Here is a 57,486-nt window from a genome sequence, read left to right as displayed (position 1 = left end):
GCGTCTCAGGTATAATCCGGATAAGTTTTTTTGGCTATAAATTGGTAATGATGAAACGTGAACGAAAGTTTCTGTAACATTGCTTTTCTTCTTTAAGTGTATGAATCCCTACTTTTGCAATTGAGAAACAGCTATTAAAATGGAGCGGAAAGAATGATGAAAATAAAACGCAAAAAGATACTATGGATAAGGTTGCTTGTGTATTCGTTGGCTATGGGAGCCGGAACTTTTCTGGTTCATCAAAAATGGGATGAACAAGCACGCGCCACATTTAAAACAGCATTATTGCAGGAGTTACAAAAAAGAGATACTCTCTCAATTCCCTATATAAGCAATTGGACAGCTATATCTGCTTTAGAGGAGGTAAATCCCGGGGTGGTAGAGATTGCATTGGATTCAGGCAAAAGAAAATATGAAATCCCATGTTTTAAATTTGAGAATAGCCTTGTGAAAGGGGGTATACAGCGCGGACTTCTTACTGCACTTTTGGATGAATCTCCCTTAGATGCGGACTCATTATATGGAACCTGGAACAAGTTGTTGAAAGAATCTGATATATTTCTGAAAACCCATACTCGTATTACTGTTTGGGATTTTCAGGAGCAGCCCTCTTCTGCTTTTTCCAAAAACGTGCAGAAGTTCTCCCAGACTGACAGCCTTCTTTCTTATTATATGGGATTTCGTTGTGAGGTGGAAGCTACCGGTTATGCTTCTTGCGAGTGGTGGTGGCTGCTTAGTGACTGGCGTTTGCTTGCCATAGGAGGCGTTTGTGCAGGTATTGAATTGTTATTTTTCATTTTTGGAAAAATGTATTGCTATAGAAAGAAAAGGCAGCCTGAGGAGGTCGAACAAGAAGGTCTCCCCGTTATAGTGGTGACTGCAGAACAATCACCTGTTTATCAGTTGGGGGAGCATACTTTTTTTGATGCGGAGCGAATGGAATTGATAAAAGAGGAGCAAGTAGTAAAGCTTACTCCCCAAACGGCTGTCTTATTGGAAAAGTTTCTTCAGGCAGAAGGACACACGCTTTCTACGTCACTAATTAGTGAGACTTTATGGCCGAATGGTAGCGGAAGTCAGGAAAGAATACATACGCTTATTCGTCGTTTACGAAAATCACTCGGTGAGTTAACAGCTCTTCAAATAAAGTTCAAAAATGATTCCTATCATCTGATAATCCCCCATTTCATCGAGAAAAATGCTTTGACTAATGCCTAAAAACATGGATAGTATGTGGCTGACAAATTCTGACAGGGACTGACAAATTCTGATAAATGAAGCTTGGTCAGTGTTTGTCAGTCAGATTTGTTGGAGCGGATTTCCTTGATTGCTACCTTCGCTTCCGAGACAGATATGATCTAAATATCTAATACTAAATTTAATATTGTATGAAAAGAAAATCTTGGATGCTTGGTGTGCTGTTTGTGTTAATTGCTTTGGTTTCCTATATGGCTAAGCCGGAGAAGGAGCAAAATGATTTATTCTTAATGAATATAGAGGCTTTAGCTGCTGGTGAGGATTATGTGCCAATACAATGTATAGGTACAGGAACGGTGGATTGCCCTTTAGGCGGAAAGACAAAGTTTGTCATGATCGGTTACAGCCTTGAAGTACCTTATTGACATATTGTTTCTGTTTTCCTTTCTTGCATGTACTTCTGTATCTGTGCATAAGGGAATACCGTATACGGATTTTCCGGAAACGAAAAATCTGACTGCATGTATTTTGCCTATGGATACAGCCGTATTTCGTTTTCCTTTCCGGATAAAGATGCAAGGGGATACTGTAGCAATAATGGATTTGCATGGTATGGATCATTTTATTCATTTGTTCCACTATCCGAACTTCTCTTATATCATTTCTTTAGGTAAGCGTGGAGACTCACCGGAGGAGATGCTTTCTGTTGAAAATATCCGATGGAATGGAAATTCGTTGTGGGCATTGGATGCAAATAGTTCAAAATTAACTCGGTTTGGTTTGTCTTTATCCAATGACTCATTACTCCGTGAAGAGGCAGTGAGCTTGGATAAGGAGATACTTCGAGGGCTGGATTTTGTGATTTATAATGACTCTACTTTTATCATTCCTGATTATTCAGGAGAAAGTCGTTTTTGCTGGGTGGATCGAACGGGTAAGTTATTACATAAAATGGGGATTATTCCCACTACGAATGAGGAGGCTTTAAAACATGCTCGTCCGGCATTGGCGCAGGCATGGCGCAGTTTCATTGATTATAATCCTCGTAATGGGATTCTGGCTACCGTTACTCAATTAGGAGAAGTACTCGAAATCTATAATCTGAAAGATAGTACCCATATAGTTCGTGTTGGTTTGCATGGTGAACCTGAATTTCAAATAGCAGAAGGTTATGGTGTGCCTACTGGAATTATGGGATTTAGTGATGTACAGGTGACGGATACTGTTATTTATGCCGTTTTTCAAGGGGATACTTTTGAAGAGATTTCGCGGAAAATGCAGAAAGGTGATATGACGGATGGTGGGAGGTATATATATGTATTTAGTCTGAGCGGTGAACCTATAAGGAAATATGTGCTGGATCATAATGTTTACGGTATATCGGTAGATGAACTAAATGGTGAGATTGTTGCTACGGATGTGAATAGTGATGAACCGGTGGTGAAATATGCGGTGGATTGATTATTTCATAAAAAATAAAATAAAAAAGGACAGGTTGCGAATGTTTAATTGGTTAGTTGTGGGCAGTCTGTTCTATTCTAAAAGAAGGGAGGTTGTGGTAGAAATGTAATTTTAAATTAGATAATAGAAGATGTTTTCGATCTTTACGATAGTATGGAAAGAAAAGTTATTACAATATATTTGTGTCTTGGCTTATGATGTACACATTAAATGTGTTTAATATAATGATTGAAACAAATAGTATTGAGCAATAAAAAAATATTATTTTGATTATTAAAGATAAAAGAAAAATGAAAACATTAATAAAAGTAGTATTCTCTGTAGTATTTGCTGTGGTGGTTGGTTATAGCCTTTATACTTCTCAAAGTACAAACGCATTGCCAAATTTAGTTTTAGTTAATGCCGAAGCATTGGCACTGGATGAGGGTGGAAGTACTTATATGGGGACTGCAGCTAAATGCGAAAGCACTGAAGTTGTAGAAACATATGAAGCTACAGGAGGTTATACATGGAGTGTCGAATTAAAAGCGTGGCTTGTTAATGGTAAAGTAACTAAAACACCACCTCCATCCTATGAGAAAAAAACAACAACTAAAAAATCTACATGGGATGGCTGTAAAAATTTCGGGAATCAGGCTTGCGATGCGCCTCCTTGCTAAATTGCAAATTATCTAAATCTACTTAAATCTTTTGCATAATAGATTTAAGTAGGTTTAGTTGTATTAAAAATTATATACTATGAAGAAATATATATATATTTATTTATTTGTTTATGGAGCTTTACTTGTCAGTTGCAATCTGCAAAATAGCACCTCTATAGTAGATGTTAAATATGAAGTGAATATAAACCCCGATGAAAGCAAAACATTGAACTTTTCAAAAACGGCGGACTTTATTAAATACGTACCGTTGGAGACGACAAAAGAGGCATTGATAAAACATGTGGAGAAGATGTTTATAACGGATTCCTTGATTATCATTTTTGATGATATGTTGAGTGATATTTTTTTGTTTGATCAAGAGGGGAAATATATAAATAAGTGTGGGAGAAAAGGAGAGGGGCCTGGAGAACATATCTTGTTTAATGATGTGTCTTTTGATAAAAGCACAAACTTAGTTTTTGCTCACGAAGCAATAAAACGTGTGATGTATATTTATAATATGTCGGGGGATTTAATTCGGGAGATACCAACAGATCATATTTGGTTTAGATCATTTTGTAAGGTGGATAACGGGTATTGGATTTACACTGGTTATAATAATGATGATACAGATAATAGTCTATTGAAAGTCGATGATGATTTCGCCATTATTAGAGGGCAATTTCCTCAAAAGGTATTTTTTCGCACAATAATTCACTCTACTTTTATACAAAAAGAAAATGAGAAGTACTTTATCTCTCCATATGATAATATTATTTATCGAATTTATAATGATTCATTAGCTCCTTATATCAGGATTGATTTTGGAGATAAAACTCTCCCCTATGAAAAGATAGCAACTTTTTCAGATGAGAAAGAATACAATAAACTCATTGAAAAAAATAATTATTTAGGGTATTTAGGCGATTTCTTATTTTATAGGGATCAACTCTATTTTACGTTTTCTAGTATTTCAGAGAATTCTTTGCAATATATAGCATGCTATGATATAGAATTAAATAAAGTGAATATTTATGATGGGTACTCTCTGTATCGTAAGAAAAATTTTAAGTTCAATGATATGACATTTATGCAGCCTAAAGCAACATTTGAAAATGATTTGGTATTTCTTATTCATCCATATGAATTACAAGAAAAAGATATGCAAATTTTGCAAGAGGATGTTAGGTTTCATGTAGATTTAGACTCTAATCCAATTCTTTTTTTTATGAGATATTAATATGAAAAATTCTTTTTTATTGATGCTTCTGCTTTTTTTATCTTTAATTTTCTCTTGTCAGGATGGCAAGAGAAGTCAGATTATATCTTTGCTGCAGGAGTGGGAAGGAAAGGAGATCATTTTTCCTGAAAAATCAATTATTAGTATTCAATATTCTGATACATTAAGCCAATTATTAATAGATTCTGAATATAAAATATTGACATATATAGACTCTGCTGGTTGTACTGACTGTAAACTGAAATTGTTTCTGTGGAATAAGTTGATACATGCTGTGGATTCTTTAAATGGAATGAATGTCTCTTTCATATTTTATTCAAATATGAGAAATAAGGATGAATTGGAGCGGTTAATCCGTAGAGATAATTTTGCATATCCAATATTCTTGGATGTACAGAATCAGTTTTATCAATTAAATAATTTATCAGCAAATATAACTTATCAAACATTTCTGTTAGATAGGAGTAATAGAGTTATTGCTATAGGTAATCCTATCCATAATCCTCAAATAAAGGAGTTATATTTAAATATCATTCAAGAAAAATGTCCTGTTTCTAATAAGGAAGTAAGGACAGAAGTTGATATAAAGGATAAAAGTATATTTCTTGGTAAGTTTGATTGGCAGCAAGAGCAGAAGGCTGTGTTTACATTAAAGAATACAGGTACTAATCCTTTGGTAGTTGACAACGTAAGTACTTCCTGCGGTTGTACTTCCGTTGATTATTCCAAAGAACCCGTTCGTCCGGGAAATTCTATATTACTGAATGTGACATATAAGGCAGACGATCCCGAACATTTTGATAAAACTATAACAGTATATTGCAATGCGGAATCTTCTCCTGTTGTTTTGAGAATAACCGGTGATGCAGAATAAGATGACATAAATGAAATACTTATGAAGAAACATGGTATCCTATTAATAGTCTGTATTTTTTTGATATTGGCTTCTTGTACTAAAAATACGGTTGGTCCTTCCTTAGAAGATATTTTATCAGCCAATCCCAAGTTGCAGGTTGTTCTTGACAAATACCAAGATGATTCCTTGAAGCATAAATCTGCCGTTTTTCTTATCGAAAATCTGCCTTTTCACTATAGCTATGAAGGTGAAGCTCTAAATGATTACCTAAAGCTTTTTGAACTTCACGGCAAAGGTACTATGTATCCGGATAAAGTGTTGGACTCCATTAAACGTGCTTGCGGCCCTTTTCATTTGGATAGACTGGAAGCGAAGAGCGATATCTATATTGATCCGGTCTATTTGATTGAGAATATTGAATGGGCTTTCAAAGTATGGCGTGAACAGCCTTGGGGGAAAAACGTCTCTTTTGAAGACTTTTGTGAATTCATTCTCCCTTACCGTGTGGGTGATGAAAGGCTGGAACCCTGGCGCGAAAGAATCTATAATAAATATAACCCATTGCTGGACAGCATTCGAGGACTTCCGGAAGCCGAAGATCCGAAGTACGTTTCTCAAGTACTGATGGATACCTTACATAAGGCTCCGGTCTATTTTACCGAACTTTTTTCATTTGGTCCTCATTACGGTCCCAAAGTAGTGGACTGGCGTTCGGGAAGTTGTGTAAATTTCACTGATTTGCAACTGTATGTCTTCAGGGCTTTGGGCCTGCCTTGCAGCGAGGAAATCATGTTGATGCGGGGAAATAAAAATGTTCCCCATTACTGGAATGCCGCCTTTGACAAAGATGGCAACTCTTATCGTTGCTCCATTTTGGATCCTACTTCCGAACTGAATAGCCCTGATAATTATTGGGATCCTAAAGGAAAGGTTTATCGTCGTACATTCAGCGTTAACCGGGAAATGATCAGGGCTATGGGAAAGAAAGCGGAAGAAAGACATCCCTCTTTCCGTTATCCCTGTTTTCGTGATGTTACTGCTATATATGCGGGGAGCAAGAACCGCACATTAACGATTGGTCCTGAAAATCTCTACAACCCTTTAAAGAAAGGTGAACCGGTCTATCTCTGTTCCGCCAGCTTTATGGACTGGGCTCCCATCGGGTGGTGTCTTTACGACAAGCGTCTGGGCGCTGTCTTTGAAAATGTGGAGGGGCAGGTTGTCTTCCGTTTGGGAACTTATGAAAACGGCAGTATATGCCCGCAAAGCGATCCTTTCTTGCTTGATAGGGAGAGCGGTGAAGTACGGTTTTTCCCTTCGGGCGGTAGGGAGGTCGAAGTTACGCTGCTCCATAAATATGAACTTTACTTTGAACCTTTTGTCCGGCGAATGGTAGATGGTGTGTTTGAAGGTAGCAATGACTCTCATTTCAACAGGAAAGATACACTGTTTATCATCAAGGAATTCCCCGAGCGGCTTTGGAATGTTGCACGGGTAAATAGTGCCCGATCTTACCGTTATGTTCGCTATTATGGCCCTAAAGACAGCTATTGTAATATTTCGGAGGTTGCTTTCTATACATCTTTTGCTGACAGTGTCCCTTTGAAAGGGAAGATTATCGGTACACCGGGGTGTAACGGATTGGACGGTTCACATGAGTACACAAATGTGTTTGACGGCGACCCTTATACTTCCTTTGACTATGTCCAGCCTACGGGTGGTTGGTCGGGGCTTGATTTGGGTACTCCTCGACGTATTGAGAAGATTGTGTTCACTTCCCGCAACCGTGATAATTTTATTCGTACGGACGATGAGTATGAACTTTTCTATTATAATGATGGGGAATGGGCATCGGCAGGTAGGGTCCGTCCTCATTCCGATTCTTTGCTTTATAAGGTTCCTGAAGGTGCATTGCTCTATTTGAAAGATCATACCCGTGGAAAGGATGAACGTATATTTGAATATAAAGATGGAAAACAACAGTTCTGGTAAGAAAAAGAAAGGGGTGTCTTGGGTTGTTGACAAGTTCCTCAACCTGTTCCTGATAGCTTGTGGAGTAGTGGTGATATGGATACTGCTTCAGGTGACTAGTATCGCTACTTTCAAGATTCCTTCCGACTCAATGGAACCTGCCCTGCTTGCCGGAGATAATATCTTGGTGAATAAATGGGTGATGGGTGGACGCATTTTTAATATTTGGGATGCTCTTGAAGGGAAAGAAGTCAAGATTTCCCGTTTGCCGGGATTGGGAAAGATACGGCGGAATGATGTGTTGGTTTTTAATTTTCCCTATCCCGCACAATGGGACAGTATAGGCCTGAACGTGATGTCTTACTATGTAAAACGATGTGTGGCTTTGCCGGGGGATACGTTTGAGATCAGGAAGGCTCACTACTGGGTGCGTAGTTGTGAAACGTCGTTGGGAAATGTGGACTCACAGGATGCACTGATGCGTATAGTAGCAAATGGCAGAGAAAAAGATTATGGAATAGTGATGAGTGGGTATCCTTATAATGGATTGGTGGACTGGAATATCGTGAACTTCGGCCCCCTCTATCTTCCTGCAAAAGGAGATGAGATAGAGATGAACCCTAAACATGCTGTCCTATATCGGAATGTGATAGAATGGGAACAAAGAAAGAAACTTTTCCTGCATGGTGATACGGTTTTACTGAATGATAGCGCGATTCATGCTTACCGTTTTAAAGAGAACTATTATTTTGTTGCAGGCGATAAGGTGATGAATTCCCAGGATTCCCGTTATTGGGGCTTGCTTCCGGAACCTTTTATTGTGGGTAAGGCTGTTAGGATATGGAAGTCGGTGGATAGGGGAACGGATGAAATTCGGTGGAAGCGTATGTTGAAGCAAATTAAATGAGGTTGAAGTAAATAAGAAATTAAAAACACCATATGGAAGAGAAGCTGAAAAGTGTGGAGGAGGTTATTTGTAATCTACTTTTGTTATATCATCAATGTTACTAATAATACATTATATATGCCTACAAAAATATTACTTTTACTTTTGATAATTTGCTTTTTGGAAGGATGTTCTTCCGAAAGGAGGAAATATATTTCTGATAGAGAAATAAAAGAGATTATAATAAATCCAGAAAAGACAGAAGATTATTTAGATATATCAGAGGTACTTTCTGATTCAATAGATATTATACCTTTGGAAGTGACAGAAAACTGTTTGATATCGGATATTAAGAAACTTGAATTTTATAAAAATAGAATATTCATTTCAGATAGAATAAATGCAAAAATTTTTGTATTCGATTCTGAAGGAAATTTTTTGAGGGCTATAGGAAAGCAAGGTCGGGGCCCCGGAGAATATTCTTATATGGGAGATTTTAGCTTTAAAGGTGATTCTGTGATTATTCAAGACCTTTCGCGAAAGAAATATATTGTTTATGATTTGTATAGTAGTGGATATAGAGAGATATTGTATGATCCGCACCATTTGGAGGTTGTGGTATTTGATAGTATAGCATATTTCATTTCTAATTACGAACAATCTAAATATGGTGCCTTTAATTTGGCTAAGTTTGACCTTGATAAATCTGAAATAGTGTCGTTAGGAATTCCATTTGATAAAGGTGGTTTAGATAAATCGGGTTATGGATTAAAGAGATATGCCAGTAAATGTGGTGATGACGCTATGCTTATTTATCCATTGAATGATACTGTTTATTCAGTAAATAGAGATGAAGTTTTTCCCTCTTACGTGATACGTTTTACATCAAGAAACCTTCCTGATAATCTGGATATAGATAGAGATGCGCTTTATGGATATGTTCATAAGAATAATTATTTGAAAGGATTGGAATATATGCAGAATTCTCATGATTATTTGTTAGGATATTATGCAGACAACTATTATTTCAGATATTGTATATACAACAAAAGTGAATCTGATATAAGAGTCGGGAATCGGTTGATAGTCAAATCTCTTGGGGGAATATGGATTCATGAGTTTTGCATAATGAATAATAATGATTTTGTCTTCTTTCAATATGCTGATATATTATCTTCCAATTGGAATTATGTAAGAGATAAGAGTGATAATATTCGTTATAAAAAAGAGTTGGATTCAATTATTTCCAATATGAATGAAGACTCAAATCCTGTTGTATTTAAATGTCATTTCAAAAATGCAAGAAGATGAAGAAAAAGGATTATTTATTAGTGCATTTATGAAATAATAAGATGCTAAAGATGAAAAAACATATAGCTAAAAATGCCATAATAGCATTGCTTCTGTTTGCTGGTATAAGTTCTTTATTGAGCCTTGTTTGTGCAACGACTCCCGAGCTTCCTTCAGGAGAAACAGTCGGACAATGGGTTTGGTTAGGGAAGGCTGCATTGTTTTCTTCCGGATGCCTTCTTATTGCTTCTTTCCTGCAGTTGTTTGGAAAGGCTTGTAAGGAAGATGCGTTGGGGTTCCCGTATTTTTATGCTTATGTAGCGTGGAGTTTAGTTTTTATAGGGGCTGTTGAGGCAGTGTGGGGATTGTGCCAGCTTTATGGATTTTCTGTTTCCGGTCATTCACGTTATGCACTTACAGGTTCTTTTTTTTAATCCCGGTCCGTATGCGGGCTATCTGTCAATGGTTTTGCCTGTGTGTCTTCATTTGTATTTGCGCATTTGTGGCTGGAAAGGAATGCCTGTTCGTTATAAAATAGAAAAAGGTGCGGCTGCTGTGGCGGGTATGCTTATTCTTTGCGTATTGCCTTCCACTATGAGCCGCTCCGCCTGGATAGCTGCGGCAATAAGCTGTATCTGGGTGGCATATATGCATCGTGACAAACGGAAGTGGAATATATTGTGGCGTCGCTATAAAAAGCGTTATATATTGTGGGGAACCGGGATATTTTTAATTCTGTTGTTGGCTGCTGCGGGAATGTTCTTTTTAAAACCCGATTCAGCATTGGGGCGTCTGTTTATGTGGAAGATGACTTGCCGGGCCATCGCTGCTCATCCGTGGGGATGTCATACCGGATTCGCTTGTGCTTATGGTGGGGCTCAGAGTTTATATTTTGCCTCAGGGAACTATGCTGCTTGGGAAGAACGTGTGGCAGGAAGTCCTGAATATGCATTTAATGAGTATCTGGAGTTTGCCCTGACGTATGGTATTGTTATGTGTATATTGGCGCTGTTTGTAATCTTTGCTTGTCTTTGGATAGGAGTGAGACTCCGTCGCTATGGTGTCTGTGGTGCCCTTATCTCCTTGCTTGTATTTTCTTTTTCTTCCTATCCGCTGCATCTTCCGGCTTTCATTGTCGCTGGTATATGTTTGCTTCTTGCCTGTGGGATAGGTGATGTAATTGGTAAGTATCTTATTCTGTGTGTTTGTCTGGTGGTGTGGCTCGGAGGCTATACGGAAAAATGGACGCAAGAAAAAGACGCTTGCCGGGACTGGATGAATGCGAGAATACTCTATCATTCGGGGGCTTACGAAGCTGCCAACAGGGCTTATGAAAAGCTTTATCCGTCTTTGAGGAATAAAGGAACATTCTTGTTTGAATATGGACATAGCTTGCACAAATCCGGTCGTTATGACGAATCTTTTGAGTGTTTGGATCGGGCACGGTTGTATAGTAATGATCCGATGATATTGAATATTATGGGTAAAAATTGCCAGGCGTTGCATGAATATAAATGTGCCGAGGCTTTTTTTCTTATTTCTGTCAGTCGCCTGCCGGGCAGAATCTATCCTTACTATCTACTGGCTAAACTCTATTCTGAACCGAATTATCGGGATAAAGACAAGTTTGAGGATATGAAATGGAATGTGCTGAACCGGACGCCCAAGGTTCATTCCACGGCCATTGAGGAGATGCGTCAAGAAGTGGAGGAGATGGCGAAAAATTGGAATACGGATTATATGGAACATTAAAAGAACGAGAAATAGAATATGGAAACTTATCATGATAACTGGAATGCTTGTTTGTTATTCCGCAATAAGCAACTGACTAAACAACTGAAAGAGTACCAGAATGCTTCGGTACTGGCTGAATGTTCTTCTTCCTTACTTGTGTCTCTGGGACAGTTGCTTCGCCTTCATCAGAACCCCTCCTATGGCATAATCCGGGAGGAAACTGAATGGACGAATCTGTTCACTGTTATTGATATGTTTTATGGCGGTTGCCTGTCAGAGCAGTTATCTTCATACGGGCTGAGTATGCAAGAGTTAAAGGTATGCTATCTGATTCGTGCACGGTTAGGAAATAAGGCTATTGCAGTTCTTTTTAATATTACTCCCTGTTCAGTGTTGAAGGCAAAGCAACGTATAAAAGGGAAATTGACTTTATCGGCTGCGGATTGTTTGGATAAGTATATTCAAATTGGGTAGTCGGAATGCTTTATTACAGATTTTCATCTGTAATTTCCGAAAAAGGAATAAATTTGCCCCGGATTAATTTTTCTTATCTTATGCTATGATGAATACAAAAGTAAAATTATTACTGACCATAATATGGTGTCATCTGCTTCCTGTACTGTCTGCACAAGAGATGATCAACGTACGACATTATTCAATAGAAGATGGCTTGTCACAAAATATTGTGCAGGATATGCTTCAGGATAATGATGGGTACATTTGGTTGGCTACATGGAATGGACTGGAAAAGTTTGACGGATATACTTTTAAGAATTATAAATCGTATCCTACAGATGATACTAAACTAAAATACAATAGACTAGTAAGCATTGTCAAAGGAGCCGATGATGCTTTGTGGTGTCATACATACGATGATAAGGTCTATCTATTTGATGTGCGCCAGGAAAAATTCAATGATATTTTTGTCTATCATCCACAGATAGAGGAATGCAAGTTGGTAGAGAAAATGATTCCATTGACAAATGGGATCATATGGATAATAGCTTCTGACGGTAATTTGTGGCGTATTGATGAAGCCCTGTATAAAAAAGATAAAGGGGTTATGTTCCTTCCTTCCGGTTCTGTTCCGCAACATGGTAACCGTGTTTATTCAGTTGTACGTGATGCTCATGATAATGAATGGGTATTGACTGATAAGGGATGCTTTGTCTATGGAAAACGGGAATTATCGGACAGCCGGAATTTTAATAATGCAATATGTATCGATCATATCCTTTATATGTCTTCTCCGGATGGAGAACTGGTGACGTATACACCGGAAGAAGGAATAAAAGAGGTATCTATAAAAGAAACTGATTACGGTATCATAGACTTGTTGGAACTACCCAATGCGAAAATGGGTATTATGACTAATCGGGGTATAATCATCTACGATACTCAAAACAACCATGCAGAAAGCATTTTGGTGAATGAGAATCATCCTGATATACAACCATCTTATCATTTACTTTCAAACAATGGCATACTGTGGATGATTAACGGAAAGGAAAATGTTATCCGGTGTGATTTAAAGCAGAAAAGCATTAGCTTTATAAATTATCCTTTGAGCCAAAAGGAAAAAGCGAATATTTTTATCCATGAGGATAATTACGGACGTATATGGATATTGGCTCCAAATGGCGAATTTTCATTTTATAATCCTATAACAAATGTTTTTGAGCAAGGCTATACGTACATAAATGGAGAACATACATATTATCATGCAACCGGGAGGAAATTTCTGATAGATAATCAGCAAAATATATGGTTAAGCTGTGATTCCGGTGTCGATCAGCTGACCTTCTTAAATGAAAGTTACAGCTATTTCTCTACAGGGCACAATGATAAGATACGCGGGCTGTTTGTTGATTCCAAACAGAGAATATGGGTGGCTGATAAAAGTGAAAGAATAGAAATCTACAATGATAATCATGATTATTGCGGTAATCTTAGCCGGGACGGGCATTTGGTAAAAGACAAGCAACTTGTTTTTGGTGCGGATATCTATTGCTTTTTTGAGGATGAGCAGCACAGGATATGGATGGGGAGCAGGACAGGAGGAATCTATGTAGCAGTTCCGGAAGCGGGAAAGTTCCGGATTTATCATTTCAAGCATAATGAGAAAGATAAAAATTCATTGAGTTCTGATGCTATTTTCTCTATTTGTCAGGATACAAAAGGAAATATTTGGGTTGGAACGTATGGGGGAGGACTGAATGTAGTGGAGGGGAGCTTTCCCAATCTGAAATTTACGCATTACCAAAATGGGCTGGAACTCTATCCCAAGAACAAATATCTAAGGGTGCGAAGTCTGCTTTGTACTTCAGCAGGAATTATGCTGGCAGGAACCACTGATGGGCTGCTGACTTTTTCAACAAATGCGGATCAATGGGAAAAAATACAGTTTAATCTGAATCAATGCGAAACAAAACGTGCCAATAGTCTTAGTAATAATGATGTAGTATATGTATTTGAAAGTCGCAAAGGAGATATTTATGTGGTTACTCATAGCAGTGGACTAAATCTGGTTAGCTCTAAAGATCTTCTATGTGATCATATAGAATTTATTCATTTGAATAAATTAAACGGCTTGCCTTCCGATCTGGCTTATGCAATTTTAGAAGGAAAGGATAATGAGTTGTGGATTAATTTTGAGAATCATATCTGTAAATATAATCCGGTTGAGAATACTATAGATACTTATGATCGCTTTTATTTCCATTCTCACCTGGCCGTGTCCGAAATACCATTCATCAGGGATAAAAACAATGGTATGTATGTAGCCTTGAATAGGGAAGTTTTATACTTGAATTTGGATAAACTTAAAAAAAGCCAGTTTGCTCCACATATTGTTTTCACAGATGTGAGAACCCGAAAGAATTATAAACAGGAAAAATCTTCTCCTGTTACCAATCGGGAATTAACGCTGGAAAAGGATGAGCGTAATGTCTCAATTACTTTTGCTGCTTTGGATTTTACAGGTTCGGGGCATTTGCAATATGCTTATCGGCTGAAAAATATAGATGAAGAATGGAACTATATAGGAAATAGCCGTACGGCAAGTTTGGTGAATCTGCCGGCGGGAGACTTTATTTTAGAAGTGAAATCAACGAATGGAGATGGGCTTTGGGTGGAAAATACGGCACAGCTGGCTATTCATGTGAAACCTATCTTCTGGGAGACAGGCTGGGCATGGCTGTTATATATAGTGTTAATAGTAGTGGTAATTCTGGCTATCTCGGCTACTTTTGCTTACATATTTAATTTGAGACGGAAAGTGGACTTTGAACAGCAACTTACCAACTTGAAACTTCGTTTCTTTACTGACATATCTCATGAATTACGCACTCCTCTAACTTTAATTGCAAGCCCTATAGAAGAGATTATTAATCGGGAGGAATTAAGTGAGGAGGGACAGGAAAACATACAGCTTGCAAAGAAGAACACTGATCGTATGTTGCGTCTTATTAATCAATTGCTTGATTTCAGGAAGATACAGAACAACAAAATGAAGTTGTATATTGAGCAGGCGGACGTCGTAACACTGTCTAAAAAAATCTATGATAACTTTACGGGCTTGGCTCATCAGCGGAATATCGGTTTCCATTTTGTTTGTTCTTATGATAATTATACTCTTTACACAGATATAGATAAACTGGAAAAAATATTGTTTAATCTACTGTCAAATGCCTTTAAATATACTCCGGATGGGAAGAATATTGATTTAATTCTTGAATTTAAAGAAAAGAACCTGCTCATTAAGGTTAAAGATGAGGGAAATGGAATTGAATTGCATAAAATAGATATGTTATTTAAACGTTTCGAGACCTTGGGACAGACAGACGCTAACTTATCAAGCGGTATCGGGCTTTCTTTGGTAAAAGAATGGGTTGATATGCTGCATGGGACGATTACGGTAGATAGTAAACTGGGGTATGGAAGTACTTTCTCTATTTCCCTGCCGGGAGAACATGAGATTTTTGAGTCCGATAAAAATGTCGAGTTCATTTTAAGTGATTCCGAATCTTCAATGCCGATGGATTCCGGCATAACGCAAAATAATGAAGAAGCAGAAGGGATATCGGTTTTAGTAGTGGAAGATAATGAGGAACTGAGACATTTTATGGTGAATATACTTCGGAAAGATTATCATGTGATTGAAGCAGAAAATGGGAAAACAGGGCTGGAGAAAATCAAGTTGAAAATTCCGGATTTGGTTATCAGTGATATTATGATGCCTTGTCTGGATGGTATAGAATTACTGGAAGAAGTAAAGAAGGACTATAATGTAAGCCATATTCCTTTTGTTTTGTTATCAGCGAAAGCTACGTTGGATGACCGTATAAAGGGGCTGGAATATGGGGCGGATGATTATATAACAAAGCCATTCAGTTCTGGGTATTTACGTGCGCGCATCTCCTCATTATTAAAGCAACGCAGCATATTGCGTGAACATTTTATGAAAGAAGTATTACCTGTTGCCGGTAAAGAGCCTGTTGCTATTCAAGGTGATGCTTTGGAGAACTTATCTCCGTCGGTACCGCAAATAACTTCTTATGATGAAGAATTCATTCATAAAATCATTCAGGCTGTGGAAGAAAGGCTGCAAGATTCTGATTTCAAAATTGAAGACTTGGCTGATAGTATGAATATTGGACGTTCTGTTTTCTATAAGAAGGTAAAATCTATTTTGGGGGTATCTCCCATTGAGCTTGTAAAAGATATGAGAATAAAGAGAGCTATACAATTATTGGAAACAGGAAATTACAATATATCCCAAATAGCATACATGAGTGGTTTCTCTTCTTCTCAATATTTTAGTCGGGTATTCAAAGAGTTGAAAAATTGTACTCCGAGTGAATATAAGATAAAGAACTAAAATAAATAGTGCACAGAATCACATAAATAATGCACAGGCGTCTGTTCCACCTGCGCTACCTTTGCCCACAAAGCAATACGAGCTTAGTGGGCATTTTTTTTATAACAATATTTTAAATGAAAGTACTATGAGAATATTTTTTCTTTGCTGTGTAGCTGTTTTTTCTTTTTTAAGCTGTAAAACAGAAATCAATGATGTTGGTAATGTTCCGGAACGGGGATTTCATAGCAATCGTCCGGCTAATATTTGGGAAGAATCGTTGGTTACCGGAAACGGTGTGATGGGAGCTATGGTAATGGGAGACCCATACAGGGAATCTATTGTTCTTAACCATGCTTTGCTTTATTTGCCTATTCATTCTCCGAGAAAGCCTGTCAGCCAGGGAAAGAACCTGGAGAAGATTCAGCAAATGATGCTGGATGGTAAATATACGGAGGCTTCTAAGTTTATTGTAGACTTAGCTAATTCCGAGGGATACCAAGGTAAACACGCAACAGATCTTTTCGTTCCGGCATTTCAATTCAACATTTCAAGTGATACTTCTTCTGTAAAGAAGTATAATAGGACTGTGGATTTTACTACGGGCGAAGTAGAGGTTAAATGGGAGGATAATAATGGAATCTATTCGCGTAAACTATTTATTTCCAGAGCGGACAATGTGGTTGCCCTACGGTTATCTTCAAAAAAAGGCTCTATCCATACAACATTGAATCTTTCACAGATAATGAGGCATGATGCAGGACGTAAGAAGAAATTTACATTAAGTGAGAAGAACTGCATTGATAAAGTTGAATCCGGTGTAATGGAAAACGGACTTTATTTTAAAGCATGGTACGAAAGGCCTTGGGAATTTGAATCCAGAAAAAGCTTTAAGGGATACGAAGGGGTAGTGAAAGTCGTGAACATGGACGGTGATATAGAGATGAACTCGGATCAAATAGTCATAAATGGTGCTACGGATGTGCTGATATTAGCTCGTGTTGAACCTTCTGACAATATGGAAATATCGAAAGTGCCTGATATGATGAAAGACCTCAGTTTATATCCTACTAATTATGCGGAATTACTGGATGCGCATAAAAAAATCCATAAAGAATTATTTGAGCGTGTATCGATTGATTTGGGTGCCTCTAAAGAAGACCGTATGAAATCTTCCGAAGAATTATTGGAAGCAGGTGGTTCCAATCCGGCTTTAATAGAGAAGATTTTCGATGCTGCACGTTATAATGTTATTTGTGCCACAGGCATCAATCCTCCCAATCTTCAAGGTATCTGGGGAGCTACTATGACTCCTCCCTGGTCCGGTGACTATACGACTAATGGAAATCTGCCGGTTGTCATTTCCCATTATTTGCAGGCTAATACTCCGGAGCTGATGTTGCCACTGTTTGACAGGCTGGAAGCATATATGGAAGATTTTAAGGTGAATGCACGTGAGCTTTATAACTGCCGTGGTATTCATGTTCCGTCACGTTTTAGTTCACATGGCTTAAATAATCATTTTGATGCTACCTGGCCGATGACTTTCTGGGTGACCGGAGCGGCATGGTACTCACTCTTCTATTATGACTATTATATGTATACCCTGGACAAAGAGTTTTTGCAGAAACGGGCACTTCCATTCATGGAACAGGCCGCCTTGTTTTATGAAGACTTTCTGAAAGAAGGGGCTGATGGGAAGTATGTTTTTAATCCTTCATATTCTCCTGAAAATCATCCGGCAAATCATCCCAGCCAGGCTTGTATAAATGCCACGATGGATGTGATGGCAGCTAATGCTTTGTTGCGCTCAGTTATAGAAGCCAGTCAGGTTTTGGGTGTCAATCAGGATAAAATTCCGGTATGGGAGTCTATGCAGGCCAAAATGCCTTCTTATATGCTGAATGAGAATGGAGAAATCAGAGAATGGATGTGGAAGGACTTGCAGGACAATCATAAACATCGCCACGCTTCTCACTTATTCGGACTGTATGATTTTCATGATCCCCTTATTATGAAAGATAAGGATTTGCTAGAAGGATGTAAGCGGGCCGTTAATCGTAGGATGGAAATACGCCGGCAAGACAATGGCGGAATCATGGCGTTCGGTATGATTCAACTGGCTTTCTCTGCGTGTGCTTTAGGTGAATCCGAGACGGCTTATGATATGCTGACCTGGTTGGGAAACAGTTATTGGAATAATAATATGGTTTCAACCCACGATCCTAAAAAAACATTCAATCTGGACATCTGCGGAGGATACCCGTCTTTAGTGATGAAAATGTTGGTTTACTCGGAACCGGGTCTGATATCCCTTTTACCATGTAAGCCTCAGCAATGGCGCAGTGGGCATATAAACGGAGTAGCCTTGAGAGGTGGAATTATAGTGCAAGAGCTGTCATGGAATGAAAAGGAAGTGAAAGTCACTTTATTATCTAAAATAGATCAGAACGTAAAAATTCAATTGCGGGAAGCGGAAATGCAGGAAATAGTGTTAAAAGCAGATACTCCTGCTACCTTCAGCTTTTCATATGAATAGAAAAACAAATACCTTATTTACTAATTTTAAAAGCACTTTTTTATGAATCAGAATGTATTTATTCGAAGGGCATGTATGTCTTTGATGTTTAGCATGCTTTGCTTGTTGTCTCTGGCTCAGACACATCAAGTTTCCGGTATTGTGAAAGATGTTACCGGAGAGCCGGTGATTGGAGTCAATGTATCTGTGCAAGGAACCGGTAACGGTTCTATTACGGATTTGGATGGTAAATTTGTAATTCCGAATGTGAAGGAGAAAGATGTTTTAATTGTCTCTTACATCGGTTATCTGACTCAGTCTATACCGGTTGGAAAACAGACTTCATTTACTATTACCTTGAAAGAAGATGCACAGGCTTTGGATGAAGTTGTTGTTGTAGGCTATGGTGTACAGAAAAAGAGGGACTTGTCGGGTGCTGTGTCTTCCGTAAAGTCACGGGATATCACAGCTATACCGACAACCAATGCTTTGGAAGCTTTACAGGGAAAGGTTGCAGGATTGGACCTGACTTCTTCTTCAGGTAAGGCAGGAGCTGAGCTGAGTTTCACTATTCGTGGAGAGAGATCATTAAAAGCCAGCAATAAACCTCTGATATTGGTGGATGGAGTAGATTATGGTACGACTCTGGATATTAACCCTTCGGATATCGAATCTATTGAAGTCTTAAAAGATGCATCTTCAACCGCCATTTACGGAACACGTGGTGCAAATGGTATTATCATCGTGACTACTAAGAAAGGAAAAACAGGAAAATCAAAAGTTTCTCTGAATGCTTTTGCTTCTGTTAATATGATTTCTTCTTATCCATCTATCATGAATGGAGCTGAATATGCACAGTTAAAACGTGAAGCATACCGTGACCAGACAACTAATGAATATTTGCCGGATGATCAGGTCTTTACAGTGGCGCAGGAATTGGAATATGTTAGAGAAGGAGTGTCTACTGACTATCGTGACTTAATGATGAGCAATGGTTTCAATCAGAATTATGAACTATCCATATCGGGAGGTACAGACAAGACACAACATAATATCTCCTTGGGATATAGAGGTGAGAATGGGCTTTTCAAAAATGATAATTATAAACGATTGAATGCCAGGGTAGCATTGGATCATGAATTACTGAAAACCCTGAAGATAGGTACAAGCATTACGTATACTTATAAGGATCAAAACACACGTCGTGATCCGTTGAATATGTGTAATAAGATTGTTCCATTATCAAAACCTTATGATGAAAATGGAGAAGTGGTAAGATTCCCGGCACCGGGATACAATTCTCAGACCAATCCATTGGTGGATGATGTGGAGGGGGCAATAAAGGATAACACGAAAGGCACCCGTTTCTTTGGCAGTTTGTATGCGAACTGGAATATCACAAAAGATCTTCTTTTCAGAACAACATTAGGGGTTGATGCTCAGAATTCAAGAAGAGGGTATTATTGCTCGGCAAACTCTTTGGACGGAGAAGGCAAAGACAGTAAATCATTGAAAGAACATACTATTCAATCGGGTATTACCTGGGAAAACATCCTGACCTATTCGAAGATATTGGGAGAGCATGATTTTCAGATAATGGGTGGTACCAGTACGATTTATAAGAGTAAAGAATATACATTGGCTTCAGGTAAAGGGCAGACTTATGGAGGCAATATCTATCATAATCTGGCATCAAACACCAAAGAAGTTATGATTGACAGTTATTTACAAGAAGAGAATTTGGCTTCTTTCTTCGGACGTGTAAATTATAAGTTTATGGACCGTTATATTCTTACAGCTTCTTTACGTGCAGACGGCTCTTCACTACTTGCCAGTGGACATAAGTGGGGATATTTTCCATCTGTAGCATTAGCGTGGAGAATGAATGAAGAAGCTTTTCTGAAGAACATTGATAATTTATCTAACTTGAAACTTCGTTTAAGCTGGGGAGAATCCGGTCAATCGGCCATTGATCCTTATCAAACGATAGGTCTTTTGGGCTCTTCTACTTATTCATTCAATAATGAGCTGGCCAGTGGTCTGTATCCTAAGACTATGTCGAATAAGAATCTGACGTGGGAAACAACTTCTGTATTCGATTTGGGAGTGGATTTCGGACTCTTCAATAATCGTCTGTCAGGTTCTCTGGACATTTATAAATCATATACGAGGAATGTTCTTATGAATCGCAAGATCCCATCAACTAATGGTTACTCTGATGTGATGGAAAATATTGGTAAGACGGAAAACTTTGGTATTGATATAACGCTAAACTCAGTAAATATACAAAAGAAGAATTTTACCTGGACCACAGATTTTACGCTTTCTCATAACAAAGAGAAAATAAAAGAACTGGCATCGGGAGCACTGAGAGATGAGGCTAACTCGTGGTTTGTGGGTGAAGCGTTTCAGGTGTTTTACGATTATAAGAAAATTGGTATCTGGCAATTAGATGAAGCGGAAGAAGCTGCTAAGAACGGGCAGATTCCTGGTGACATAAAGATACAGGATACGAATGATGACGGGGAAATTACTCCCGAAGACCGTGTTATTTACAGTAAACGTCCGAAAGTGACTTTTGGTATCAATAATGCTTTTACCATTCATGATTTTGAATTTTCGTTTTTCATTTACAGCCGTTTAGGTCAGTGGATCGATTATGAATTTAATAGAGGATATAAACCAGACGGATTGGAAAACAGTTCGAATGTAGACTACTGGACTCCTGAAAATCCCACAAACGATTTTCCACGTCCTAACCGTTTTTACGGATTCGGAAAAACCAGATATTCTTCAACCTTGAAATATGAAAAAGGCTCGTTTGTGAAAATCAGAGATATAACTTTAGCTTATAATCTTCCAGCAAAAGCACTGAAGAATATAGGACTGGACCGCGTACGCATTTATGCAACAGCTAAAAACTTCTTCACTTTCAGTAGTATTGAGAATTATGATCCGGAACGTGGAGGAGGTATTTCATTCCCTATGACCAAGCAACTTGTGTTTGGTGTCAATTTGGATTTTTGATAAACGATTCAGTATTTAAAGGAATAACATTATGAAAAAAAGTATATTATTAGTAGCATCGTTGATGCTGTTTCTGGGAAGTGGTTGTGATAGTTTCTTAGATGAAACCAATTATAGTGATGTAACTTCCGAAGGGGGATATTATGATACAGAAGAAGGGTTGAATGCCATCGTGAATGCATGTTATACCCCATTGCGCTTTTGGGCAGGTAAAGAAGATGCTATTGGATTGAGTGAAACTGGAACGGATATTATAGCAGCAGCTTCTGGATGTGTGGATAATAATATGGCGGCATATACGCAGTCGCTTGATGGTACCAATTCTGCATGTACCTTTTATTTTGACCGATTCTACGCAGCTATAAACTGGTGCAACACCGCAATCTATCATGCGGAAACTGTACCTAACCCATCGAAAGATGAAACATTGGCTACAACATTGAATAAGCGTGAGGCGGAAGCCAGAGTACTGCGTGCATTTTATTATTGGATATTGACTGAAACATTTGGAGATACCTATTACATAGATGTGCCTTCAAGTAGTATCGTAATGAATCCGGTTAAAACATCGGTAAGTGATATTTATCAGCATATGTTTAGTGATCTGGACTGGGCTATTACAAGTAAATTATCTACTCAGCAGAATGACGGTGGTCGAGTTACGGTATGGACTGCCAAAGCACTTAAAGCCAGACTACTGTTAACGCGGGCTAGTGTAACGAAGGATGCAAAGATGTATGAACAGGCTTATAATTTGGCCAAAGACGTGATAGACAATGGTCCTTTTGAGTTGGCTAAAGATTTTGCTTCTATCTGGGATATGAAGAACAGTGATGGAAATTCCAATAATGAAGTAATATGGTATGTCGATTATTCAACAAATCAGCTGTATAATTCGGAATTGGATGATAAACCGGTTATCAGAAATGGAGGAAATAATGCGCATCTGCTTTTCTGCATGAAATATGATGATCAACCGGGTATGACACGTTCCATAGAGTATGGACGTCCGTTTAACCGTTACATGCCAACCCGTTATTTGATTGACTTGTTTGATGAGGAAAGAGATCAACGTTATGGTGGCAGTTTCCGCCATCTATGGATCATGAATAATGAGAAAGGAAAAGGTAAGTACACGGCAATGGCTGATACGGCTATTTATATAATTAAAGGGGAAGCAACTGCTGCGCAACGTGCCTGGGCGGAAAACCGTTACCAGCTGTTTGACAGAAATGATATTTATAATGCAGATGGTTCTACTAAAAACATGAAGCAATCTTTAGAGTTATGTAAGTTTGCAGACCCTGCACGTGCTTCTAAAGATGAAGATAGAAGTACGCGGGACGGTTTTATGATTCGTATCGCTGAAATGTATCTGATTGTAGCAGAAGCTGGGGCTCAAACGGATAAATCTGATGCTTTGGATTATATGAATAAGTTACGTATGACCCGTGCAGTTGCCGGTTATGAGGAGGATATGTGTGTCAACCTGTCGCAGATTCAAGATATTGATTTTATTTTGGATGAACGTGCGAGAGAATTGGCAGGGGAACAACTGAGGTGGTTTGATTTAAAGCGTTTTGGTAAAGAGCAGTTTGTAAAAAGAATAAAGAAATGTAATCCTAATGCGGCTAATGTTGATGAACACCATTGGGTACGTCCATTTCCGCAGACATTTTTGGATGCAATTGAAAATAAAACAGAGTTCACTCAGAATACAGGTTATAAATAATTAAGTATTGTTTTATATGTACCCGGCTATGGAAAATGCTTTTTTCCATAGCCGTTTTTTTTTGAAAAACAGTCTTCAAAATATAAAGAAAAGACTTGTACTTCTTGCTCTTTCTCTTGTGAATATAATGACATTTATCCTACCTTTTGGGTATCTTCCTGAATAAATACTAAATAAAAGTTCTTTGGAAAAGCAAATTGACAGAATAGAATTTGCAATTTGTCATGGTTTCTATAAAATAGCCATTATCCAATTGTAATTTTTTATGGCAGTTTATAGAGTGGATAAACTGAGTTTTTATATCTTTGGACATCATTAAACCACAATGAACAATGGATGAAACATTAAGGAAACAAATTGATGCTTGGACAGAAACTGACGAGCATGGTAGAATTGTTGATATGTTAGGACAGATTTCGCCTGAAGAAAGAGATTCTGAAGCTACAGGTTTGCTGGCACGTGCATATAACAACCTGGGTGAATATGAAAAAGCTTTGGAGTTACTTGATTCCATCGAGGAGGAAGAAGCCGGAGATACTAATTGGAACTTTCGGAAAGGGTATGCACTTTACTTTCTCGACAGATACAAGGAAGCTTTGGCTTGCTTTAAGAAGGCGGACGAACTGACTCCGGAAGATGAAGATACGATTGAGTTCATCCGTAGTTGCAACAGTCACCTGCCTTTCCGGAAGCGGGTGAAGGACTTTTGGAAGTGGTTTACCGATAACGAGGAGGAGCTCTCCCGGATTGTTGAGAACCGCGGGCAGCTTGACGGTGGTGATGCTGTTGAGTTTGTTACCGCCGGTACGAATTTGATAGATGAGGATGTGCATTTTAATCTGGGTGGAGACTATGAATTCACATTCTCCGTAGAGGGCAATACACATTTGTTCTATCTCTATCCCTACATTGTGTCGCAAATGCCTGCACAATTCAAGGATAAATGGCACTTTTTTCCTTTCAATCAGGGGACGGATGCAAGTTTCTCTTTCGGCATGTATGGGGCGAATGTAGATATGGCTCAGGTGCAGGTATCTGCTGCTTATCAGGAAGATATCAATGCTTTCAATATCCATTTCTATGAAGAACAGTTATGCTCTCTGGAAGAAGCACAAAGCTATAATGCTTATTATATCATGATGGAGATTATGCTGGGTGAGGGACTTTCTTACCAGTATATTGCCAGTGTGGAGCGTGCAGATGCTCCATTGGAGAATATGATAAAGCTTCCTGAACTCAGAGCCTACATTACAGATACATTAAAGGCTCATGGTAAGGAGATATTTGATAATCCGCAGCAAGTCTATACCAGCTATCGTTTTGAGCCTCAGGAGAACGAGGAATTACGTTTTGACGTCATGGCAGGCAGCTCCTGCTTCCAGCCTTTGGTGGCCAATTATTATAATGGTTCCACAGAACTGTTCGACCGTTTGAATGGATTTGGTGCGCAGGCTGTATTTATCGCTTTCCCCTATGAAAATAAGGAAGAAGGTGATGGGAAGAAAGTGCTGGATTTCCGTTATGAACTGGAAGACCGCCTGGCGGCGGAATTGCTTGAACCGGAAGGTTTGGGACTTTTATTAGGGGGAGCTATCGGTACCGGTACCTGCTATATTGATCTTCTTTTGTTTGATGAGTCGGCATTTATGGAAAAGATTGTTCCATTTCTGAAAGACTATCCCCAATATCACTTCTATCTTTCCGACTTCCGTCAGGGTAGTGACTTGTGCAGACTGTATGAAACGGAGGATGACGAGTCTGAGGAATAAAATGAATCTATAATTATAAATATATCACAACCATGAGTATAGGTTTCAGATTAACAACGAAATGCAAAAGTATTTCTTCATTCCAGAAATTGTTGGATGTAGTTGCCGCCCGGCACGAGGCATCTGTCAGTCATACAGAAGATTATTCTGAATTATCAGTCTGCCGTTTAGGAAATATATTCTTCAATTATGAACAGGAAGAAGATGATATAGCTGTCATAGGTGATTGTCAGACTAACCTGTTGGGAGCAGGTTTTCATAAGGCTGCGATAGATATCGTTGACGAGTTGGTAGAACTGAGAGACTTCTCTACTGAGGTGGAGGACGATACGGAATATTATGAGCACAGGGACTTTGAGCGGATGCGTTCCGAACATTTCTATCGTTGGTTGAACGCCATTGTAGAACTCTGTCGTGAACGTATGAAGGAGAATTGCAGCATGTCTGCCATTTGTTGGGATTGCAATAAGTACATGCCCCGTGGGATAGAAGGAACGGTGGTATCTCCTTTCGGAAGAATATGTCCGGAGCACTTAGTCGAACGGATAAAAGATGAAGGTATCGAGAGGTTGGCAAGCGAATTTTTCATGTGGAATAATGAAGAGCGTGATGCATTATTCTATCGGAATACGGCTTTGAGTGCCTTGTGGGAAGATTGCTATTTTATGCCTTCCGCGCGTAGCGAAGAAGATATGGAAATCAATTCGTTTATTATAGAAAACTTGGAGAAGGCTGCCGCAATGGATACGTCTCTTGCTTTCCCGAAAGAAGACTATCTGTTGCTTTGTCGTTTGGTGGAAAAAGAGCCGGTAGATGTTTCTGCATTGCCGGATTTCATAAGTGAATTTCCGATTGGTTATCGCAAGAACAAAGTGACCTATACATTAGGAAATCTGAAGTTTGATCTTCCGGGTAATTACCTTTATTTTGAAGAGGATGATTCTCGCGGGTATTATGATGGAGAAGACGAGAATTGGCATGTAGTGCGGATGTTGGCGTATTCTATGCCCGATGACGAAGCAGACTATCTGGAAGACGATGAGAATGTGCTGATTGAAGAGAAGTTTTTTGAAAACGGTAAGTGCAGGCTTTATGATCTGGGTGGAGAAGAAGACAGTGATGAATATGTGTGCCAGTGCCAGATTATCACTGAACATCAGTTCACCCTGTTTACTCTTTCGTGCGAGGGAAAGGATGAAGCAATGGGCTTTTCAGCTGACTTTATTGATCATCTGACTGCTACCAAAACGAACAAGCATGATAAGTTGCTTCAGCAAATAGAACAATGGAACGCGGACGATGAAGAACAGAAGATAATTGACGCTATTCTGAAAGTTCCTGAAGAGGAGAGAACTGCGGAATTGACGGGGCTTCTGGCGCGCTCATACAATAATCAGGGGAATTACAATGAAGCCATTGAACAGCTTCTTTCAGTAAAGGAAGAATGTAAGGAAGATGCGCTTTGGTTCTATCGACTGGGTTATGCTTATTATTATCTGAACCAACTGGATAAGGCGCAGAAAGCCTTTGAACGTTCATTGGAATTGGATCCCAGCGATGAAGATGCGAAGGAATACATTGAAAATTGTAAGAATGGTGTTTTGCCTCATAATCCTGAGATGTACGAAGAGGAGGAATTGGATGCTCTTGAAGCGCATATTGACAAGTTCTTCGGTCATTCGGATCATGTGTTCCATGAGATCGCCTCACCGGATATCCATGTGGATATCTTTATTGTCGAGCCGACGGCTGAAAGGAATTATTACACGCTGGTCACATCGGGCATGGGTGCCCATCGGATGAATGTACCTAAGGAACTGGCTGAGTATAAGCTGGAGCGTGCGGAGATAGTGGTATATTTACCTGCCGACTGGAATATTTCTGACCATGAAGAAAAGAATTACTGGCCGCTACGTTGGCTGAAGATACTTGCCCGTCTGCCATTGGAAGAGGACTCCTGGTTAGGTTGGGGACATTCTGTACCCAACGGGAAACCGTTTGCAGAGAATACTCAGCTTTCCAGTGTATTATTGATTAATCCGGAGAATGTGGAAGAAGGAGCTGCTGTTTGCCAATTGCCTAATGGGGAAGAAGTGAATTTCTATCAGATGATTCCATTGTACGAAGAAGAAGTCAATTTCAAGATTCAGAATGGTGCGGAAACATTGTTAGGGAAGATGGGAGAAATAAGTGCAGTGGTAGATATTCATCGTTTGAATGTCTGCGAGGGATTTGGGCGGCCGAAAGAATAGGGATTTCACCACAGAGTAACACAGAGGTTCACAGAGTTTTATTTTCTTGATTTAGAAATTATTGAACTCTGTGAACCTCTGTGTTACTCTGTGGTGAAATCTCTTAATCCTGAGAAACAAAAGTGATAACGGAACGTGCAGGAATTACTGCTATCTGTTCGTTTTTCAGTTTCTTAATGGGTAGAAGATCTTCACCTGCTTCATCTGAGGTGCGGTAGCCTTGCCATGACTTTACTTTGGAACCATCCACTTTGAAAGTGAAATTTTTCTCCTGATCAGCGTAGTTGATAACTACCATTACCCATTGTCCGTTTGTATTCTGATAAGCAGAACACATGAGTCCTTGGGGATCAGTATCTCCTTCCGGGATTACCTGTCCGGATTTGTCTGTTGCCTTAATAGACATGCGTACAGCTCCCGGGCGTATAAAGCGGCTGTAATTACCTAATATCCATAATAATTTGGAGTCTTCCACTTTACCGTCATGAAGATCGGGATCAGTGTATTCGCGTAGCAATCCGTCTTTGTAGTCACCTCCTATGGCACGCCACCACTGCCAGCTACGTGCTCCTGCATAAACAATGTCGTGATGAATGATACGGGCCACATAGAGGGCTGTTTTCATTGTATGATCAAATCCACCGCCTCCGCCAATTTCTTCATCGTTCCCCATAATGCAGGTTTCCGTTTGCCAGAAGTCAACTTTGTATTTGTCCAATGTATCACGTAACTGACGACGGTAATCTCTCAGACTTTCTAAAGGTGTATTGGTCCAATAGCTGTGCCCTGCAATGAGATGGGGGACATTCGGGGTGTTTCCCAAATAAGTATCTACACTGTCGGGGCAGAAGAAAGATTGTATTTCGTATCCACGTTCATGGTTTGTCATATGTGTGGAGAACATACAACGATAGTCTGACGCTTCGCAGATGGTGATTTCCGTATCAATACCCTCTTTCACAAACTCTTTGCTGATGAGGCGTACGGCACGGGCAATTTCTTTCTTTGTTGCCGGGGTACCTTCTTGTTTGGGACCTATCCAATTCCAGTGTCCGTCCGGTTCGTTGAAAGGGGAGAGGTAATCGAACTTAATGCCGTCTTTCTTTTCAACTCCTTTGATCACATTTGCCAGAAAACGGGCGAAGTCTTCATAATGTTCCGCTTTCAGATTCAGTGTGCCGTCACGTCCGGTGTTGGTGGCAAGCCCGTTTTGAGTGAAGTAAACGGGTGGAGAGTTTAGGAAAGCAAGGAATTTATTGACTCCACGTTCCTTTGCTAATCGGAGGAAATTACGCTGTCCCTGTTGTTTGTCCCAATCATAACTTCCGTCCGGTTGCAGGAAACATTCGGTACGCATCCAAGGGGAGCCTATCTGACTGGCTTCGCCCTGTTCCGTGCTTCCTGCACCTACATTGAAGCGCCACAGAGAAAGCCCGATTCCTTTGGGCTTTCCGTTAGTGTCATTGTCAGTACTGAACAACCAGTCAGCTACTTGGTCCTGTTTCTCCTGAGGCCATTTGCCTATGATGTGCATGCTCCAGGCATCCGAAGCACTGAAATGATCCATGGTTTGCTGAGGCTGTTCGGGAATAATCTGATAGTTTATATCTGCTTGTGGTGAACACGAAGTAGTTATTGCGGCGAGGGCGAGTAATAATACTTTGTATTTCATATAAATATTTGTTTTTAGAGGGTTATTTAGCATTCAAGACAATCTCTGTTCCTTGTAAAAGTGGTGAAGTAAACTTTACGCGAATCTGACCTTTCTCACCCGTGGTCTGTATGTAGGTAAGTAGACGTCCGTGGAAGGCACGATGGCGATTATCGGTGTAGTCACTCATGTCGCTGTTATCGGAACCTTCGAGTCCCAGTAAATGTGCCGGACCTTCGATGGTACAAGTAATGTCATTATCGCCTAATTTCACTACGACACCCTTTTCATCTATCACTTCTACAATGAGATGCGCTGTAGCGCGGTTGCAAGATAGATTGGTACGATCGGCACTTACACGGAGAGCGTAGGGGCGACCGGAGGTTTTGATGGAATAGCTGGACAATATATTTCCGTCTTTATCGCAACCTTCGGCTTTCAATTCACCCGCCCGATAGGGAATATCCCAGTAGATGATACCTGTCTTTTCATCATAGGTTTTCATCTCACCTAGCACTTTTCCATCAAGTAACAGACGTGCTTGTGGGGCATTGGTATAGCAGACTACACGTATTTCCTGACCGGGATCATAGTTCCATATATCCCATGCATCGGGTGACAGGAAGGTACGCCGGGAGTTTTTGAAACGATCCGGTATGGGATAAGTACCCACATAAGTAACCGGTTTTTCGCACCATAAGGAAGCACGGAAGTGTCCGCGGGGTTTGGGGAAACTACCAAAGTCGAGCAATCCGGTATATAGTCCGCGTGAGGGCCATGCACCCGATTCACCAAGGTAGTCGGTACCCGTCCAGATGAATTGTCCGAAGATGAATTCTTTATCCTTTACGGCATACCAGGCTTCAAGACCGGAACCGTTTTCGCTACCATAAATGACACGGTTGGGATAGGTGGCATGATCTTCATCATAGCGGTTTTCAGTATAGTTGTATCCTACTACATCGATGGCTTCGGGATATTCTGTTTGATTGGACATAACAACTCCTGCCAGTGCTCCCGTTACGGGGCGTGACGTATCGACAGCACGGACGCATGCAGCCAGTCGTTTGGCTATCTTTCCGATACGCATGGCATCAGGAGCATCCGGTTTGTAACCGCCAAACATGGGTTGATTGATGGTTGATCCGTCAAGAATAGGATGCGAGTAAGGATCATTCGGATAATCTACTTCATTACCAATACTCCACATGAAAATGGAAGGATGATTGCGGTCGCGACGTACCATATCGGTTACATCCTGTTCAATCCATTCTTCGAAGAAATCGAAAGAACCGTCATAGGCGGGTTCCCCCTTATTCCAGCCTTTCACCCATTTACGTTTCGGGAATTCCCATTCATCGGATGCTTCATCCATGATGAGAAGTCCCAGTCGGTCGCATAGGTCATATACAACGGGAGCCTGTGGATTGTGGCTCATGCGGATGGCATTTACACCTATTTCTTTCAAATTGTTTAAACGGCGCTCCCATACTTCCGGAGGTACTACAGCGCCGAGTACACCGGCATCATGATGCAGGCATACACCCTTGACCTTCATCCAGTTGTCATTGAGCGCAAATCCTTTATTAGGGTCAAACTTCAGTGTACGGAGTCCTACTTTAGTCTCACATCCATCGATACGTTGTCCATTGCTGAGCAATTCCGTTTTTAGTGTATAAAGGTAAGGATCGTCCAGATTCCAACGGTGAGGGTTAGTTATTTTCAGTGTGAGATTTTCTTTAGTAATACCTTCTTTACCGTCAGAAACACGAGTGCGGCGTTGCGCTACTTGTTTGCCGGCAGCATCGTATAGTGTAGCTGAAAGTTCAAGTCTGTCGTTGGTTGCTATGTGTTTCTGTACTTCCATATCGACGGCTATGGTAGCCTGTCGGTTGGTCAGAGAAGTGGCATGCCAACCTGTGCCCCATTGTGCCAGGCGTATTTCAGGAGCGGCAATTAGCCATACGTCACGATATATGCCCGATCCTGTATACCAACGGGAATCAGCATAGCGGCTATGGTCCACACGTACACTTAACACGTTGTCCCCCTCTTTCAGATAAGGAGTCATGTCGTAGAGAAATGAGATATAACCGTTAGGGCGTTTGCCAAGCAGATGTCCGTTTAAATAGACTTCACTGCGATTGTATACTCCTTCGAAATAGATATAATGGCGTGGAGCGTCATCCGTGATCTTGAAATGTTTGCGATACCAGCCGATTCCGCCAGGTAAATAGCCGGTACAGCTTGCTAAAGAAGGTGAAAGTTGTCCTTCAATAGACCAATCATGCGGCAATCTGAGTTTGCGCCATTCGCTGTCATTGAAGGCGGGATTTACAATGGTTGAGTCATCGGTCAGCCGGAAGAGCCAATCTTCATTGAATTTGGTGGCATTACCAAATGAAACCTGCGCCTGTGCCGGAAGGCCGGTGAGCAGGGCTGTCATGAATACAGTCAGCGTGAATATAGCGTTTTTCATTTTGGATGATTATTTTAGATTATACACTACTGTGGTTACACTTTCCGCTTCCAAAAGTACAGATTCTCCGGCAGATACGGTGGCTTCTGTCAGTTTTTTGCTATTGGTAGTGGTGTAGGTCCGGATTGACGTAGCTTCGTTGCTCCATCCTTCATGAGTTTCGCTTAGGCGGACATTCTTGCTGGACATATTGGTGAAGACGGCTACTATTTTATCTCCTTGCGGGGATAGCCATGCAGATCCAAAGAAGTTGAGCGATTCGGTCAGTTGCATGTTGATACGTTGGTATCCGGGGCGGATGAACAGACTATAATTACCCAATACCCAAAGGGTGGCAGTGGGTTGGAAAGTACCTTCTTTTTCTATGTTGTCATTGTTGTTGTTGATTCCTCCACCAGGTACGAGGGATATCAGAAGAAAACGGTTTTTATGTCCCCAACGGGCTACGTCCATGGAAGTCCAGTAGCTCCATGAAGATACTCCTGCTACGGTAAGGTCATTGTGTATCACTCTCGACATATAAAATGCGATATCCATTTCTGTAGCATTGTCATATCCTACAAATTCTGTGTTGCTGTAGTTGTCTCCCAGCATGCTCCATTCACTTTGCCATACATCTACACCATATTGCGTTGCTGCTTGTGCCACTTGCTTACGTACGCTGCGCATACCGTCCCAAGTACCATCGGTCCAATAGCTATGACCGCAGATTAGTTTCTTTACATGATTTAAGTTACCTACATAAGCTGACGAGCCGGGGGTGAAAAAGGCAGACATAACGTTACTGCGATTGGCATCGTCTTTGGTCTTATATAAGTATTCCCAATCGCCCGATTCACCGAGCAGGATATCGGTAGACAAATTACGTTCGGTTAAGGCATCATCCAGTTCGCGGGCCAATCTGGCAACTTCGTCATTGGTCCAGCCGCTTCCTTCTTGTCCTCCATCCCAGTTGTATTGCGGTTCGTTGACCGGTGAGATGTGCGTCACAGGATAACCTTTATCTATGTAGTATTGAGCTACATCGCCCATGTAAGCGGCAAAGTCATCGTAGCAATCGTTTTTCAGGTTTGATACTCCTCCTTGGTTGGAGAAACCTTTGCCGTTCTGTGTATATTGTACGGGTGGTGTATTGCTGAAAAGGACGATACTTTCGCAACCGAACTCTTTAGCACGGTTCAGGAAATAACGTTGCCCTTCGCAACGATTCCAGTCAAGGGTCAAGTCGTTTGTCAGGTATGACTCTGCGCGACGGGATTTATCGGTAATGCCGCTTGCATCACCTTGTTCGGCAGTTCCACCGCCAAGGTTTACACGCCACATGGAGAGACCGATACCTTTGGGGCTTCCTGCCTGAATTTCGGAAGAGAAGAGTAATTCGGTGATTTTCTCACGGCTGTTGGTCCAGTATTTACCTACATAGGAAGGATTCCAGCAGTCTGATGCACCGAATCCTGTGATAGTCTGATAGGTTTTTCCGGCATTAATGGTGACTAGTTTCTCTACACTATTCGGTACATCCGGTTGATCGGGAGTATCGGGTGTAGAAGGAGAATCGTCACTGCAAGCCATAAAGGAAAGCAGGGACAGCAGAGTGAAATAATATTTTAGCTTCATAAATATTCGATGGTTTAAAAAAGACTGTCGCGGATAATCTATTATGAAACTATCCGCGACAGAGTATAAAGACCTATTGAAGAATTCTATTTAGACATTCACCGGGGTTAATTCCAACCCGGATTCTGAACGATAGAACCATTAGACATTGTGATTTCATACAAAGGAATGGGGAATACCATGTCGCGGTTTTCATCAAAGCCAGCACCTTTATTACTTGCTTCGCCCTGGTTCTCCCATTCATAGAGGTCGCGGGTAGCGGCATCTGTGTTATACTTAACGAAAGTACCATTGGTTCCCAGCAGATTGGAAATCACCTTCTTGCCATTGTCGTCGGTCCAGCGGCGGATGTCATACAAGCGATTTTGCTCCCATGCTAATTCCAGGCGACGTTCCAGACGGATATCTTTGCGGAGATCGTTGCCGCTTGATTTTACATCCTCCAGGTTTACGCGGTTACGTACTTCATTGAGGTATTTACGTGCTGTAGCGTCATCACCCAGTTCGTTGCAGGCTTCGGCATACATCAGCAATACATCGGCATAGCGCAAGATGCGGTGATCCAAAGGAATCTTGTCTGTATTGTACACTTCCGGACGCTTTTCGATAGGTACGAAATATTTGCGGACGATACGTGCCGATTTATGTTGTGCAGGGTCAATTATATAGCAATCCGGATCCCAACCATACTTCTCGATATAAGTCTTGTAATTAGCCATGTCTTTGCTATTTTCAATGAACTTATCGAAGTTATCTTCACCGGCAATCTCGGTACATCCGGTTTTGATGATAGTCCAGCGAAGGCGTTCGGTATCACCTGCGTCAATGTAAGCCTGTTCGAGGTTGGCAGTAGGCTGACCCCAAGACCATCCGTCGCCGGGACCATTACGTGCACCGGTGATTATTGTCAGTGAACCACCTAATGAATAAGTACCGTCGTACATATACTGTACTTCAAACAGACTCTCTTTACTGTTGTTGTGGTCAACACTCCATACGTCACCGAAGTTATCAAGCAGTTCGTACTCTTTGCTGTCGATAACGGTTTCCAATACATCATGTGCTTCTTGCCACTTTTCCTGATAAAGGTAAACTTTACCTAGCAGGCCTAAGGCTGCACCACTGGTAGCACGCCCCATATCGGTGGCAGCATATTCACTACGTTTTGGCAACGCGTCGGCGGCAGCTTTCAGATCATCTTCGATGAACTTATATACATCTTCGGCAGAAGCGCGGGTAATGCCTTGTATCTCCTCGGGCAACAGGAAGCTTGTAACGAGAGGTACACCGCCGAAGTTTCTTACCAGTTCGAAGTAGAAATATCCACGCAGGAAGCGGGCTTCGCCTATCAGGCGGTTCTTCATGTCTTCGTCCGAGAATTCGGATTGTGAGATGCGTTCTACGGCTACGTTGCAGCGTAAGATGCCTTTATAACGGTATTGCCAGAAGTTTGAGATGGCTCCGTTGCTCTGTCCTGTACCCTGATAATGTGCTAAAGAGATATAATCACTCTGGCTTTGGGTTGTATTTCCCATCCAACCGTCATCGCTGCACATTTCGGAAAGTAACCATACCGTATTGATGTTCCACCAACCACCGAAAGTGATGGCCTGGTAGCAACCGGTGATGAATGACTCGGCTTCCTCTACACTTTGGAAATAGGTGTCGAGATTTTGTTGCCCACGCACTTCCTCGGTCAGGAAGTCCTCGCAAGAGGTGAATGTCAGCGAGGCAATCAATGTCAATATTGCTAATATCTGTTTCATTGTTATCAAGGATTAAAATTTAAAGTCAATACCAAACAAGAATGTACGTGGGTTGGGATAGGCAATGCCATCGATACCTGTTTCGATTACACTTCCATCATTACCAATCTGCGGACGTTCGGGGTCCATACCTGAATAACCGGTGATAGTGAACGGATTCTGTGCTGAGAAATAAAGACGCAACTCTGTTCCGCGCAACAGCTTCTTGGGAAGAGTATAACCTATCTGAAGCAGTTTGCATCGCATGTATGAACCGTCTTCTACAAAGAAGCTGGATACGCGTGTATAGTTCTGGTTCAGGTCGTTGTATGACAAGCGTGGAATGTCATTGCTGGTACCTTCGCCATGCCATGCTTTTTCCAGTGTGCCTGCCCATACGTTCTGCCCGCTTACCCCGGAATATAATCCTTTGGTTTTATTAAAGATATCGTTGCCGAGTGTTCCGTAGAAGTTGGCTGTGAAGTCGAAGTTCTTGTAATTGAAGCCCAGATTCAAACCTACCATAAGGTCTGGATAAGGGTTACCGATCCATGTCTTATCGTTTTCGTCCAGTACACCGTCATGATTCAAGTCCTTGAAGCGGATATCACCTGGCTGTGCTTTATCCTGTATCAATTTTCCATGCTCGTTGGTATGAGCATATACCTCGCTCCAGTTTTGGAAGATACCATCTGCCACGTATCCGTAGAACCGTGAAATTAAACCACCGTCTTCGTTACGGATGATCTGATCACTATTGAACCCACCAGTCTGAATAGGTCCGTCTCCAGAGAATTTGATAGCTCTGTTTTTCACAGCTGAAAGGTTTACACCTACATTGTAAGAGAAATCAGATACTTTATCCTGCCAGTTCAGGCTTAATTCCCAACCGCTGGCTTTCATACTACCGATGTTCATCCATACAGTGCTGTTCCAATCGGGATAACCGATAGCGAAGATATTCTGTTTCTGATAGAGCATGTTGCTGGATTTCTTTTGGAAATATTCAAAAGTTACACCTAGGCGGGAGTTTAGGAATGACATGTCCACACCTACGTTCCAGTCTTCCACTGTTTCCCATTGCAGTTGATTGTTTCCTACGCCTGATATCATGGTACCGGGTACACGGACGGGAGTTGAACCAAATACATAGTCAGCTTGTCCCAGTAGGGTAAGAGTAGCATCGTTGTCGATGTTCTGGTTACCTACACGACCCCAACCACCACGTAGTTTCAGATTGCTGAATACCTTCTGGTCTTGCATAAAGCTTTCGCTGATGATGCGCCATGAAGCAGATACCGCGGGGAAGATAGCATATTTGTTTCCTTTGGGGAAGCGGGAAGAACCATCGGCACGGATAGATGCTGTCACATAGTAACGGTTGTCATAGTTATACATGATACGTCCCAAGTATGATATCAACGTGTTGTAGGTGGTAGTACCGTCACCTTTCTGATTCTGTGTACCGGCATTTACTTCCTGCATGATGTCCATATTGTTGGGCACATCGTCGCGTGAAGCCTTGGTCTGGAACCATGCAAAACGTTCTGCTGTGAAACCACCCATTATATTGAGGTTATGCTTTGAAGCAAAAGTGTCAGAATAAGTTGCAGTATTGGTCCAGTTCCAGTCGAGCCATTCTTGCATCTCACGGGATACATTACTCAATGTAGATTGTTCCAAAGCGTCGATATAGAATTCGGGTGTGAATCCATCCGAGCGACGGAAGTGGGCATTAGCTCCGAATTGTGTACGTAAGGTAAGCTTTTCAATCGGATTTACTTGTAAATAGGTGTTTACAATGGCACCCATTTCACGTGAATGTCCATTCTGGCGTGACAACGAACCGGCTGGGTTCCATTCCTGATTGTTGTAAGAACGCTGATAGTTGTTAAACTCATTGTCCACCCATTGATCTTGTGGTTTAAATACAGGAGTTGTCGGATCCATGGACATAGCAGCTGAGAAAAGGTTGGGAGTATCATCCCATGATTCTACGCGCGGTGCAATGTCAAAACCCATTTTTACGTATTTGTTGAAGGTATATTCCGTATTGAGACGTGCATTGATTTTATCCCAGTATCCGTAGTCGTATTGTGAATTATTACGGAAATAACCTAAGCTAAGATTATAAACCAATTTGTCATTACCACCGGAGATGTTGAGTGAGTAATTCTGTACTAAAGCAGTCTTATTGATTACCTCATCCCACCAGTCAGTACCATTCGGATTGGTAGTGGCACCGGTGTCATTCCAGATAGAGGTACCTCCATCATTTGTATAGCGGGTATTGAACACTTCTTTGTATTCGGCAGCATTGGCCATCTTGGGTTTAGCCAACGTTTGGAAACCTGCCGATGCACTGAAACTGATATTTGTTTTTCCGGCAATACCTTTCTTGGTAGTAATCAGGATCACACCGTTAGAGGCACGCGTACCGTAGATAGCAGCCGCAGAAGCATCCTTTAGAACTTCCATGGACTGGATATCATTACTGTTTAGGAAGTTGATGTTCGTACCTACCGGCATACCATCTACCACGTAGAGCGGATCGGTTCCGTTAACTGTAGTTACACCACGGATCAATACTTTAGGTTGTGTACCCGGACCACCACCGCTGGTTACCTGTACACCGTTGATCTTACCTTGCAAGGCGTCCATAGCATTACCGGTTACAGTTTCGGTGATTTCATCGCCTTTCACTGTAGCGATGGAACTGGTCAGGTCGCTCTTTTTCACGGCACCATATCCGATAACCACCACTTCGTCCAGTAGTTCGGCAGATTCCGACAACACAACGTTGATGGTGGTCTGTCCGTTTACTTTGATTTCTTGTGTCTGGTAACCGATGGTAGAATACACAAGTATAGCGTTTGCAGGAACATTCATCAGTGTATAATCACCATCGATGCCTGTGATGGTGCCTGTTCCACTGCCTTTCACTTGAATTGTAGCTCCGATTAAGGGTTCCTTATCGGTAGCTGAAGTCACTATACCTTTTACTGTTATCTGTTGTGCATAGCTGCATATTGACAGTAACAAAAGACATGCAATTAATAGTTGCTTTCTCATTTGTCAGACTATTATTAGGTTAATTTACTCGTACTAATTTCGCTCTACCCAGGTGGGAATCAAACCAGAATTGATAGGTGCCGGTTACAGTTACTTTGGGTTTAGACCATACATCTTGTGTTGTAGTGGGACCGGTGTAATTGGAATTTTTAAATGCACTTCCGGTGTAATAGCCGAATATTTCAGGCTCTTCTTCAGTATCGCTGCACCAGCGAACAAAGTTCCACCATTGGTCTGTGTGATAGTTGTGAATAATGAAGTTCATTGACTCTCCTGCTGTCAGTGACATAGGCTCATTGTAGAACAAGTGCGGGTTAGTGGCATCTTGTTTGAAAGAGACTACTCCGGTAGGATTGTCAGATGTCAGACCGAACGTAAAGTCCATCATCTCACCGCTGTTGTTGTTCCATTTATCCATGGTAGGTAAGCCGTATTTCATGCTTGCAGGCCATGGGTCTACAGCTTCTGCAAGTGAATAAGTTTCCATTTCATACGTCTTCAGCAAGATATTGATATTGATTTTATAGTATACATTAGCTTCTGTCAGTACAATTGGTTTAGCCAGTGCCGGATCATCGGTCAGCATGGCTTCATCTGTCGGATCAATACCATAACAAACAGGAGAAAAACTTGTCTTTTGCGGTAAGAAGAAGATTTCCGTATTAGCTTTCTGGCAATAATAGAGAGCTTGATATTGGAATTCGCCCACATGGTCTATGCGCATCGGTACGCCGAATACATCGCTGTTTAGTTCTGCTTCGGTAGCTACGTCTGCCAGATACATCTTTTCGAAATCCTGCACATCGGTTACAGATACGGTACATTCTATCATTGTGCTTTTTCCTGTCTTGTCGACAGCAGTAAGTGTCATCGGATAGTCCTTCTTTTCATTAGGCATTGTGATGTTGAATGAGTGCTCAAAAGCTTTTTCACCATCAGCATCTATTTTCAGGTTTTCATATCCTTCGATGCCTTCGATATTTACCAATAGATAATCCAATCCGCGGTCGTCAGTTATCGAGATATTCATGTTGAGTGTAGGGATTTCACCTTCTCTCAGCAATACGGTGACCATACCACCCTTTTCGGGTGCAATAACGAATACTGGATCTTCAAAGTCTCCGTCCAACGTTACAAGTACATCTCGTGAAACAGTACGTCCGCCTACATCGGTTACGGTAACTTTTACGGTGAACTGCTCACCGATTTCATCTGGTTGAATTTTGAAGTCGTAGCTCAATTCGTAAGTTTCGAGAGGTTTCTCATAAATCTCGATCAAATCGATTGTTTTGTTGAGGTTCAGGTCGGCACATTGCAGTTGAATGGTTGAAATACCATCAGCATCTTTAATCGTTCCTTCCAGTGTAAATGTGCGACCATTTGCAGTCTGAATGTGTTCAAGTGTCATTTCTATGGAAGGTGCCTGTCCGTCCACATCAGGATAGCCATCATCGTCGCTACATCCTGTAGTCCATAAAGTCAGTGATAAGAATGCCCAGAGTAGGGCGGCATTGAATAAATGCTTCTTCTTCATACATATTACTTTTAAAGTTAAACAATTAGATACATTCTTTACTAAAATATCACTTTTAGATAATGCAAATGTAAGCTATCTTAGTTTTCTTGAACTGTATAAATCTTGCAGTGAGGGGATGTAAATCTTGCAATGAACGATTTGTGTATCTGAAATAAAGAATTTATTTATACTTTTGGATTGCAATAGAAAATTGATGTCATGAAAAGCAGATTATTACTTTACTTACTGTTGTTACCTGCCCTTCTGACGGCACAACCTTATGCTGTCAGGCAATTGGGAATTGAGAAGGGATTATCCAATAACTATGTGGTTAGCATAGCCCAGGACAAAGAGGGCTTTTTATGGTTTGCGACTGAAGAGGGCTTGAATAAGTTCGATGGAACGCGCTTCATTACTTACTATAAGAATGAAACAAAGAACGGCTATGGCATTACGGGGAATGAACTGAACTGCCTGCTGGATGATCCGAAGGATTCCATCTTATGGATTGGCACACAGAGGGCGGGGTTGAATGCTTATAATTATGTAAAGGACACCTTTACATTCTACCGGCATAATGAGGCTGTGCCTGAAAGTATCATTACGGATGACGTAACCAATGTTATTGCCGCTGCTGATGGAAATCTGTGGGTGACAACTTATTGGAAAGGAATTGAATATTTCGATAAAGAAACCGGTCACTTTTCTCATTATAATACGGCAAATATACCGGGGCTTGTCAGTGATAACATCTGGACTGTTGCTGATGGAGGGAATGGTAAGTTATATGTAGGCCATGTCCATAATGGTTTTAGTATTCTTTCCATTAAAGATAAAAGAGCGAAGAACTTCGTGCATGATCCGAGTGATCGGCACAGCTTGCCGGGTAATGAAGTGAGATGCGTATATAAGGATCTGAATAATAATATCTGGGTAGGGACAAACAAAGGTCTGGCATTGTTTAATCCTGAATCAGAGAATTTCATCCAGTTTAATTCAGACGGGAATCTTTCGCACTATATCTACGACATTAAGCAGCTTGACGGGAATAAGTTGTGGATAGCTATGGAATTTGGCGGAATAGCCATAATGGATTTATCGCAGCGTTTGTTCCTGCTACCCGAACAGACTCAATTTCATTATATCAGGGAAGGAGATGACGGATACAGTCTCTCTAATTCAAGTACGAGGTGCATTTTTCAGGATTCATTCAAGAATATCTGGACGGGTGTATGGGGTGGTGGCATAAATTTCTTAAGCTATGAGCCACCTTTGTTTGGCGGTTATTACTATTCTCCCAATCAGAATTCAATGAGTCGCCTGAATAATAAAACAGCAAGCAGCGTTTGTGTGGATAGCCAAGGTAAATTGTGGATTGGAACAGATGGGGGAGGAATCAATGTCTTTGATCAAGGTAAACGGGTATCCGTTTATCAGGAAGAGATTGAAGATATGAGTGGAAACTCTGTGCTGGCCTCACTGCGCGACTCGGAAGATAATCTGTGGTTCGGCTTATTTATGGGTGGAGTGAATTATTACGATGCGAAGAGAAAGATATTCCACCGGAACTTCCTTAAAGAATTAGAACACGAGGATATCCGTTCGTTCTATGAAGACGACCGGCATATTCTGTGGATTGGTACCAGTCGTGGTATCTACAAAGTTAGTCTGGCTGATAAGAAGATCGTGGGACATTATGAGTTTGAGAACAATCTGGTGCGGTGCGTTATGAAGGACTCTCAGGGACGTCTGTGGATCGGTTCTTTTGGGAGTGGCCTGGGGATAGGAGATGATGAGTTGCAGGATATCAAGCTCTTTAATATGGAGAACCTGTTCCCTTCCAATACCATCAATGCAATTTATGAAGACAGCAGGAAGAATGTATGGGTCGGGACAGGAGAAGGTTTGGTGTGTTTCTCCTCGCCATCCGATTGGGGATATAAGGTTTACCGCCGTGAAGAAGGCTTAACCAATACACATATACGTGCTATAACGGAAGATGCGAATCATAATATCTGGGTGAGCACCAATAAGGGAATCAGTTGTCTGTTGCGGGATAAGGATGTTTTCTATAACTATGACCATTGGGATAATGTGCCGATGGGAAATTTTATGAGTGGCAGTGTAGCTAAGGATCAGAATGGAGAGATTTATTTCGGTTCCATCAATGGACTTTGCCACTTCAATCCGGATTTTGTTCTGACAAAGCGTGAGTCTCCTGCGGCTGTCATCACGGAAATGAAGATATTTGCTCCTTTGGGTAATATGGGAGACAATGAAGAAGTGGTCAGTATTGACGGTCAGTCGAAAGTAAGGCTGAAGTATATGCAGAATAGCTTTAATATTACTTTTAATATACGGAACTATGCATTGGTCAACCAGGTGGAGTATGCCTATATGCTGAAAGGACTGGAAGATGCATGGTATACGGTGACAGACCCCAATAGCGTAACCTTCCGTAATGTGCCTCCCGGTGATTATCATTTCATGGTAAAAACCCGTATCAAGAACCAGGAATGGTCGGATGAGGTTACAACTTTGGATATCCATATTGTTCCGCCTTTGTGGCTTACCTGGTGGGCGAAATGCAGCTATGTATTGTTGAGTGGAGCCATCCTGTTCTTCATTCTTTATGCTTACAAGAAGAAGCTTGATATGGAAGTTCTGTACGATCTGGAAAAAAAGAATCATGTGCAAGAGCAGGAACTGAATCAGGAGCGTCTGCGTTTTTATACCAACATCACGCATGAACTTCGTACACCGCTGACATTGATACTGGGCCCACTGGAAGATATGCAGAAGAGTAATTCGCTTTCTAATAAGGATGCCCAGAAGATATCAGTCATCCATCAAAGTGCCATACGATTATTGAATCTGATCAACCAGATACTGGAATTCAGAAAGACGGAAACACAGAATAAGAAGCTTTGTGTGGCTCATGACAATATTGCCAATCTGGTGTACGAAATAGGACTTAAATATAAAGAACTGAATCGTAAGCCGGATATTGAGTTTTGCATCGAACTGGAAAAAGAGGATATGCCTCTATACTTTGATAAAGAGATAGTGACTATTATCCTGGATAATCTGATCTCTAATGCTATTAAATATACCGAGAAGGGCTCTATCACCCTGGGATTGCACAATGTGGTACGGAATAATATCAGTTATACTGAAATAAAAGTAAGTGATACAGGTTTTGGCATTACTCCTGAGGCATTACCCCATATCTTTAATCGTTATTATCAGGAAGGAGGCGATCATCAGGCTTCGGGTACCGGCATCGGCCTGGCACTGGTGAAAAATCTGGTGACGTTGCATGAGGGGGAAATAAAGGTGGAGAGTACCTTAGGCACAGGTAGTACCTTCTATTTCAGTCTATTGACTGATAATACTTATCCTCATGTATTACATGCCGATTCACCGGAAAGAACCGTAGATGAAAAGGAAGAAAAAGAAGAGATTCCTGAGTCAGCTTCCGGTGGAAAGCGTATTATGTTGATAGTGGAAGATAATCAGGACATCTGCAATTATATTGCTGAATCCTTCTCTGATGATTTTGAAGTGAAAACAGCGGCAAATGGCGAACAGGGGATGGAGCAGGCATTAAATAGTATTCCTGATATCATTGTGAGTGATATCATGATGCCTGTGATGAATGGAATTATGATGTGTAAAATATTGAAAGAAGATGTGCGCACCAGTCACATTCCCATTATTCTGTTGACTGCTAAAGATTCGTTGCAGGATAAAGAAGAGGGATATCAGGTGGGAGCCGATTCTTATCTGACGAAACCTTTCAGTGCTACTCTCCTGCATAGTCGTATCAACAATTTGCTTGAATCCCGCAAGCGGCTGACAGAACGTTTTAATACCAGTACTCCACATCATAATATGGATGAGAAACGTGCTTTATTGGCAGAGTCTTTGAATAAACTGGATAATGAGTTTATCGAGAAGATAAATCAGCTGATAGAAGCCCGGTTGTCATCCGAGAAGATTGACATAGGTTATCTGGCTGATAATATGTGTATGAGTAAGTCTACGCTATATCGCAAGATGAAAGCTTTGACAGGCTTGTCTACCAATGAATATGTTCGTAAGATAAAAATGCAGCATGCTGAACGGTTGCTTCTGGAAGGCAGGTATAATATCTCCGAAGTTGCTTTCAGGGTAGGCATAAACAGCGTGGTTTATTTCCGGCAATGCTTTAAGGAAGAGTTTGGGGTATTGCCCTCAGAGTATTTGAAACAATAGTGCTTTGTCGCACCTCTATTTGTTCTATTTTGTTTCTTCCTATTGAAACAAAAGTGCCTTGCCTATGGAACAAAAGTTTCTCAGGCAAGAAACAAAAGTTTCTCAGGTAAGAAACAAAAGTCTCACAGGTAAGAAATGATGGCTGATCAATAATGCTTGTAGTTATCATTAAATATTCGTGCTTAATTATCTGATACTATCTGTCATCCTGAGCTTATCGAAGGATCTCATTCTCTTCATCATTTCAAGAGAGGAGATACTTCGACTACGCTTAGCATGACAGATACTCCCAAAGCATAAACGAATTATGCTCACTTGCTTATCATTTTATTGAAGAAATTTATTTCTCTTCGAATGTATTGAAAGAGTGCGGTTGAAGTTCAATGTTCAGGTAACGGTCCCGCAACTTCACGGTTACTTTTTTAGCCTCATCATTAAAGTTTCCGACTATCACTACCTTTTTCTTTTCTGGAGTTTCCACTACCAAGACCGGTGTTCTTCCTTCTGTTGAAGGCTTGTAGGCTATAACGCGTGAACCGGGTGTTACGAACTGGCTATAATGTCTTACAGCATAATACTCCGGTGTAAGAGTTGCCGTACGGGTTTTTGAATCAACATGTATCAAAGCATTTTGTTTCCAACCCCAGGGACTTTCACCGTTATCGCAGAGGGTATTGTTCCAGAAGGTGTACTCTTCGCAGCCATTACCCAGATAGTGATTAATCAGATGGAAGGTGTGTTCGCCCGCTCTCCAGTCGAAGGTGCCCCCACCGCATTCGCTTTCTGTCTGCATATACTTGTACTGGGGGTATTTGGCACGTATTTTAGGTAGTATCTGTCCTCCTTCCCACTGAAAGCCAACTCCCTGAACGCTTTGCGGCATGCGTGGATCGGAAAGTATTTTATCAACATAATCATAGCGGTTGGTATTGAAAGTACCAAGGTAGAGAGCTACTTCCGGATGATGTTTCTTTAATGTGGGCGCCAGATACTCTACGTTGAAACGTACGGTACCCTCAGCTGTCCAGGCACAACCGGGATACGGGGTATAACTGTATGCTTCATTCTGATACATGATCATATCGATGGGAATTCCTTGTTCTTTATAAGCATCAATGAACTTACAGAAGAAGTTGGCATAAGTTTGCAGATAGCGTGGGTCCTGAATCATGTAGTCATTCACTGCGAGTTGTCGGGGGAAGACGTTATCGCGTGTCTCCGTATTATCCTCATAGAGTACTACATCAGACAGAGGCGACATCTTATTAGTCCTGTCACTGCGAACCGGATAGTCATTGTTAATTTTCATCCAGCTGGGAGGTGACCAGGGAGACATCCAGAAAGTCATATCCGGATTATACTTTTGCGCTGCACGGACAAAGGGGATAATAGCCAATTTATCACGGTTGATATTGAAATACTTCAGTTGGAAGTCGCCTGATACTTCGTCGCAGCTATACCAGTCACGGGCATAGTCATTGGCATTCATCGAAATACGGCCTCTGTTGAAACGAAGTTCTCCTTCAGGGGAAAACATTTTCTTCAACAGGTCGTCCTGTTCATCACGGGTGAGCATGTTCAAGGCATCCCAGTACAGTTCGTTGAAGGTGGTTCCCCATGCTTTGAATGTGGTGCCTTCTTCCGTTCCGCTGATATCTAAAAGCGGGGTTTGGCCGGCGCTCGATTGTAATTTCACTTTTGATTGTTTCCAAGTGTTGCCTTCTGTACTGCTGACCCAGTTGAAATTCTGGGCATAGGTATTAACAGCCAAAGCGGTGAGACAACACAAGAACACTCTTTTGATGTTTTTTTCTCTCATGATAATAGTTCATTTATGTAATTAATAATTCACCACGGATTACACTGATACTCACAGATTGTTTATATTGAAGAAGCAAGTATCTGTTTTTATCTGTATAATCTGTGGTGGTTTTTAATATATCCTTTCCGGTTACGATTATTCTTCGCTTGCTGTTGCCGATATTAAATAGGCTTCCACTTCATTCCCATTCACCCTGCATGTAAAACTGAATGTTTTGTTTTGAGGATCGTAGCTTCCGCTTCCCTCTGTAACATTCAGGTTCTTCCATCCGGCAAGGCTGAGTGTGTTATCTTCGTTCACTGTAATGGTGAGTCCGGTATCTTTCGCTCTTGCCAGTTCCTCAGTGCCTGTATAATAAATACGAATTGTATTCTTGTTTACAGCAACAGCATTACGAATCAAACTAAAGGAAGCTCCGTTGTTGGTACCGATGTAATTGTAGTATCCCGAGTAGTTGTTGTAGGTCTTTATAGCGAACAGAACCACTGTTTCAGCTTGTGCAACAGGGTACTCTTTGCAAGATTCCATTTTCAGCGGAAGGGCGTATAAGGAATCACAATGTAATCCTTCCGGGTGGATGGTAACAGGTATGCGGGCATAAGATTCTCCGGCACGGATCACTGCATTCATTGAAGATATGTTGTAATTGGCCGCAGGAAGTGCCTGATATTGGATTTCCGTACTCGATTTATATTTTTGATTGTAAGAAGTGATGCCTGAGGGATCTTCAATCAATGTACAGTGAATGTCCCCATCCGGATTCAATGAGCCGCTGGTGCCTACCGATACGAAAGTTTCTGCACTTTCGTCCGCATAGTTGACGTTGCGGGTCACTAATGCTCCTTCTTCTCCGATACCTACGAGATAGGCTTGTTTTATATACTGTTCCTCTTCCCAAACATTGGTGTTCTCACATCCGGTGAGTACAAAGAGCGAACCTATTGCTAATGAAAATAAAATATGCTTTTTCATAATTGTCTTAATATTAAAGTTAATTACCAGCCTGGATTCTGAACCAGTTTTGCATTATGATCCAACGTTGTCTGTGGGATGGGGAAGAAGTACATCTTCTGTGTAAATACACGCTTCTGTATTCTCTCTGAATCCCATATTGTACGGGTGTAGAATCCGGTACGGTTATTTACTCTGGCTTTGGTGTTCCAGCCGATAATCTTTGTATTATAAGCTGCGTCCGCATCGCCCCAACGGCGTAAATCATGGTAGCGAAGCCCTTCGAGGGCAAACTCCACTTTACGTTCCTGCTTAATAGCTTCACGCATATCGTCTCTACTGTTCAGTTCGGCATCGGTAATGCCCGGCATACCGGCACGATAACGTATCATATTGAAATACTTCTTTATTTCTTCTGTATTACGGGTCACGGTGATACCTGTGGCTTCATCCGTATAACTTCCTTCCAATTCATTTAATGCCTCTACATAATTGAGGAGGATTTCCGCATAGCGGAATACGGCAAATGTTTTGGCACGGCAGGAACCTTTCATGTTATCTTCCTGATTGATGTATTTACGGAGAGTATAGCCTGTACGGTTGTAATTGTCCGGGTATTCGGGAAGCGGGCCTGCATTACCATCAGAGTAATAAGTCACTTCTACATTGGTCACCGGGTCATTGCCTACATAAGAAGTTCCAGGCCAGATACAATGATTATATCCTATGGTTGCGTAAAAGCGAGGTTCACGGTAAGCATCTACTTTGGCTACATTGCCATTCACGGTATAGCCGTCAGATACCCTGTAAGCAATATCTATCGGATCACCTGCATGAGAGGCATCAGGGTAAGGATAGTTTGCGCTGGAATGGTGGATGTCATATCCATCTATCATTTTATAGGAATCAATCAAATCCATACAGAGGTTTATACCGTTGGCACCTCCCAGAGCGGTAGGGGTCGCCAGCCATTGAGGAGAGTTCTCTTTCACTATGGCATTGCAATAATAAATATATTCCGGAACTAACTCTGCATTCACAGAACCATCGAACAGGCTCTTGTAAGATGCGTAAGGATCGATATTACCGGCCCCGTCAGGGAAACCGGCCTGTGAAATATTGGACGGGAGTTCCTGTGTTCTTTCTGTACGGGCAGTTGTAAAGAGTGCGTATTTTCCCATATCAATGATTCGTTTGGCAGCTACAGCGGCTACACCCCATTTAGAGTTATCATTGTTTTGAGAAATGAAATTCCGCCCATCGGCTGTTTTCCAGTCCGCATAGCGGGTATTTCCGTTGTACCATGGACTTGCCGCATAAAGGCGTAAGCGAGACATTACCGCTAATGCTGCACCTTTGCTTGCAATATACTGGAATTGTTGTGTACGGGAATCCGGGAGGAATTCCGCAGCCTTTTCCATATCACTACAGATGTAGTCTATGCACTCATCGTATGTGCTTCGTTCGATAGAGGCTTCGTCGGATGGGGTATCGGCATCGAAAGGCTTGTCGGGAACGATAGGCACCGGTCCGTATTGGCGCAGCAAACTGAAATAGAAATATCCGCGCAAGAAGTAAGTGCGTCCTGTATAGTCACGGCGTTCCATATCTGACAAATCTTTACATTCGCTGATGCGGGTCAACACGATGTTGGCTTTGCGGATACCTTTATAAAAGCTTCCCCAGTTATTATAGTTCGCGCTTTGGGGAGTTTCATCTCCCAGCAACAGAGCCATTGCGGCATGTCTGTAAGGGTCTTTCTCATTTTTCCCATAATCGTCCGCCCACGATGCGAAGCATTCGTCGGAACCCATGCCGAACGGGAAATAAGAGGAGGTGAACAGTTTACTTTCATCCGGTAGTATGGTGGCAATGCCATTAATGTATTCATTGACGCGAACTTTACTTTGAAAGATTGAATCAATATTTGTCTGGTCGTAGAAGTAAGAATCCACATCCAGATAAGACTCGCATGAGGTTAATCCGAGACTCATCCCTGCCCAGATGGATATGCCGCAAAGAAGAGCTTTAAATGTATATTTGGTATTCATAATCATATCGTTTTTTAGGTTTAGAACTGAAGATTTGCCTGTATGGTAAATACACGTTGCAGCGGGTATACCGCGCCGTTGTCGGATGCTTGTGCCGGATCCCATAGTTTGATTTTGTCCCAGCAGTGAAGATTATCACCGATCAAGCTGATCTGGCAACCTTGCAAGCCGATCTTTTTGAAGCATGGCAGAGTGATGTCATACATAATCTGTACATTCTTCAAGCGTACATAAGATCCGTCTGCAATCCAGAATGTGGATGCCTGACTATTGTTTTTGTTTTCTCCGTAGGTGAGACGCGGAAAACGGGCATTCGGATTCTCCGTGTCTTTGGTTCCGGAATAAGAAGCCGGTGTCCAGCGATTGCTGGCATCCGCTACAATGCTGAGTACGTTTCCTGTTTGTCCACCGTTGAAAGGGTGAAAACCACTGCCTCCATACAGAAAGTTCACTTGGCCTACTCCTTCAAGCAGGGCACTTACAGTCAGTCTTTTCCAATGGAATTCCAGACCGAAACCGTATTGCAGACGTGGAACATTGGAGTAGCAGATAGGTACTTCATCGTAACTGTCAATTTTACCATCGCCATTGATATCTTTGTATTTGATATCACCCGGCATTACACTGGTTACGAAGGTTTGTTTGGGGCTTGAATCAATATCTGCCTGGTCTTTGAATAGTCCTAAGGCAACTAATCCGCGTTGAGTTCCCCAAGGTGTTCCTTTCCATGCTTGGTAGGGATATTTAATTCCGCTTTGTTCGTATTCAAGCAGTTTATTGTTAGAGTAAGTGAAGTTGGCGCGTCCTGTCAGGCTCATATCATTTTTGAACCGGTAAGTGTATGAGATGTTACCATCCGCTCCCCAACTTTTCATTTCGCCTACGTTTGCCCAAGGCAGCGTAGCCAATCCCATTTCATCGGGAATACTTGCACGTTGCTGGAAAATTCCCGTACGGCGTTCACTGAAAAAGTCGACTGTAAACTCCACACTACTATTAAATAGTTGTCCGTCAATACCTATATCGAACTTCTTTGCTTTTTCCCAGCGTAAGTTTTGGGACGCCTCCTGGCTTTCTGCTATATTCTTGCCACTTCCCCAGATACCGGCTCCACTACCTTCGGTCATGGTAGAAAGGAACGGAAAACGTGTGTCGTTACCAAGTCGGTCGTTACCTACGATACCATACGAAGCTCTGATCTTGAAGAAATTGATAAAAGACAAGTTCTTCTGCACCCATTCATATTGTGTAGGTACCCAACCTGCTGAGATGGCTGGAAATACGCCGAACTTCTGTCCTTTCTCAAATGCTTCTGAACCGGTATAGCCGATGTTACCTTCCAGGAAATAGGTATCCTTGTAAGAGTAGGTTGCACGCCCAGCCAAACCTGTATACCGTTTTGGGATAGATGCGATAAGTGTTTGCGCTTCACCGGTTATGAAGTCTTCCATATAAAAATCGGCTAATCCGGTTACGCGATGATCATTATTGAACAGGCGGTTATAGTTAACACGGGCGTCAAAATAGATTTTCCGTGTAGACAGATTGGTAGACTCGTATTTATCATCTGTTTTGGCTACTTTTTCTATCAGATTTAAGGAGCCGTCTTTGTTTCTTCCTTGTGCATAGTAGAGCGCCGGAGTTTTTGTTTGAGACTGTGTTAAGGCTGAGTAATTATTGATTGACATGGTGGCTTCTGCCTTCAGACCTTTTATCCATTGGTCAAAATCTTGTTCAAGGCGTAGGCGGATACTACTTGTCGTTTCATTTTTCTTCTTATAACCTGTATAGTTTAGTAAAATATATGGGTTCTGTTGGTCAGCACTGGCACCGTAGGCTGGAAGCGAACCATCCGAATAAAGTACCGGAACGGTCACAGGGGTCAGGTTGGCTTGTGTTTGCCACAAGGCTTTCGTATCATTGGCATATCCGGGGAAAGAATTGGTTACAATCTCTGTTGATAAGCCCAGCTCAATAATAGTACTTTTGGTTAGGTTAGCATCGATATTTGCGCGAAAATTGTATTTATTATAACCTACACTGTTATCATAGTTTTTAATTCCTTTATCTTGCTTATAGATGGCATCCTTATGTTGAAGACCCACACTCATGTAGTAACGTGCATTCGTTCCACCACCATTAATACTAATGTGATGCTGATTGTTCCATACATAATCTTTCAGCATAACATCACGCCAGTTTACATTGGGATATAAATCCGGGTCCAGTCCTGTTTCTATCAGGTTTAACTCGGCATTACTGTATACGGGACGTCCACCTCGTACGACGGAGGCTTCGTTGGCTAGTTGTGCGTACGTATATCCGTCCACATATTCGGGATTGCGTGCAGAATAGGAAAGCCCGACATTACTTTTCACACTGATATTCAGTTTACCCGATTTACCGCGCTTTGTTGTAACGAGTACCACACCGTTGGCACCGCGTACACCATATACAGCTGTAGAGGAAGCATCTTTCAGGATGGTGAAGCTTTCAATATCGGCAGGATCAAGTATATTCAGGTCGCCTTCCACACCGTCAATCAACACTAAAGCGGATGCACCTGCACCGAAAGTACTGATACCACGAATCCAGAATTCAGAAAAGTCATTGCCAGGCTCGCCGCTTCGGGTTACGGCAATGATGCCCGGTACACGACCTCCCAGCATGTTTGTTACCGAGGATGAAGGAACCTGTAAATCGGATGCCTTTACGTTAGTTACCGCACCTACTACCGAGATTTTACGTTGAGTACCGCGACCTACAATCACTACCTCATCGGTTTCATTTACAATTTCTTTCAGTGCAATCTTTTGCTTGGTTTTATTTCCGTTTACCACCAGTTCCTGGGGTGCATAACCTATGTAGGTAAACACCAATACTGTATTGGCGGGAACATTGTCCATGCGGAAATTACCATCAACATCCGTGATAACTCCTTTGGAAGGATTGTTTTTATATTGAATCGTAACACCAGGTAATTCTTCACCTTGCTCCGTCATCACAATACCGGATACGGTGAAACCATTCTGTGCGGCAAGTGGAAACACACTTGCAAGCAATAGGAATGAAAGTATAAGGAAAAATCTATTTTTCATATATTAGTTTATTTATTGATTTACGGGAAGGAGTTTATTCTATAGCGAGTTTACGCACATTCAATCCTGCACCTCCGGCTATATAGAAGTTTTCTTCAGAATCCATAGCTATATCTTTGGGATATAGGAATGTACATTCCAGTGGAAGTCCGTCTGTTTCAGTCTCGCCCGACATGGTGCCGCCGGCAGCAATTGTTACGTAGCCATCCGGGTAGGATATCTTTCGGATGGATTGTCCGCCTGCGTTTACTACATATATGTTGCCCTCATTGTCAACAGTTACTCCATTTGGCCAGGCAAACTGTATGTCTTCCCGATAACCTTCCGTATTGGTTTGATTAGGCCAGCCGTTTCCGGCATATCTTTCGTCCGACCATGTGCCGTCAGCGTTCTGTTTAATCCGGTATACAGCATGTGTCCTGTCTTCTGCAAAATAGAAGCAATCTTCTACACGGCTATAAGCCAGATAGCTACAATGGTCGGAAACCCAAGCTTCAAAGTCCCAGCGGTGTTCAAGGAGTTTTTCTACTTTGTACTGTCCGCTATCATCTTTTTCTGTCAGATTGATACGTACGAAGATCCCCAGGTGATTTCTTGTATAGAGGTATTTTTCTTCATCGTCAATAATGCAGGACCAGGTTTCACCATTGTTGGCGGATAATTCGGTGATACCTTCGCGCAATAGCTCCGGCTGCCAGCTATTTTCACGGCGCAGGATATATACTTTAGCTGATTTGACATCAATAAAGTACATTTTATCACGGGTTTTATTGATTGCAGGTTTACCTGCTTTGAATCCGCTTATCAGGGTTGTAACCAAGTTCTCGCTTTCTGAAATCAGGCGTACCCGTTGTTTGTCCGACTCTACTGCTACAATGTTATCTCCTGCCACTATACCGACAGCAAATACATTATTGAATAGTGCATCGTAGATGTTTCCATCGGTATCTCCTCTTTTATTGTAGGTTCCGCAAACTGTAGAAACTTTCTGTACCTGCGTGTAGGCAAATGTCTTGTCGATGGTAAGCTCTTTATCGTCTACAACGACTTTAACAGAATTATTACCGCCCGGTTGTTTAGGTACGGTACAGTAAATAGAAGTTCCGTCGCTTGATATGATGTTAGCCTCTTTGGTATCGGCAAAGATCACTTTCATCTTGGATAGGTCTGTACCGAAGTTTCCCTGAACAATGATTTTGTCACCTATTCCTCCTTTTTCCGGGATAAAGCCGGTCAGTGCCTGAGGCTTTGAGGGATCATACTTGTTGGTGATGGCGGGATGTTTCACGATGTCTTCATTGCTACAACTGCTGATGAAGAACAGGGCCAGCAACAGCCAGCTTTTTCTTTGGATTGATTTAAGAAATTTGTCTTTCATATATATTATTATTAAAAGGATTGGTCACTGAAACTCTTTATCCTTGTTGTTGATTTACGGTCTTTAAGGCCGATGCAAATAAATATAGAAAAGAACAGGGAGGAGTACTCAAATGAGGCAGAAAGGGGTACAGAGCGGGGAATGCGTTATTTGTATACCTTAACTGCGTCAAAAATACACTTGTTGCTGGAGAGGGATTTTGTTGTAGTATAGGGGAAAGCAAATAATAAAGTAGCAATTGGTTGGAGGAATTCAAAACGGAAAATGAAAGGAATAAAATGATGAGCAATAAACTCCGCCAACGGGTAAGTCGTTTATTTATCTTCTTCCTTTTTCTGATATTCGGTAGGCGTTACGTCAAATTCCTTTTTAAAACACTTCGTGAAATACTTTGGATTGCTGAAACCAACCGCATAGGCAACCTCGGAGACATTAATGAAAGGCTTTTTCAGGAGTGTACATGCATGTTTAAGCCGGATGTTGCGAATAAACTCTACTGGGGAGAGACCGATCATTGCTTTCATTTTTCTATTTAGAGTGGACTTGGAAACGTTGAGTTCCGAGGCAAAAGTATCTATATCAAATTCGGTTTCAATCAGATGTTGCTCTATACATTCGATGGCTTTTTCCAGGAACTGCTCGTCAGTACTCTGATATTCCAGTGCTACAACATTGATTTCCGTATCGACTCTGAACTTCTCTTGTCGCTTCTGGTTGGATTTCATCAGATTGTCAATGCGTGCATTAAGCATTTTCATATCGAATGGTTTCGTCAGGTATCCGTTTGCTCCTGCATTGAAACATCTCACTTGGTCTTCCACTGAACTTTTTGCCGTAAGCATCAATACCGGTATATGGCTGGTATTGATGTCCTGTTTCATTGTTGCACAGAGCTCGATTCCATCCATTTCGGGCATCATATAGTCGCTGACCATCAGGTCTACGTCTTCGCTTCTTACAATTTCCAATGCTTTTTTTCCATTCGTAGCAGTGAGTATATTGTAGTGTGTTGCCAACTTTCTTTTCATCAATAGCAGGAACTCTTCATTGTCATCTACCAATAATATCGTATCTTCTTTCTCTTCTGTATCTTCTGTTGCTTCATTCGGTACTGTTGACGGTATTTCACTGGTTTCGATAATGTCCTTTATTTCCGGATAATAATTTCGGTCGATAGGGATTAGAACAGTGAATCTGGAACCTTCTCCGATGCTGCTTTCTACCTGGATGTCTCCTTTATGCAAGGTCACCAGTTTCTTGGTTAATGAAAGCCCTACACCGTTTGATTGAGGTGCATAAGCTGTTTTGTTCACATAGAATGGAGTGAATATCTTGGATATTTCTTTCTGATCTATGCCGATTCCTTCATCCTGCACCTCTATCCGGAGGAATCGGGAATTATCCTTTTGCAGAGTCGATACATTCAGCTCTACTTTTTTATCGGCAGGTGTATATTTGGCCGCATTCGAGAGTATATTGTACAGAACCTTGTCTATTTTGTCAAAGTCCATATATCCCCAAATGTCTTTTTCTTCCAGATGAAGACTGAAATGAAGGTTTTTCTTTTCAATGATCGGTCGTATGCCTGTATGGTAGATTTCACGGATGAAGCTGCTGATATTGCCATAGGTAGGGGTGAGTACAAACGAGTCGTTTTCTACTTTCCGAAAATCTAGTACTTGCTGGATTAAGCGTTTTAAGCGGAGCACATTACTTTTCAATATATGTACATCTTCCTGTGGAGATACCTTTGTTTCTTCCAAATCATCTGCTACGCAGCTGATGGTAGTGAGCGGGGTGAGCAGTTCATGGCTTATATGGGTGAAATATTCCAGTTTAGTCTTGGTCAGTTCTTTCTGGAATCTAACCTGGTCGGACCGTCTTACCCTGTACAGGTAATAGAACATGATGGAATAAAGGATCAGAATGATGAGAGTTATATAGGTACCGTATGCCCACCATGTTTCGTACCAAGCCGGCTTTTTATAGATACGTAGTTCTGTGACGTCGTCTTTCCAGTAGCCGTATTCATCTGTAGAGCGTACCTTGAAAGTATGATATCCTTTAGGAATTTTATTGTAGAAAGCCGACCGATTACCGGTTTCGGTGTATACCCACTCTTTGTCCACACCATCCATCTTGTAGGCGTATCTTATTCTCGATGTTGCTGTAAATTGAAGAGCGGAGAAGAAGATTTCAAGATTGTTATCTTCGGACTCCAACCAGATGCTTCGGGTTGATAAATCATTCGACTGGCGCTGGGGACTGAAGAAGAAAGAATGATTGGATACTTTGATATCTGTTATGATGACCGGATTGGAATTGATCTTCTTAGATGGGAATTTTGAGGAAGCCATCGATACAAAACCACCATGCCCACCGGCATAAAGCTTGCCGTTGAACAAGTCTATGACGTCCTTCTTGAACGAGTTTATCTGAACGGATTCGTCTGAATTTGAATAATGAATGTATCTATCTGACTGGATATCATAGGCAGTCAATTGTCGGTTTGTTAGTATCCAAAGGGTATTCCTGTCATGTTTCATCCCTAAAATAGACTGTCCGGTCATTCCGCATGAGTTGCTGAAGTCCTTCATTATCTCTGAGTTGAGATCCATTTGCAGGATGGAACCTTGAGTAGTGGCAATCCATAAATGATTTTCCTGGATCACTATCTTGTCAATATTGTTACTGGGTAAGGATGAATTCTGGGTTGAGTATTGTTTAATCTGTTTCAGTTTATCCCCTAAAGAAACCTTATGTAAACCGGAATCTTCGGTTGCCAACCAGATGTTACCGTGTCCGTCTTCTGCAATAGATGTAATGTTGGGCAGAGAGAATTCGGGGATGATAAAGTCTTTGCTGTCCGGTTTTAGATAGAGCTGTCCGGTGGTAGCTACCCATAAATTCCCCTTACTGTCTTCATACATGGATGTAATGTTGCCAGTAGTCCCTTTTGGTGTATATAAGTCCTTTGCCAGTAAGTACTCAATTTCTCTTTTACTGTTTAGTTTTGCCTTGTAGAGGGTGGGTTGGTCTCTGCATCCCAGCCAGAATTCTCCCGGCTGTTTCGAACGGAGGATATATCCTATATTATGCACTCCGGAATTTGTATTCGAGTAGTCATAGAATTTATCTTGTTCTATGTCATACCAGCAGAGTCCCCAACGTTCCTGATTGAACCAGAGCCCGTTGTTGGGGTCAATACCCAGAGTGGTTATATTCGTGTCGAAACCTACATGTCTTTTCAGTTTGGGCAAGAAGTTATTAGCTATGGCAGGATTTCCCATTAGCAAGTGATACCCGCTGTCATAGGCCCCGGCCCAAAGGTTGCCTTCCCTGTCTTTGATGATCTGGCTGAACATTTTGTTATAATCGAACATATACGAGCTGAGGTCCACTTTTTCCAGATGTCCGTCCGCCACTTTGAAAGCATAAAGTTCGTGGTAGCCGAATATCCATATATAGCCGTAAACATCATCTTGTACTACACTGAAGAAGGCGGTTTCAGGCTGGTGCAGTTTTTCATTGAAGATTTCTTGATGCGTGTACATTTTATCCTCTGTTGCATCCGGATGAAAACGGTAGATACCGTCTCCCCAAGTCAATATCCAATATTGGTCATCTTTGTCCTGAAATATTTTAAACGGATTATTATTCGCTCCGAGTGTAGGGAAACTCATAAATGTATCTGTATTCTTGAGATACTTATATAAACCTCCTCCCCATGTGCATACCCATATATTGCCGAAATGATCTTCATATATTGAGTTTATACCATTATTGGGAACCGCCGGGATCAAATTTCCGTAGCGCTTCTTCAATGAATAGTCTGAATTATAGTGAGAAACCTGATTACGGGTACATATCCATAGTTCTTTCCGGCTATCTACCAACATGAAGTTTATCCATGTATTCTGGATTTCTGTATCTGGGAATGGCCGTATCTGATAGTTGCTTTTATCCACCAAATTAACCCCCTGTCTTGTTCCTACCAGCAGGCAATTATCATCTTCAGCAAAACACCAGATGAAGTCATCGGTTAATAAATGAGGCTGGTTAAAGTCTGATTTGAAAGTCTGGAGTTGGTATCCGTCATATCGTCCTAAGCCGTTTTTAGTTCCTAACCAGATGAACCCATTCTGATCCTGATGTAAGTCTATTACTTCATTGGAAGGCAGCTGCTCCAGAAAAGGCATTTGTTTGGCTATTATTTGCTGTGCATATGAGGAAATGCTCATTAATAGGAAGATGACAATGAGAAAGGGGGATACATATATCTGAATTTCTGTACGATGAATTCTGTTTTCCATAATGTTACAAGGTATTTTCTTTGGTGGCGATTGCAAAAATAGGGTATTATTGGCAATACTTCAATCAAAATGGCATTTTTGTGAACCTCCCTGTAAAGTATGGG

Annotated in this window: 29 protein-coding genes and 1 pseudogene; 18 read left to right on the top strand and 12 right to left on the bottom strand. The window is 41.3% G+C overall.

Annotated elements, in window-relative coordinates; translation table 11 throughout:
- Positions 1 to 153 precede the first annotated feature (153 nt).
- The 17 genes and pseudogenes from BACCELL_RS08535 to BACCELL_RS08455 all read left to right on the top strand — a co-directional run bounded on the left by BACCELL_RS08535 (position 154) and on the right by BACCELL_RS08455 (position 27,432).
- Positions 154 to 1,218, top strand: coding sequence for a winged helix-turn-helix domain-containing protein (locus BACCELL_RS08535; RefSeq protein ID WP_007211305.1), 1,065 nt, complete (start codon positions 154 to 156; stop codon positions 1,216 to 1,218).
- Positions 1,219 to 1,388: 170 nt separating this feature from the next.
- Positions 1,389 to 1,622 carry an NVEALA domain-containing protein gene (locus BACCELL_RS08530; protein ID WP_007211304.1) on the top strand — a complete coding sequence of 78 codons (234 nt, stop codon included), beginning with the start codon at positions 1,389 to 1,391 and terminating at the stop codon, positions 1,620 to 1,622.
- Positions 1,606 to 2,658 (top strand): BF3164 family lipoprotein, encoded by a 1,053-nt coding sequence (locus tag BACCELL_RS08525; protein ID WP_373127913.1) that lies wholly within the window; start codon positions 1,606 to 1,608, stop codon positions 2,656 to 2,658. The genes BACCELL_RS08530 and BACCELL_RS08525 overlap by 17 nt, the downstream gene beginning before the upstream one ends.
- A 266-nt stretch (positions 2,659 to 2,924) precedes the next feature.
- Entirely contained in the window at positions 2,925 to 3,317 is a 393-nt protein-coding gene (locus BACCELL_RS08520) for an NVEALA domain-containing protein (RefSeq protein WP_149947903.1), read from the top strand.
- A 79-nt stretch (positions 3,318 to 3,396) separates the two neighbouring features.
- On the top strand, positions 3,397 to 4,539 hold the full coding sequence (locus BACCELL_RS08515; protein ID WP_007211300.1) for a 6-bladed beta-propeller: 1,143 nt from the start codon (positions 3,397 to 3,399) through the stop codon (positions 4,537 to 4,539).
- A gap of 1 nt (position 4,540) precedes the next feature.
- Positions 4,541 to 5,413, top strand: a complete 873-nt coding sequence (locus BACCELL_RS08510; RefSeq protein ID WP_007211299.1) for a DUF1573 domain-containing protein — start codon at positions 4,541 to 4,543, stop codon at positions 5,411 to 5,413.
- 21 nt (positions 5,414 to 5,434) lie between these two features.
- A complete protein-coding gene (locus tag BACCELL_RS08505; RefSeq protein WP_007211298.1) occupies positions 5,435 to 7,387 on the top strand; it encodes a hypothetical protein in 1,953 nt (650 codons plus the stop codon).
- Positions 7,365 to 8,273, top strand: coding sequence for a signal peptidase I (gene lepB, locus BACCELL_RS08500; RefSeq protein WP_044153717.1), 909 nt, complete (start codon positions 7,365 to 7,367; stop codon positions 8,271 to 8,273). Before BACCELL_RS08505 ends, lepB begins: the two co-directional genes overlap by 23 nt.
- 117 nt (positions 8,274 to 8,390) lie before the next feature.
- Entirely contained in the window at positions 8,391 to 9,563 is a 1,173-nt protein-coding gene (locus BACCELL_RS08495) for a 6-bladed beta-propeller (RefSeq protein ID WP_007211296.1), read from the top strand.
- A gap of 41 nt (positions 9,564 to 9,604) precedes the next feature.
- Positions 9,605 to 11,294 (top strand): annotated as a pseudogene (locus BACCELL_RS08490) (O-antigen ligase family protein).
- 18 nt (positions 11,295 to 11,312) lie between these two features.
- Positions 11,313 to 11,750: a helix-turn-helix transcriptional regulator gene (locus BACCELL_RS08485; RefSeq protein WP_007211293.1), complete on the top strand. Its 438-nt coding sequence runs from the start codon at positions 11,313 to 11,315 to the stop codon at positions 11,748 to 11,750.
- A gap of 85 nt (positions 11,751 to 11,835) precedes the next feature.
- Positions 11,836 to 16,155: a hybrid sensor histidine kinase/response regulator transcription factor gene (locus BACCELL_RS08480; protein ID WP_007211292.1), complete on the top strand. Its 4,320-nt coding sequence runs from the start codon at positions 11,836 to 11,838 to the stop codon at positions 16,153 to 16,155.
- Between the two features lie 127 nt (positions 16,156 to 16,282).
- The gene (locus BACCELL_RS08475; RefSeq protein WP_007211291.1) at positions 16,283 to 18,673 is read left to right on the top strand and encodes a glycosyl hydrolase family 95 catalytic domain-containing protein; all 2,391 of its coding nucleotides are present in this window, start codon (positions 16,283 to 16,285) and stop codon (positions 18,671 to 18,673) included.
- A 42-nt stretch (positions 18,674 to 18,715) separates the two neighbouring features.
- Positions 18,716 to 21,679 carry a SusC/RagA family TonB-linked outer membrane protein gene (locus BACCELL_RS08470; RefSeq protein ID WP_044153523.1) on the top strand — a complete coding sequence of 988 codons (2,964 nt, stop codon included), beginning with the start codon at positions 18,716 to 18,718 and terminating at the stop codon, positions 21,677 to 21,679.
- Positions 21,680 to 21,710: 31 nt separating this feature from the next.
- Positions 21,711 to 23,411, top strand: coding sequence for a RagB/SusD family nutrient uptake outer membrane protein (locus tag BACCELL_RS08465; RefSeq protein WP_007211289.1), 1,701 nt, complete (start codon positions 21,711 to 21,713; stop codon positions 23,409 to 23,411).
- Positions 23,412 to 23,743: 332 nt separating this feature from the next.
- The gene (locus BACCELL_RS08460; protein WP_007211287.1) at positions 23,744 to 25,180 is read left to right on the top strand and encodes a tetratricopeptide repeat protein; all 1,437 of its coding nucleotides are present in this window, start codon (positions 23,744 to 23,746) and stop codon (positions 25,178 to 25,180) included.
- Between the two features lie 32 nt (positions 25,181 to 25,212).
- Complete coding sequence (locus BACCELL_RS08455) at positions 25,213 to 27,432, top strand: suppressor of fused domain protein (protein ID WP_007211286.1); 2,220 nt, start codon at positions 25,213 to 25,215, stop codon at positions 27,430 to 27,432.
- Between the two features lie 103 nt (positions 27,433 to 27,535).
- Here BACCELL_RS08455 and BACCELL_RS08450 read toward each other — a convergent pair whose 3' ends face one another.
- The 6 genes from BACCELL_RS08450 to BACCELL_RS08425 all read right to left on the bottom strand — a co-directional run bounded on the left by BACCELL_RS08450 (position 27,536) and on the right by BACCELL_RS08425 (position 39,530).
- Positions 27,536 to 29,104 (bottom strand): glycoside hydrolase, encoded by a 1,569-nt coding sequence (locus BACCELL_RS08450; protein WP_044153520.1) that lies wholly within the window; start codon positions 29,102 to 29,104, stop codon positions 27,536 to 27,538.
- Positions 29,105 to 29,126: 22 nt separating this feature from the next.
- Positions 29,127 to 31,562, bottom strand: a complete 2,436-nt coding sequence (locus tag BACCELL_RS08445) for a glycoside hydrolase family 2 TIM barrel-domain containing protein (RefSeq protein WP_007211284.1) — start codon at positions 31,560 to 31,562, stop codon at positions 29,127 to 29,129.
- Positions 31,563 to 31,571: 9 nt separating this feature from the next.
- Positions 31,572 to 33,179, bottom strand: coding sequence for a glycoside hydrolase (locus BACCELL_RS08440; protein WP_007211283.1), 1,608 nt, complete (start codon positions 33,177 to 33,179; stop codon positions 31,572 to 31,574).
- A 107-nt stretch (positions 33,180 to 33,286) separates the two neighbouring features.
- Positions 33,287 to 34,945, bottom strand: a complete 1,659-nt coding sequence (locus BACCELL_RS08435) for a RagB/SusD family nutrient uptake outer membrane protein (protein ID WP_007211282.1) — start codon at positions 34,943 to 34,945, stop codon at positions 33,287 to 33,289.
- A gap of 12 nt (positions 34,946 to 34,957) precedes the next feature.
- The gene (locus BACCELL_RS08430; protein ID WP_007211281.1) at positions 34,958 to 37,996 is read right to left on the bottom strand and encodes a SusC/RagA family TonB-linked outer membrane protein; all 3,039 of its coding nucleotides are present in this window, start codon (positions 37,994 to 37,996) and stop codon (positions 34,958 to 34,960) included.
- A 19-nt stretch (positions 37,997 to 38,015) separates the two neighbouring features.
- Entirely contained in the window at positions 38,016 to 39,530 is a 1,515-nt protein-coding gene (locus BACCELL_RS08425) for a hypothetical protein (RefSeq protein ID WP_007211280.1), read from the bottom strand.
- A 201-nt stretch (positions 39,531 to 39,731) separates the two neighbouring features.
- Between BACCELL_RS08425 and BACCELL_RS08420 the strand changes: the two genes are divergently transcribed.
- Positions 39,732 to 43,769, top strand: coding sequence for a hybrid sensor histidine kinase/response regulator transcription factor (locus BACCELL_RS08420; protein WP_007211279.1), 4,038 nt, complete (start codon positions 39,732 to 39,734; stop codon positions 43,767 to 43,769).
- 340 nt (positions 43,770 to 44,109) lie between these two features.
- Here the strand turns inward: BACCELL_RS08420 and BACCELL_RS08415 are convergent, their stop codons facing one another.
- From BACCELL_RS08415 to BACCELL_RS08390, 6 genes are all read right to left on the bottom strand, one after another.
- Complete coding sequence (locus BACCELL_RS08415; protein WP_007211278.1) at positions 44,110 to 45,588, bottom strand: glycoside hydrolase family 30 protein; 1,479 nt, start codon at positions 45,586 to 45,588, stop codon at positions 44,110 to 44,112.
- A gap of 138 nt (positions 45,589 to 45,726) precedes the next feature.
- A complete protein-coding gene (locus tag BACCELL_RS08410; protein ID WP_007211277.1) occupies positions 45,727 to 46,563 on the bottom strand; it encodes a BT_3987 domain-containing protein in 837 nt (278 codons plus the stop codon).
- Positions 46,564 to 46,586: 23 nt separating this feature from the next.
- The gene (locus BACCELL_RS08405) at positions 46,587 to 48,593 is read right to left on the bottom strand and encodes a RagB/SusD family nutrient uptake outer membrane protein (protein ID WP_022209620.1); all 2,007 of its coding nucleotides are present in this window, start codon (positions 48,591 to 48,593) and stop codon (positions 46,587 to 46,589) included.
- A 20-nt stretch (positions 48,594 to 48,613) separates the two neighbouring features.
- Positions 48,614 to 51,691: a SusC/RagA family TonB-linked outer membrane protein gene (locus BACCELL_RS08400; RefSeq protein ID WP_007211275.1), complete on the bottom strand. Its 3,078-nt coding sequence runs from the start codon at positions 51,689 to 51,691 to the stop codon at positions 48,614 to 48,616.
- 34 nt (positions 51,692 to 51,725) lie between these two features.
- The gene (locus BACCELL_RS08395; RefSeq protein ID WP_007211274.1) at positions 51,726 to 53,069 is read right to left on the bottom strand and encodes an IPT/TIG domain-containing protein; all 1,344 of its coding nucleotides are present in this window, start codon (positions 53,067 to 53,069) and stop codon (positions 51,726 to 51,728) included.
- Between the two features lie 314 nt (positions 53,070 to 53,383).
- The gene (locus BACCELL_RS08390; RefSeq protein ID WP_007211272.1) at positions 53,384 to 57,382 is read right to left on the bottom strand and encodes a hybrid sensor histidine kinase/response regulator transcription factor; all 3,999 of its coding nucleotides are present in this window, start codon (positions 57,380 to 57,382) and stop codon (positions 53,384 to 53,386) included.
- Between the last annotated feature and the right edge of the window lie 104 nt (positions 57,383 to 57,486).

The organism is Bacteroides cellulosilyticus DSM 14838 (genome assembly GCF_000158035.1).
Classification (GTDB): Bacteria; Bacteroidota; Bacteroidia; order Bacteroidales; family Bacteroidaceae; genus Bacteroides; species Bacteroides cellulosilyticus.
The sequence above is the reverse complement of the archived record's forward strand: the minus strand, read 5'-3'. Positions and strand labels throughout refer to the sequence as shown.

Coding starts and splice junctions, on each gene's coding strand:
- BACCELL_RS08535 (WP_007211305.1), top strand. CDS start 154: ATGATGAAAATAAAACGCAAAAAGATACTATGGATAAGGTTGCTTGTG.
- BACCELL_RS08530 (WP_007211304.1), top strand. CDS start 1,389: ATGAAAAGAAAATCTTGGATGCTTGGTGTGCTGTTTGTGTTAATTGCT.
- BACCELL_RS08515 (WP_007211300.1), top strand. CDS start 3,397: ATGAAGAAATATATATATATTTATTTATTTGTTTATGGAGCTTTACTT.
- BACCELL_RS08510 (WP_007211299.1), top strand. CDS start 4,541: ATGAAAAATTCTTTTTTATTGATGCTTCTGCTTTTTTTATCTTTAATT.
- BACCELL_RS08505 (WP_007211298.1), top strand. CDS start 5,435: ATGAAGAAACATGGTATCCTATTAATAGTCTGTATTTTTTTGATATTG.
- lepB (WP_044153717.1), top strand. CDS start 7,365: ATGGAAAACAACAGTTCTGGTAAGAAAAAGAAAGGGGTGTCTTGGGTT.
- BACCELL_RS08495 (WP_007211296.1), top strand. CDS start 8,391: ATGCCTACAAAAATATTACTTTTACTTTTGATAATTTGCTTTTTGGAA.
- BACCELL_RS08485 (WP_007211293.1), top strand. CDS start 11,313: ATGGAAACTTATCATGATAACTGGAATGCTTGTTTGTTATTCCGCAAT.
- BACCELL_RS08480 (WP_007211292.1), top strand. CDS start 11,836: ATGATGAATACAAAAGTAAAATTATTACTGACCATAATATGGTGTCAT.
- BACCELL_RS08475 (WP_007211291.1), top strand. CDS start 16,283: ATGAGAATATTTTTTCTTTGCTGTGTAGCTGTTTTTTCTTTTTTAAGC.
- BACCELL_RS08470 (WP_044153523.1), top strand. CDS start 18,716: ATGAATCAGAATGTATTTATTCGAAGGGCATGTATGTCTTTGATGTTT.
- BACCELL_RS08465 (WP_007211289.1), top strand. CDS start 21,711: ATGAAAAAAAGTATATTATTAGTAGCATCGTTGATGCTGTTTCTGGGA.
- BACCELL_RS08460 (WP_007211287.1), top strand. CDS start 23,744: ATGGATGAAACATTAAGGAAACAAATTGATGCTTGGACAGAAACTGAC.
- BACCELL_RS08455 (WP_007211286.1), top strand. CDS start 25,213: ATGAGTATAGGTTTCAGATTAACAACGAAATGCAAAAGTATTTCTTCA.
- BACCELL_RS08450 (WP_044153520.1), bottom strand. CDS start 29,104: ATGAAATACAAAGTATTATTACTCGCCCTCGCCGCAATAACTACTTCG.
- BACCELL_RS08445 (WP_007211284.1), bottom strand. CDS start 31,562: ATGAAAAACGCTATATTCACGCTGACTGTATTCATGACAGCCCTGCTC.
- BACCELL_RS08440 (WP_007211283.1), bottom strand. CDS start 33,179: ATGAAGCTAAAATATTATTTCACTCTGCTGTCCCTGCTTTCCTTTATG.
- BACCELL_RS08435 (WP_007211282.1), bottom strand. CDS start 34,945: ATGAAACAGATATTAGCAATATTGACATTGATTGCCTCGCTGACATTC.
- BACCELL_RS08430 (WP_007211281.1), bottom strand. CDS start 37,996: ATGAGAAAGCAACTATTAATTGCATGTCTTTTGTTACTGTCAATATGC.
- BACCELL_RS08425 (WP_007211280.1), bottom strand. CDS start 39,530: ATGAAGAAGAAGCATTTATTCAATGCCGCCCTACTCTGGGCATTCTTA.
- BACCELL_RS08420 (WP_007211279.1), top strand. CDS start 39,732: ATGAAAAGCAGATTATTACTTTACTTACTGTTGTTACCTGCCCTTCTG.
- BACCELL_RS08415 (WP_007211278.1), bottom strand. CDS start 45,588: ATGAGAGAAAAAAACATCAAAAGAGTGTTCTTGTGTTGTCTCACCGCT.
- BACCELL_RS08410 (WP_007211277.1), bottom strand. CDS start 46,563: ATGAAAAAGCATATTTTATTTTCATTAGCAATAGGTTCGCTCTTTGTA.
- BACCELL_RS08405 (WP_022209620.1), bottom strand. CDS start 48,593: ATGAATACCAAATATACATTTAAAGCTCTTCTTTGCGGCATATCCATC.
- BACCELL_RS08400 (WP_007211275.1), bottom strand. CDS start 51,691: ATGAAAAATAGATTTTTCCTTATACTTTCATTCCTATTGCTTGCAAGT.
- BACCELL_RS08395 (WP_007211274.1), bottom strand. CDS start 53,069: ATGAAAGACAAATTTCTTAAATCAATCCAAAGAAAAAGCTGGCTGTTG.
- BACCELL_RS08390 (WP_007211272.1), bottom strand. CDS start 57,382: ATGGAAAACAGAATTCATCGTACAGAAATTCAGATATATGTATCCCCC.